Origin of the sequence: Robertmurraya siralis (assembly GCF_005502275.1) — a bacterium.
GTDB lineage: Bacteria > Bacillota > Bacilli > Bacillales > Cytobacillaceae > Robertmurraya > Robertmurraya siralis.
The window spans coordinates 57,672-112,748 of the sequence record NZ_SWLZ01000015.1 but is presented as its reverse complement, the minus strand read 5'-3'; the positions used below and the strand labels follow the sequence as shown (position 1 = coordinate 112,748).

At 37.2% G+C, this 55,077-nt stretch carries 51 protein-coding genes; 14 read left to right on the top strand and 37 right to left on the bottom strand.

The window, feature by feature from the left end; translation table 11 throughout:
* Positions 1 to 103: 103 nt before the first annotated feature.
* Positions 104 to 559 (bottom strand): CBO0543 family protein, encoded by a 456-nt coding sequence (locus FCJ93_RS25785; RefSeq protein WP_137744213.1) that lies wholly within the window; start codon positions 557 to 559, stop codon positions 104 to 106.
* A gap of 270 nt (positions 560 to 829) precedes the next feature.
* Between FCJ93_RS25785 and FCJ93_RS16500 the strand changes: the two genes are divergently transcribed.
* The 3 genes from FCJ93_RS16500 to FCJ93_RS16490 all read left to right on the top strand — a co-directional run bounded on the left by FCJ93_RS16500 (position 830) and on the right by FCJ93_RS16490 (position 3,048).
* Positions 830 to 1,594, top strand: a complete 765-nt coding sequence (locus FCJ93_RS16500; RefSeq protein WP_095308709.1) for a DUF2087 domain-containing protein — start codon at positions 830 to 832, stop codon at positions 1,592 to 1,594.
* Between the two features lie 266 nt (positions 1,595 to 1,860).
* Positions 1,861 to 2,046, top strand: coding sequence for a hypothetical protein (locus tag FCJ93_RS16495; protein ID WP_095308707.1), 186 nt, complete (start codon positions 1,861 to 1,863; stop codon positions 2,044 to 2,046).
* Positions 2,047 to 2,226: 180 nt separating this feature from the next.
* On the top strand, positions 2,227 to 3,048 hold the full coding sequence (locus FCJ93_RS16490) for an STAS domain-containing protein (RefSeq protein WP_137744207.1): 822 nt from the start codon (positions 2,227 to 2,229) through the stop codon (positions 3,046 to 3,048).
* Between the two features lie 62 nt (positions 3,049 to 3,110).
* On the opposite strand, the gene FCJ93_RS16485 is transcribed toward FCJ93_RS16490, so the two are convergent.
* The 3 genes from FCJ93_RS16485 to FCJ93_RS16475 form a co-directional block, all read right to left on the bottom strand.
* Positions 3,111 to 3,635 (bottom strand): hypothetical protein, encoded by a 525-nt coding sequence (locus tag FCJ93_RS16485; RefSeq protein WP_137744206.1) that lies wholly within the window; start codon positions 3,633 to 3,635, stop codon positions 3,111 to 3,113.
* Positions 3,636 to 3,975: 340 nt separating this feature from the next.
* Entirely contained in the window at positions 3,976 to 4,809 is an 834-nt protein-coding gene (locus FCJ93_RS16480; protein ID WP_137744205.1) for a TIGR03943 family putative permease subunit, read from the bottom strand.
* Positions 4,810 to 4,823: 14 nt separating this feature from the next.
* Complete coding sequence (locus tag FCJ93_RS16475; protein WP_211344129.1) at positions 4,824 to 5,822, bottom strand: permease; 999 nt, start codon at positions 5,820 to 5,822, stop codon at positions 4,824 to 4,826.
* A gap of 206 nt (positions 5,823 to 6,028) precedes the next feature.
* On the opposite strand from FCJ93_RS16475, the gene FCJ93_RS16470 reads away from it, so the two are divergent.
* On the top strand, positions 6,029 to 7,066 hold the full coding sequence (locus tag FCJ93_RS16470) for a metal ABC transporter substrate-binding protein (protein ID WP_137744203.1): 1,038 nt from the start codon (positions 6,029 to 6,031) through the stop codon (positions 7,064 to 7,066).
* Positions 7,067 to 7,102: 36 nt separating this feature from the next.
* Here the strand turns inward: FCJ93_RS16470 and pabB are convergent, their stop codons facing one another.
* From pabB to FCJ93_RS16440, 6 genes are all read right to left on the bottom strand, one after another.
* Positions 7,103 to 8,854, bottom strand: coding sequence for an aminodeoxychorismate synthase component I (gene pabB, locus FCJ93_RS16465; RefSeq protein ID WP_137744202.1), 1,752 nt, complete (start codon positions 8,852 to 8,854; stop codon positions 7,103 to 7,105).
* On the bottom strand, positions 8,847 to 9,425 hold the full coding sequence (locus FCJ93_RS16460; RefSeq protein WP_095308694.1) for an anthranilate synthase component II: 579 nt from the start codon (positions 9,423 to 9,425) through the stop codon (positions 8,847 to 8,849). The genes pabB and FCJ93_RS16460 overlap by 8 nt, the downstream gene beginning before the upstream one ends.
* A 79-nt stretch (positions 9,426 to 9,504) precedes the next feature.
* A complete protein-coding gene (locus FCJ93_RS16455) occupies positions 9,505 to 10,386 on the bottom strand; it encodes an NAD-dependent epimerase/dehydratase family protein (protein WP_137744201.1) in 882 nt (293 codons plus the stop codon).
* A 349-nt stretch (positions 10,387 to 10,735) separates the two neighbouring features.
* A complete protein-coding gene (locus FCJ93_RS16450; protein WP_095308690.1) occupies positions 10,736 to 11,443 on the bottom strand; it encodes a GDSL-type esterase/lipase family protein in 708 nt (235 codons plus the stop codon).
* Between the two features lie 61 nt (positions 11,444 to 11,504).
* A complete protein-coding gene (locus tag FCJ93_RS16445) occupies positions 11,505 to 12,527 on the bottom strand; it encodes an acyltransferase family protein (RefSeq protein ID WP_095308688.1) in 1,023 nt (340 codons plus the stop codon).
* A gap of 289 nt (positions 12,528 to 12,816) precedes the next feature.
* Positions 12,817 to 13,602, bottom strand: coding sequence for an SDR family oxidoreductase (locus tag FCJ93_RS16440; protein ID WP_137744200.1), 786 nt, complete (start codon positions 13,600 to 13,602; stop codon positions 12,817 to 12,819).
* A 308-nt stretch (positions 13,603 to 13,910) separates the two neighbouring features.
* On the opposite strand from FCJ93_RS16440, the gene cyoE reads away from it, so the two are divergent.
* Entirely contained in the window at positions 13,911 to 14,834 is a 924-nt protein-coding gene (cyoE, locus tag FCJ93_RS16435; RefSeq protein WP_095308684.1) for a heme o synthase, read from the top strand.
* Between the two features lie 45 nt (positions 14,835 to 14,879).
* Here cyoE and FCJ93_RS16430 read toward each other — a convergent pair whose 3' ends face one another.
* The 3 genes from FCJ93_RS16430 to FCJ93_RS16420 all read right to left on the bottom strand — a co-directional run bounded on the left by FCJ93_RS16430 (position 14,880) and on the right by FCJ93_RS16420 (position 19,447).
* Complete coding sequence (locus tag FCJ93_RS16430; protein WP_095308682.1) at positions 14,880 to 15,410, bottom strand: DinB family protein; 531 nt, start codon at positions 15,408 to 15,410, stop codon at positions 14,880 to 14,882.
* Positions 15,411 to 15,583: 173 nt separating this feature from the next.
* Entirely contained in the window at positions 15,584 to 16,015 is a 432-nt protein-coding gene (locus FCJ93_RS16425; RefSeq protein WP_095308680.1) for a VOC family protein, read from the bottom strand.
* Between the two features lie 45 nt (positions 16,016 to 16,060).
* On the bottom strand, positions 16,061 to 19,447 hold the full coding sequence (locus FCJ93_RS16420) for a hypothetical protein (protein WP_137744199.1): 3,387 nt from the start codon (positions 19,445 to 19,447) through the stop codon (positions 16,061 to 16,063).
* A gap of 197 nt (positions 19,448 to 19,644) precedes the next feature.
* Here FCJ93_RS16420 and FCJ93_RS25695 point away from each other — a divergent pair, with 197 nt between their 5' ends.
* Complete coding sequence (locus tag FCJ93_RS25695; protein WP_268951601.1) at positions 19,645 to 19,776, top strand: hypothetical protein; 132 nt, start codon at positions 19,645 to 19,647, stop codon at positions 19,774 to 19,776.
* 149 nt (positions 19,777 to 19,925) lie between these two features.
* On the opposite strand, the gene FCJ93_RS16415 is transcribed toward FCJ93_RS25695, so the two are convergent.
* Complete coding sequence (locus tag FCJ93_RS16415) at positions 19,926 to 20,369, bottom strand: CoxG family protein (RefSeq protein ID WP_095308675.1); 444 nt, start codon at positions 20,367 to 20,369, stop codon at positions 19,926 to 19,928.
* Between the two features lie 518 nt (positions 20,370 to 20,887).
* On the opposite strand from FCJ93_RS16415, the gene FCJ93_RS16405 reads away from it, so the two are divergent.
* Positions 20,888 to 21,937 carry a M42 family metallopeptidase gene (locus tag FCJ93_RS16405; protein ID WP_137744198.1) on the top strand — a complete coding sequence of 350 codons (1,050 nt, stop codon included), beginning with the start codon at positions 20,888 to 20,890 and terminating at the stop codon, positions 21,935 to 21,937.
* A 490-nt stretch (positions 21,938 to 22,427) separates the two neighbouring features.
* Here FCJ93_RS16405 and FCJ93_RS16400 read toward each other — a convergent pair whose 3' ends face one another.
* The 3 genes from FCJ93_RS16400 to FCJ93_RS16390 form a co-directional block, all read right to left on the bottom strand.
* Positions 22,428 to 23,354 (bottom strand): dipeptidase, encoded by a 927-nt coding sequence (locus FCJ93_RS16400; RefSeq protein WP_137744197.1) that lies wholly within the window; start codon positions 23,352 to 23,354, stop codon positions 22,428 to 22,430.
* A gap of 5 nt (positions 23,355 to 23,359) precedes the next feature.
* On the bottom strand, positions 23,360 to 24,205 hold the full coding sequence (dat, locus tag FCJ93_RS16395; protein WP_137744196.1) for a D-amino-acid transaminase: 846 nt from the start codon (positions 24,203 to 24,205) through the stop codon (positions 23,360 to 23,362).
* 236 nt (positions 24,206 to 24,441) lie between these two features.
* On the bottom strand, positions 24,442 to 25,422 hold the full coding sequence (locus FCJ93_RS16390; RefSeq protein WP_170211337.1) for a Gfo/Idh/MocA family protein: 981 nt from the start codon (positions 25,420 to 25,422) through the stop codon (positions 24,442 to 24,444).
* Between the two features lie 128 nt (positions 25,423 to 25,550).
* Here FCJ93_RS16390 and FCJ93_RS16385 point away from each other — a divergent pair, with 128 nt between their 5' ends.
* From FCJ93_RS16385 to FCJ93_RS16375, 3 genes are read left to right on the top strand one after another with little or no spacing between them, the layout of a single operon-like run.
* On the top strand, positions 25,551 to 26,492 hold the full coding sequence (locus FCJ93_RS16385) for a glycosyltransferase family protein (RefSeq protein WP_137744194.1): 942 nt from the start codon (positions 25,551 to 25,553) through the stop codon (positions 26,490 to 26,492).
* The gene (locus FCJ93_RS16380; protein WP_137744193.1) at positions 26,492 to 27,160 is read left to right on the top strand and encodes an acyltransferase; all 669 of its coding nucleotides are present in this window, start codon (positions 26,492 to 26,494) and stop codon (positions 27,158 to 27,160) included. Before FCJ93_RS16385 ends, FCJ93_RS16380 begins: the two co-directional genes overlap by 1 nt.
* 24 nt (positions 27,161 to 27,184) lie before the next feature.
* Positions 27,185 to 28,213, top strand: coding sequence for a D-glucuronyl C5-epimerase family protein (locus tag FCJ93_RS16375; RefSeq protein WP_235879523.1), 1,029 nt, complete (start codon positions 27,185 to 27,187; stop codon positions 28,211 to 28,213).
* Positions 28,214 to 28,249: 36 nt separating this feature from the next.
* Here the strand turns inward: FCJ93_RS16375 and wecB are convergent, their stop codons facing one another.
* On the bottom strand, positions 28,250 to 29,326 hold the full coding sequence (wecB, locus tag FCJ93_RS16370; RefSeq protein WP_095308737.1) for a non-hydrolyzing UDP-N-acetylglucosamine 2-epimerase: 1,077 nt from the start codon (positions 29,324 to 29,326) through the stop codon (positions 28,250 to 28,252).
* Positions 29,327 to 29,445: 119 nt separating this feature from the next.
* Here wecB and FCJ93_RS16365 point away from each other — a divergent pair, with 119 nt between their 5' ends.
* The gene (locus FCJ93_RS16365; protein ID WP_235879518.1) at positions 29,446 to 30,663 is read left to right on the top strand and encodes a glycosyltransferase; all 1,218 of its coding nucleotides are present in this window, start codon (positions 29,446 to 29,448) and stop codon (positions 30,661 to 30,663) included.
* A 53-nt stretch (positions 30,664 to 30,716) separates the two neighbouring features.
* Here FCJ93_RS16365 and FCJ93_RS16360 read toward each other — a convergent pair whose 3' ends face one another.
* From FCJ93_RS16360 to FCJ93_RS16315, 10 genes are all read right to left on the bottom strand, one after another.
* Positions 30,717 to 30,929: a hypothetical protein gene (locus FCJ93_RS16360; protein WP_095308655.1), complete on the bottom strand. Its 213-nt coding sequence runs from the start codon at positions 30,927 to 30,929 to the stop codon at positions 30,717 to 30,719.
* Positions 30,930 to 30,944: 15 nt separating this feature from the next.
* Entirely contained in the window at positions 30,945 to 31,283 is a 339-nt protein-coding gene (locus tag FCJ93_RS16355; RefSeq protein WP_095308653.1) for a DUF2642 domain-containing protein, read from the bottom strand.
* Positions 31,284 to 31,431: 148 nt separating this feature from the next.
* The gene (locus FCJ93_RS16350; RefSeq protein WP_137744191.1) at positions 31,432 to 32,526 is read right to left on the bottom strand and encodes a DegT/DnrJ/EryC1/StrS family aminotransferase; all 1,095 of its coding nucleotides are present in this window, start codon (positions 32,524 to 32,526) and stop codon (positions 31,432 to 31,434) included.
* A 14-nt stretch (positions 32,527 to 32,540) separates the two neighbouring features.
* Positions 32,541 to 33,839: a nucleotide sugar dehydrogenase gene (locus tag FCJ93_RS16345; RefSeq protein WP_095308649.1), complete on the bottom strand. Its 1,299-nt coding sequence runs from the start codon at positions 33,837 to 33,839 to the stop codon at positions 32,541 to 32,543.
* A 103-nt stretch (positions 33,840 to 33,942) separates the two neighbouring features.
* A complete protein-coding gene (locus FCJ93_RS16340; protein ID WP_095308647.1) occupies positions 33,943 to 34,944 on the bottom strand; it encodes a glycosyltransferase family 4 protein in 1,002 nt (333 codons plus the stop codon).
* Positions 34,945 to 34,983: 39 nt separating this feature from the next.
* Complete coding sequence (locus FCJ93_RS16335; protein ID WP_137744190.1) at positions 34,984 to 36,201, bottom strand: glycosyltransferase; 1,218 nt, start codon at positions 36,199 to 36,201, stop codon at positions 34,984 to 34,986.
* Between the two features lie 492 nt (positions 36,202 to 36,693).
* Positions 36,694 to 37,053 carry a hypothetical protein gene (locus FCJ93_RS16330; protein WP_137744189.1) on the bottom strand — a complete coding sequence of 120 codons (360 nt, stop codon included), beginning with the start codon at positions 37,051 to 37,053 and terminating at the stop codon, positions 36,694 to 36,696.
* A 661-nt stretch (positions 37,054 to 37,714) separates the two neighbouring features.
* Positions 37,715 to 38,326 (bottom strand): pyridoxamine 5'-phosphate oxidase family protein, encoded by a 612-nt coding sequence (locus tag FCJ93_RS16325; RefSeq protein ID WP_095308639.1) that lies wholly within the window; start codon positions 38,324 to 38,326, stop codon positions 37,715 to 37,717.
* Between the two features lie 24 nt (positions 38,327 to 38,350).
* Complete coding sequence (locus FCJ93_RS16320; protein ID WP_137744188.1) at positions 38,351 to 38,965, bottom strand: pyridoxamine 5'-phosphate oxidase family protein; 615 nt, start codon at positions 38,963 to 38,965, stop codon at positions 38,351 to 38,353.
* A gap of 20 nt (positions 38,966 to 38,985) precedes the next feature.
* Complete coding sequence (locus tag FCJ93_RS16315; protein ID WP_095308635.1) at positions 38,986 to 39,471, bottom strand: tetratricopeptide repeat protein; 486 nt, start codon at positions 39,469 to 39,471, stop codon at positions 38,986 to 38,988.
* 171 nt (positions 39,472 to 39,642) lie between these two features.
* On the opposite strand from FCJ93_RS16315, the gene FCJ93_RS16310 reads away from it, so the two are divergent.
* On the top strand, positions 39,643 to 40,098 hold the full coding sequence (locus tag FCJ93_RS16310) for a small multi-drug export protein (protein ID WP_137744187.1): 456 nt from the start codon (positions 39,643 to 39,645) through the stop codon (positions 40,096 to 40,098).
* A gap of 105 nt (positions 40,099 to 40,203) precedes the next feature.
* On the opposite strand, the gene sdaAA is transcribed toward FCJ93_RS16310, so the two are convergent.
* Both sdaAA and sdaAB read right to left on the bottom strand, forming a co-directional pair.
* Positions 40,204 to 41,091, bottom strand: a complete 888-nt coding sequence (gene sdaAA / locus FCJ93_RS16305) for an L-serine ammonia-lyase, iron-sulfur-dependent, subunit alpha (protein WP_137744186.1) — start codon at positions 41,089 to 41,091, stop codon at positions 40,204 to 40,206.
* A 25-nt stretch (positions 41,092 to 41,116) separates the two neighbouring features.
* Positions 41,117 to 41,779 (bottom strand): L-serine ammonia-lyase, iron-sulfur-dependent subunit beta, encoded by a 663-nt coding sequence (gene sdaAB, locus FCJ93_RS16300; RefSeq protein WP_095308632.1) that lies wholly within the window; start codon positions 41,777 to 41,779, stop codon positions 41,117 to 41,119.
* A gap of 291 nt (positions 41,780 to 42,070) precedes the next feature.
* On the opposite strand from sdaAB, the gene FCJ93_RS16295 reads away from it, so the two are divergent.
* Positions 42,071 to 43,729 (top strand): glutamine--tRNA ligase/YqeY domain fusion protein, encoded by a 1,659-nt coding sequence (locus FCJ93_RS16295; protein ID WP_137744185.1) that lies wholly within the window; start codon positions 42,071 to 42,073, stop codon positions 43,727 to 43,729.
* 212 nt (positions 43,730 to 43,941) lie between these two features.
* Here the strand turns inward: FCJ93_RS16295 and FCJ93_RS16290 are convergent, their stop codons facing one another.
* From FCJ93_RS16290 to selB, 3 genes are all read right to left on the bottom strand, one after another.
* Positions 43,942 to 45,495, bottom strand: a complete 1,554-nt coding sequence (locus FCJ93_RS16290) for a fatty acid--CoA ligase (protein WP_137744184.1) — start codon at positions 45,493 to 45,495, stop codon at positions 43,942 to 43,944.
* 118 nt (positions 45,496 to 45,613) lie between these two features.
* Positions 45,614 to 46,759, bottom strand: a complete 1,146-nt coding sequence (locus FCJ93_RS16285) for an acyl-CoA dehydrogenase family protein (protein WP_137744183.1) — start codon at positions 46,757 to 46,759, stop codon at positions 45,614 to 45,616.
* Between the two features lie 185 nt (positions 46,760 to 46,944).
* On the bottom strand, positions 46,945 to 48,822 hold the full coding sequence (gene selB / locus FCJ93_RS16280) for a selenocysteine-specific translation elongation factor (protein ID WP_095308627.1): 1,878 nt from the start codon (positions 48,820 to 48,822) through the stop codon (positions 46,945 to 46,947).
* A gap of 163 nt (positions 48,823 to 48,985) precedes the next feature.
* On the opposite strand from selB, the gene FCJ93_RS16275 reads away from it, so the two are divergent.
* On the top strand, positions 48,986 to 49,306 hold the full coding sequence (locus FCJ93_RS16275) for a DUF3889 domain-containing protein (protein ID WP_137744182.1): 321 nt from the start codon (positions 48,986 to 48,988) through the stop codon (positions 49,304 to 49,306).
* A 92-nt stretch (positions 49,307 to 49,398) separates the two neighbouring features.
* Here the strand turns inward: FCJ93_RS16275 and FCJ93_RS16270 are convergent, their stop codons facing one another.
* From FCJ93_RS16270 to FCJ93_RS16255, 4 genes are all read right to left on the bottom strand, one after another.
* Positions 49,399 to 49,908: a P-loop NTPase family protein gene (locus FCJ93_RS16270; RefSeq protein WP_137744181.1), complete on the bottom strand. Its 510-nt coding sequence runs from the start codon at positions 49,906 to 49,908 to the stop codon at positions 49,399 to 49,401.
* Positions 49,905 to 50,624: a YwaF family protein gene (locus FCJ93_RS16265; RefSeq protein WP_268951600.1), complete on the bottom strand. Its 720-nt coding sequence runs from the start codon at positions 50,622 to 50,624 to the stop codon at positions 49,905 to 49,907. Before FCJ93_RS16265 ends, FCJ93_RS16270 begins: the two co-directional genes overlap by 4 nt.
* Before the next feature lie 139 nt (positions 50,625 to 50,763).
* Positions 50,764 to 53,901: an AAA family ATPase gene (locus tag FCJ93_RS16260; protein ID WP_137744179.1), complete on the bottom strand. Its 3,138-nt coding sequence runs from the start codon at positions 53,899 to 53,901 to the stop codon at positions 50,764 to 50,766.
* Positions 53,898 to 55,043, bottom strand: coding sequence for an exonuclease SbcCD subunit D (locus FCJ93_RS16255; RefSeq protein WP_137744212.1), 1,146 nt, complete (start codon positions 55,041 to 55,043; stop codon positions 53,898 to 53,900). The genes FCJ93_RS16260 and FCJ93_RS16255 overlap by 4 nt, the downstream gene beginning before the upstream one ends.
* Positions 55,044 to 55,077: the final 34 nt, after the last annotated feature.

Below are 55,077 nucleotides of genomic sequence, written 5' to 3'. Positions count from 1 at the left end.
TGGAGTCCTCCTTGGTTAACTAAGTTAGGGGTCAATTCTGCAGATTTGACACCCCATATCATACCAAGAGGGCTCTTTTTTGTTCAAGTCCCCGAAAATCTTTCTAACAGGAATGCTCCTTAAAAAACCAGCGATAAAACAAGTGTGACGCATAATTCGTTAATCCGATCGAGAGAAAACTCCAATACCATCTCCAATTTACATATTTAATTAAGTTTGTATATTTTTCTGCTAGAACTTCAATTCCCGTAAGCAGCCCTGTGTAAAAAATGTTATAAAGTGCCCTTATCCAAAAAGGTTTTTTTTCTGGATAATATAAATTAAAAAGGGCACAAAAAGACGGATAAAAAAAATATTCATATGAAAAACTGGACTTATTGACTTTCTTGAAAAGTCGAACAGGATAAATTATAAAGCGATTTTCTACTACCAGTAAACCAAATAACCACGTCATACTTTGTTTAAAAAAATAAGCTAACAGCGCTTGCCGTATTCGGTGTTTTGGTACAAAAGTCAACAAAAGACCAACTGTAAAAAACCAAATCGTATACAATATCATTTTATCTCTCTTCAATAAAGCCACCTCACTCAAATATCGATACATTTTTTAGCAAGCCTTTTGCTAAATTATTGAATACTTGGCTCTGCCACCACCTATTCGCTGAACTTATTTGCAAGTAATATTTTGCACCAAAAAATAAGAAAAATTTATTTTTGTAGACAAAATTGTTTTAGCATTATTTGAACAAAAGAAAACAATTGACAAAAAAATAAACATTTTTATATTATATCTATAATTAAATAAACATTAAAGAGAGTTGTTTGTTAAATGATTGATAACACATTATTTTGGTCAGCTTCTGTAGAAGACCTTGCAAAAGGCTATATTTTCAATGAAGATAGTGGTGAATTTATTTGTCTCATCTGTAACGAAAAATTTGAAAACGGGATCATCTATCCAAGTTTGTGTGAAGGCATCTATTATGAAGCAAAGAAAGCGATTGCTGAGCATATTAAAATCGTTCATCAATCGATGTTTGCTTATTTATTGAGCTTGGGTAAGAGGCATACTGGCCTATCAGATATTCAAAGAGAGCTTCTTCATTATTTTTCTCAGGGCATTTCTGATAAAGAAATAGCCAAGAAGCTCGATTCAAGTGCATCTACCATTCGAAATCATCGTTTTAAATTAAAAGAAAAAGAAAAGCAAGCGAAAGTTTTTCTAGCGTTAATGCAATTGCTAGACAACGGCGGAGTGAAGGAAGAAAACTTTGTAGCATTTCATAAGGGGGCAAAAATGGTGGATGAAAGATATGCTATTACGGAACTTGAGCGAAAAAAAATTTTAACCACTTATTTTAAAAACGGAGTAGATGGACCACTAGACACTTTTCCTAGTAAGGAAAAACGGAAACTAATTGTTCTCCAACAAATTTCAACTAAATTTGAAACAGGAAAAAATTATACAGAAAAAGAAATCAATGATGTTCTTAAAGCGATTTTTCATGACTATGTGACATTACGACGATACTTAATCGAGTATGGATTTATGGAACGTGATCGAGATGGGTCTACTTATTGGACACGAACTTAAAATGGAGAGGAAGGATCGAGCCTTTTCGATCTTCCTTTACGTATCATTATTCTCCATTTCGATAACCTCAGCTTGAAAATGAGCGAGTATTTTGGAGGGCCTCTCACATTCTTTCACATCATTAAACAAGCATATAAGTTCATGATCTCCTAAAAATCTTACGTAAAAGCACGATATTCAACAATGCCTATTTTCAGATTCCTCAATATATGACAGCACTTCTTATATACTTCATTCATAACATATATGGAGAGGAGGTCTGAAGCATGGATCGATTTATTCTTTTAATGCTTGCGAGTATTTTAGCGGGGTTTGCCCTTCTAAGAGTACCTCTAAATGATACTTTTTTAGCAAGTTTAGCTCCTGTTACAACCATTATTGGCGTACTAGCTGTCGTTATCTTTGCACTTGTCATTATATACAAAGGAGTCATGGCACTCGTTCGTAAATAACCGTTTCATTGGGTCAGTTGTCAAAACTGGCCCCTTTTATGTAAACGCTTTATCAGAATTGCTGTGTTCATCCCATAAAAAACACTATATTTATAGTATTAATGTTTATTTAATAAGTTTAATAACTTAAAATAAAGGGTAATAAACTTTATGATTTTAGACGATAGCTGGAGGATAAAAATGGAATACAATTTTGAGAAGTCGTATAACCTAAAAGAATTTATTGAACTAAACAGCAAGAAATTTGAAAATAAATTATTGACTGAGGCCGTAAATGTGCGGGATAAAATTAATGAAATTCTGGCGATTGGCAATATCGATCTTGTCAATAATGCACATAAGCTTGTCGTATACATTATCGATGATGAAGAAGAAAAACTAACGCTTTTTGCCAAACAAGAAGGAATAGCTTGGGCGACACACTCTATAGATTTAAGCTTTAAACTGGAATGGATTCAAGCAATTCGAAGGACATTGTGGCGATTTATTCAAATCTATTACAAAATGAGCAACAATAAGCAGCTGAGTGATTTTTTTGATTTAGAACTACAAATTAACAATCGGGTCGATCAATTTTTGAATTCATTTTTTATCAGTTATTCTACATATAAGGATTCCTTGATTACAGCTCACAGAGAATTAGTTGAAAAACTATCAGTCCCAATCATCCCGATTACATCTGATGTTTGTATCCTCCCATTAATTGGATCTATTGATTCATTAAGAACGTCCATACTTGAAGACAAAGTGCTGACAGAGATTGGTCAAGCGCATATTCAAACGTTAATTATGGATCTTTCGGGTATTGCTGAGATCGAAAATGATATAATTGGAAATTTAATGAAGATAATTGATGGTGCGGCCTTAATGGGCTGTAATACAATCATTACTGGTCTTAGACCAGAAGTCGTAAGAAAAATTGTGAAGATTGGGGTCAAATTTGATTTTCACACGAAAACATTTGGCAGTCTTCAACAAGCATTAAAACAATTTATGAAATAACTTATTTTGAAAGGAGCTAGATGCTTAATGTACGGCAGATAGCTTTTTTCAATAATTGCTCCTTAAATCTCTTCATTTGAACCCTTTATTTTTTGAAACTCCACTACTGGATTGAGACCAAAATAGTCTTCAACCTTAACTACTTTAACGTTATTCATTTCCACTGCATCCATCGCGATTACCATTGTTCTTGGCGTTGCATCATCTGTACAGCCATCCTCAGAATTTACTTCTAAATACAAGCTAACCTCGGTCTTTTCTTCATTTAATTTTGCCAATTTATATTGTAAAGGACAACTGCTCGACTCGATTATTCCAAGAAAGATAGCTGACTGTTGATTCCAATCAATTTCAGCAGAATTATCTGTAAGGCGAAAGTGTTCCCACAGCGTATCAAAATCCGCCTGATTGGTCACCTTATAGACTAATATCCCCTGCTCCGATGATGAATAAAAATTTACCGGAAATGATTTTTCAGTATGAATTAAGTCACTTGGTACGGTTTGAGCACTTGTATTCCCGCAGCCTTGTAAAATGCCACCAGCAGTTAACAATATCATAAATACTAGAAATAGTTTATTGTGCATTGACGATCTCCCCCACATCAATCATATGTAAAAGAAAATAAAATTCCCCTACCTATAATGACGATCGACAAAAGGGATAGTTTCATTTTTTATATTACATTTCTGTATCTTTTGAATAATGCACGAAAATAGACAAAGGTAATTTTTTTGCTGAAAAAAGAATATGATTATTTCTTACAAAACAATTGAATTTAAAATTATGATGCTCCCAGTGAAAGGATGGACATTTCACAATTACAGCGATGCAAATCGCAGCATTACATCCTCTCCATTAAGATAAACCCTCTGCTAGCTTCATCTAATTAAAAATCGGAAGCTTACACCGTATAGCATTATCAAGTTATACAATTTTAACAAGGACGGGATAAACATATGGATCAATTGGTTCATCGAGAATACGCCAGTCAGAAGCTTTAATAACTGGAAGCACTTGACCATGTATCATCGTGACCTCGATAATTCCTTCAAGTTCAATCCAAGTGTCTTCCTTAAGGTCGGGGATTTGCTTGAACTCCGCTAACAACCCTAAAACACTTGCATCAGCAATGCAATGAGTGATGAGAAATCTTGCTAAAATAAATTGATGCTTGTCTAATCCTTGCTCTTTATAGACGAATCCACTTAATTTAATTTTGCGGCCAGCAAAATCTTCTGGATTAGAAATCATCTCCCCGTGATAGGACGAATACATATCTGGAGACATATTGATCAAGTCTGCCTGAGCAAGACTTGCTAACTTCCGATTATATTCCTCTTCTTTCATATGGTTTTCATTACTAATCATTTCATCATGGGTTTCCACAAGACTAGCATGAGGAAGTATTGAACCTTTATTGGCAGCAATCGAAGCGCCTAGGATCGTCGGCTGCAATGCAAAACCCGTTACTAACGGAAATAGAATAATGGCATAATTAATAAATTTTATAGTTTCTCCTTTATGATCATGAGAACATGCAAAGGAACAGTCAATGTGGATGTCACCTCTTTCCCAAATACGAAACAATTGCATTAAAAATAGAAAAAGGAAGACCCATGAAGCAATTATGCTCATTATTTCATATTTCGGATTAATATAATTGGAGATTTCTCCAGTCAAATGGAGCTTTATAAAAAATAAAGCAAAGGCTGCTAGTAAAGTTGCTTTTAGCAAATGTTGAAAACGAACTCGTACCACTTCTTTTCTCCCCTTTACAACCCAATTAAGCTAACAAATATGAACACAATAGCCGTTATGGTGACCAGTAAAGCAAATACAAACTTTGCGCGAAATACACTTAATAACATAATCGTATTTTTTAAATCGATCATCGGACCGTATACTAAAAAGGCTAGGATTGAGGTCGGTGTAAATAAATTCATAAATGAAGCACCAATAAAAGCATCAGCTTCCGAACAAAGTGATAGAAAATAAGCCAGCCCCATCATGACGATTGTTGAGCCTATTACCCCGTCACCTAATAATAACAGCGATTGTGCAGATACATAAATTTGTACAAAAGCGGCAATGAACGCCCCTATAATCAAAAATTTCCCCATATCGAAAAACTCATCAATAGAGTGCTTAATCATTCCTTCCAGACGTTGTAAAAATGTTTGGCTATGATGATGTACGTGATTTGAACTTGAATTATTTATCGCATGTTTTAATTGGTTCGTTTTATAAAAAACACTTATAATGCAAGCGATCATAAGTGCTGCAAGAAAACCTATCCCCATTCGCAGCAACGCCATTTTTGCATCATTTCCAAATGCCATATATGTTGATAAAACGACAATGGGATTAATAAGCGGACCCGTTAACATAAAACCTATTGCTACATAGATCGGAACCCCCTTTGCTACTAATCTCCTTATAATTGGCACGATTCCACATTCACAAGCAGGGAACAACGCACCAACAACACAGCCCATAAAGATCCCCAACCATCTATTTTTTGGAATCCATTTTCTGATATGTTCCTCGGAAATAAATGTTTGAATGAAGCCGGCAATGAACACTCCAATTAAAACGAAAGGAATTGCTTCTATTAGTATGCTTAAAAAAATAGTATTTAACTGTTGAAACGAATTAGGAAGATGATTTAATACTTGTTCACCAGCAAACTGACTGAACATCACAACATATACAACAATAACAAAAACTACTAATCCTGTAAGATCTAGTAAATAGGAATGCAGCTTATCCATTTCCTTATTCATCTCCCACCGCGAAAATTCGCTCTTCTGGATCTGTCTTTCAAATCTAGTATTGCTGAAAAGGTATAGTCTATTATATTTGCGACAACATCATTTATTACTGATATTTTTAAATAAAACGTAATTATTACTATTTACAATTCGTAATGATTACGATATTATCAATATCGAACTTATTTTTGAAAAGAGGTACTTAAATGAAACGAAATTTCATAATAGCACTTATTTTTGTCGTATCTTTATTTTTCTATGGCTGTAGCAACGTCCAGAAAAACGATGGGACTGAACAAACAACATCTTTAGAGGACGAGAAAAATAAATTGAGCATCTATACGACTCTTTATCCTCTTGAAGACTTTATTAAGAAAATAGGCGGAGATTATGTAGAAGTCGAAAGTATTATCCCAGCCAGGGCTGATGCACATAGCTATGAACCAACGACTAAACAAATGACAAGTATAGCCATTGCCGATGCGTTCATCTATAACGGCTTAAATATGGAACCTTTTGCAGAGAAAATTGCTACTTCCTTAAAAAACGAGAATGTAAAATTTGTTGAAGCTGCAAATGGTGTTGATGCCATTACTCATGAAGACCAGCATGAACACGAAGTTGACGAACATGCCCATGGTGATGATGAACACAGTCACGGAACTGAAGACCATGATCATGAACATGGTGGTGATGAGCACGAACACAACCATGACCACGGAGGAATCGATCCTCACATCTGGTTAGATCCGACGCGTGCTGTCAAACTTGCGGAAAATATTAAAATGGCTCTAATTGAATTAAACCCTGATGCACAGGAATATTTTGAAAATAATTTTATGGCATTGACTGATGAGTTGACAACACTAGATCAGCAGTTTAAAGATTTAGTAGAATCAAAGAATAATCCAGAAATCCTCGTATCACATGCTGCCTATGGCTACTGGGAGGAGCGCTACGGGATTAAACAAATCGCAGTATCTGGCCTTACGCCAGCAAATGAACCATCTCAACGCGAGCTTAAAAATATTGCAGAGCTGGCACAGGAAAAGCAACTAAAATATATTCTCTTCGAACAGAATGTTACATCTAAGATCGCAGAAATTGTAAAAAATGAAATTGGTGCTACACCGCTTTATTTATACACAATGGAGTCCATTTCAGAAGAAGAGAGGAATAATGGTGAGGACTATTTTAGCCTGATGAAAAAAAACCTTTCAACATTAGAACAAGCGCTGCAATAAAAAGACAAGGGCTATTTGCCCTTGTCTTTGCCGTGTTTAAACGAATTCTACTTCTACCCACTTTCTTATGCTATTAATAAACCAAATTTTGCGCGCAAACTTTAAATCATCTCTTGTAAGTATTCTTTCCTCAATTATGCCATTTGTTAATAATTGCTTTCGAAACGTTCCAGCGAGCAGTCCGCACCCCACAGGAGGAGTCCAAAGCTTGTCCTCCAGTTCTACTACAATATTTCCATTCGTAAATTCTGTTATCTCTCCACTTTCATTCCACAAAAGGACATCAAAGACATGGGGAAACTTGTTTTGAAAATGACGATATAGAGCTCGATTAGTTGTTTTATGAAATAAAAAAAGGCTTGCACTATTTACTGGTTCATCGGCAAGAATCACCTGATGGGCTGTCTGAACCGTAGTACTAAAAGGATGAGATTCTATCGTCACTTCCCCGTTTTCACTTAAAAGAAGGCGTACTCTCCATTGTCCCGCATTTTTACTAGTTGCCAACTTTAAGAGCCTTTTTTGCAAGTTTTCATCTGAAAAAGCATAGCCAAAATACGATGCCGAGTGGCGCAACCTTTGCAGATGCTCCGCAAGCAAGAAAAATTCCCCATCTTCTAAAAGAATTGTTTCGAGCAACTGAAATTCTGTTCGTATTTCTTGAAGAATACTTGCTTTCGCAACCACTTCATCGTACTCACCCGTTGTCGTTGAATCCCACGTTATTCCCCCACCAACGCCATATGTAGCCCTTTTTGTCTTTTCCTCAATCAAAATCGTTCGGATCGGAACGTTAAAAATTGCTTCCTTATCAGGTGTAATATACCCAATCGCTCCACAGTATACTTCCCGCGGTTCTCTTTCTAACTCAGAGATTATCTCCATTGTTTTAATTTTGGGAGCCCCAGTAATTGAACCGCAAGGGAAAAGAGCTTTAAAAACATCGGTAATGGATGTATGTTCCGGAATCATTGATGTAATCGTGGAAGTCATTTGAAAAACAGTAGGATACGGCTCAATGTTAAATAGCTGCTCTACCTTCACTGTACCTGGCTCTGAAATCATCCCTAAATCATTACGTAATAAATCAACAATCATGACATTTTCAGCTCGATCTTTTTCTGAACTTTGCAATGACTTTTTATAATTTATATCTTCGACATAAGTGCGACCGCGTTTAATCGTACCCTTCATCGGCCTCGTCGTCATTTCATTGCCGTTTAAATGAAAAAATAATTCAGGTGAAGCCGACAAAATGCGATGTTCACCTATGTTCAAATACGCACAATAGTTTGATGACTGTGCTTTTTTCAGGTGTTTAAAAAAAGCAAGATCATCTCCTTCAAATTCAGAATGCAGACGAAGGGTAAAATTAGTTTGATACGTGTCACCATATTCTATATGCTTCTTAATCATTTCTATAGCTGCATCATATTCATCTCTTTGAACAGAAGGCTGCCACGAAGTAGTCTGATAAGAACCACAACTGTTTAACGGTAAATGGTCGATATCGGCAAAAAGCCCAAACCATAGTAACGGCATTTTACTGCCTTCTCTTACTTTAAATGCCGGATCAAATGCTGGAGCACTTTCATATGTAAGAAATCCCGCTGCATAATATCCTTCCTCTACAGCCTCTTCAATTTTTTGTAAACTCGGAATTACCTCTTCAATTGTCTGGGCCATAATGATTTTTTCTGGGTCGCTAAAGGTATGGGGCGTGATCTGACCTTTGGCTGTAGCAAATTCAAAAGATAATAATGGTGACTTTCGATTTTTATCATTCATGATTGATATTCCTCAGTTCAGTAAAGTTTTGAATCATTTTTAACCCAGACTCCGTCAAAATTGATTCTGGATGAAATTGTACGCCCTCAAGCGGGTGGTATTTATGGCGGATGGCCATGATTTCTCCCGTTTCCGTTGCAGCACTAATAACAAAATCAGTTGGGAGGGGATTCTCCACAATTAAAGAATGATATCTCATTACAGGCAAGGGGGTTTGAATGCCACGAAACACCCCTTTTTCGTCATGCTTAATATACGATACTTTCCCATGCATGGGTTGAGCTGCTTTTTTTACGATCCCTCCAAAAGCATGTGCAATGATTTGATGTCCAAGACAGACACCCAAAATCGGGACTGACTTATACAATTGCTGTATCACTTGCAAACAAATTCCTGACTCTTGTGGATTCCCTGGTCCTGGCGAAATAACAATGTGTGTTGGTTTAAGACTCTTCACTTCATCTAAAGTTATTTGATTATTACGGACCACTTTCACACCAAAGCCGCATTCACATATATATTGAACTAAATTGTATGTAAAAGAATCATAGTTATCAATGACAAGTATCAAATTTCACTTTTCTCCATTTCACTATTATAAAAACATTCCTATTATAGCGGATCGCTCTTACTTCTGTGAAGATTAACGACTATTTCATCTCATTTATAATCGCTTCCACCAATGGCGGAAGCCAATCCTCTAAATCAGTAAACGAAAAACCTTTATCAACAGCTTTTTTATTCGACATATACCACGATTCAGATATCGCATAAGGTGATAAAGTATCTTCCTCCCCATTGGATACAACGTTTGCCTTGTTGCCTGTGTGCGCTTCAATTATTTTTATTAGTTCATTTAAGGATATCTTTCCATTTGCAGTAGCATTGAATGGTCCTTCGATATCGGTTTCCCCCGCCCATTGTAAAAAACGGGCAGCTTCTTCCGCATGAATATAAGACATTTCTGACCCCATATTAGCAAAACCAATCGGCTCCCCGTTCATCACACGTTCAATATGGAAATGCAAGCGTCTTGTATAATCATCGCTCCCCATGACAATAGGAAAACGTACAGCAACAACTGGAAATTTGGCATACTTAAAAAACACCGCCTCAGCCTGTCTTTTCCCCTCCCCATAAGAAAAATCCGTGCTGTTTCCCATCGTAATTTCATAAGAATAAGGATCAAAATCTGCTTCATGCTTTTCTCTTCCATCCATCGTATATGTCGATAAAGTTGAAGTAAACACTAGTTTGTTAATTTTCCCATTGAAAACCTCACAGAAATCATATGCTTCATTTGGAGAAAAACAAATATTATCAAAAACAAGATCAAATGTGCGATTTTTTACTTTCTCCGCAAATTGCTGTTTATTTTTTCGATCAACTGCAAGATGCTCAACTTTATTACCAAATGGATTTCCAGACTGTCCACGTGTAATAATTGTGACATGATGCCCATCTGCGATTAAAAGCTCCACTAATTTACGACCGAAAAAACGGGTTCCCCCTAGGACAAGGACATTTTTCATTTTCAAATCCTCCTAAAAAGTAAGAATAAGAGTATTCTCTAAAATTCATTTATTATGGCCGCTCAACTGTACAGCAAACGACCTCGTACATTAAATTTATATTCAACAAACAGTGCTAACTTCCTGCTAAAAATATTTATTAAACAATATTGTCGATAAAACAATTTTTGGTTCATTTCGTGCAAAAACCTTGGTTTTTACGCCTTTCACTACGTATATTCCATAAACCAGTAGATTTTCTCCTAAGCGTATCCTGAAATCAAAGAAAAAATAAGCCAAAAAATCAACACTGGCATATCAAAAAAACAAAAATAAGAAGCCTGCTAACAGAATGGCAGCAAGCCTCTTATCAATTCTCTTCCAAAGATATTAACTTTTGAAAAACGCGTTCACTTAAAAGCTCATAGCCTTGTGCATTCAAATGTAATGAATCACTAAATAAATGTTTTTCTTCATCATTCAGAAACAAATCTGCTGTTGGGACAAAGTAAGTTTGTTGGAAAGCTTGCGCCGCCTTTCTCAATGATTGGTTCCAGCCTTCAATCGTTTTGAAAATTTCTGTTTCATTTTCATATTCAATATACGGATGGTAAAGCCCTAAAACAATTATTGGAGCATGTTGATTATGCTGTCTTAAAAGCTCAATGATTTGATTAAAGCGGACTAAAAAAAAGTTCTTTCCTTTCGATAGGTTTTCTTTTGGAAGCGGATTAAATACGTATTGCGCACTTTGGCGAAAATCATTTGTACCAATGTAGAGAATAATATAGTTTGCTTGACGAACTCTTCTTAATATCTTTCTTTGCTGTAATAGTTGTAATATGTCATTCGACGTAAACTTCGGTACACCAAAGTTTTTCATTCGAACTGTCTGATCTATTGTTTCAAGTCTCTCCTCTACTCTACCTACATAACCTTTCTTTAATGGATCACCTGTTCCATATGTGATCGAATCACCGAAGGCAACAATTTGCAAAGCACGACCAGCGGAAGAAGATGGAAAACAGATGGAACATGCAATTGTCATCATGATCATAGAAACGATATATTTTTTCATTGAAAAAGACCCCTAATAATTGCTTATTAGGAGTCTTCCCTAATCCTGTTTATAACATGTATTACACTCTCCGTTGCTTACTACCCCCATCAACCGCATATTTTTTCGAAAAGTCAAGCTTTAACTCGATTAATGGTTGAGCAATTTTACGAATCCATTTGCTGGACAAAATACCTGTTAGGATTAACGACAGGAAAATTAACACAATAATTTGCTCTGATTCACTTAATACTTCTTCAAATTGACTGTTTCTAAAGTATTTCACAAAAAAGCCATGTAATAAGTAGACATAGATTGAACCTGTTCCCCATTTCGTAAAGAAGTAACGCCGGCGAGGTACTAAGGCTAAAAAGCTTAAAGTAGCAAGCAAGGCTACCACATATACGCCAAGGCGAATGAAACCGCCATTAATCTCATATTCATTCACGACATCATAAGGCTTGGAACCGAATAGCCATCTATATTCAAAAGTTGGGGCAATATAGACAACGAGAAAAATGGTTAATAAAATTCCAAAGGATAAATAGCGAAACTTAATATGCTTAACCTTTTCGAAATGTTCCTTTTTTAAGTAATAGCCAAGAAGAAAGAAAGGAAAAAACACAAAAGTTCGAGATAAACTTAAAAAGTTGCTGATTTCATTAAAATAGCCCACAGCAATTCCTATAGCAACAGCGATAGACAAGGAAATAACTGGTGACCATTTGGCAAACACAAACAGCATTACATTCCAGCAAAACAAGCTCATTAAAAACCATAGAGACCATTGAGGATCTAATGGATTCATTGCTGTGACACTTTGATCGATAAGAAAATAATAGTAGAGCGAATAAATCGCCTGAAAAATTAAATAAGGGATAATCAATTTTTTAGTGATTTTTTTGAGATAGCCCTTTTGATAAAAACCCTTTGCAAAGAAACCTGAAATTAGAATAAATGCCGGCATGTGAAATGTATATAGTGTCGTATAAATCGAATAGATAAATTTGTCTTCGTGTATATAGGACTGGATTAAATGGCCAAATACAACAAAAAAGATAAGAAAAAACTTCGCATTATCATAGTAAGCTTCTCTATTTTTCATATTCAAACCTCCCAGTTGCTTTTATAGACTACCATACCCTATTTCTATACGTCTATAACATTCGAGAGGTTGTATTCTAGATTTGAATTTTTTAACAACACTGTAATATTCCTGTAATCACCTAACATTTCTATTACATAGTCCGCAAAAGTTTATTATTACAATATAACAATTTTCGACAGAAGCCTTTTGAAATGTCGATGAGAACGAGCAATAATAATCCAGTTTACATAATAATGTTATTGTATATTTTTGTCGCTATTTAAATAAACCTGAAAGGCCATCAATTTTAAAGTGCCTTTGTTAAGCCTCCATCGACTATTAGCGCTTGTCCGGTAATATATGTATTCGCATCGGAAGCCAAAAATACAACCGTTTTTGCAAATTCTTGCGGGTCGCCGTAGCGCCCCAATGGAATAGCTGCTTGTGCTGCATTTTGCAAGTCTTCAATGGTCATTTTTTTTCTTTCCGCCTGCTGTTGATCAATTTCAATAACCCGATCTGTAGCAAATTTTCCCGGTCCAACAGTATTGATCAATATATTATCTTTCGCTAATTCTTGCGATAAACTTTTTGATAAACCGTTTACCCCTGCTCTTAGAGTATTTGATAATAATAATCTGTCTAATGGTTGTTTAATGGAAATCGAAGCAATATTGACAATTTTCCCTCCACCATTTTTTCTCATATATGGAAGTACTTCACGAATAGAACGAATATAGCTAAGCAATGTTAATTCAAATGCTTCCTGCCACGCCTGATCATCAAGATCGTCAAAATTTCCTGCACGCGGCCCTCCGCAATTGTTGACTAAAATATCGATCGTTCCAAATGCTGAAACCGTTTTTTCGACAAGTTCCTTTATATCCGTTAATTTCGTAATATCGCAAGGCTGTGCCTGCACTTCACCGCTTACTTCTCTCATTTCCCTCGCAACTGTTTGCAATGCTAACGCATCTCGACTTGTAATCATGACCCGTGCACCCTCACGAACAAATTCTTGAGCAATCGCTTTTCCGAGTCCTTTACTAGATGCTAAAACCAATACTGACTTCCCTTTTAACCCTAAGTCCATTATGAATTCCCCCTCTTTTTTATATTCTACACTCTTTTCCAACCATTTTAGAAATAAAACGTTTACAGAGCTTTCAGCCTTAAAAATCATTCTCAGTATTAGAATGATGGTCATGGCTTTAATCTTAAAATAGATGATTGCAAGAAATCCCGCTTTCCACAACGCTTTTCTTTAATTTCATGCATGGTACTTAATTTATTATTGGAATGATGGTAAAATAGTATTGCTATCACAAGGTGATATAAATCACATGTCGTATCATATAATATGACAGTAATGGCGAAATTTATTGTAAAGGACTACTTAAAGTGATAAATGAGAATCAAAGTACACTGGCGATTCCAAAACGACCTTTGTCCAAAATTATTGCTGCCACTGTTAAGGCAGGTATTATTAAATCCAACTTAATACCAATGTTTGCTGGTTTGACCCTCGCAATTTTTACGTATCAAAAAAATTTAGTTGAGGTCTACCCAAACGTTATTTATGCTTTTATCGGAACTACGCTCGTCATCGCCGCAGCTGGCGCCTTCAATAATCTTTATGATCGGGATATTGATGCGATTATGAAACGGACTCGTAATCGACCAACTGTTACAGGTGAGGTTTCACCTAGCACTGTTTTTGTGTTGAGCATCGTGATGTCAATCTTAGGAATTAGCATTCTCGCTTTGGCGACCTCATTGGCAGCTCTACTTGGCTTTCTCGGATTATTTTTTTATGTCGTACCGTATACGATGTGGTCGAAGCGAAAAACGATTTATAACACGGAAATTGGCAGTATTTCTGGCGCAATGCCTCCACTTATCGGTTGGGCGGCGATACATCCCGATATTACCCATCCAGCAATCATCGGCCTTTTTGTTGTTACCGTTATTTGGCAAATGCCTCATTTCTATGCGATTGCTATTCGTAACCATGAAGAATACGAAGCGGCGAAGGTTCCTATGCTCCCGGTCGTAAAAGGAGTAAAAAGAACCTATACACAAACTAATATTTACCTATTTATTATGGTTGCGATGAGCTTTCTGTTTGGCACTTTAAGTCTTGGACTAATGCTCGTTGCCTTGATCTTGAGTGTCGGTTGGCTTATTTTGAGTATTTATGGCTCCAAAAAAATGGATGCAAATAAATGGGCGAAATCAATGTTTATATATTCCCTCTTGCATATGACCATTCTTTTTTCAACTGTGATCATTTATTCATTAATGGGAATCTTCTTTTTTCAATAAATGAAACGGCGTTTAGTTTAATGGACTAAAACGCCGTTTTCTATCCTATACTTTCTTATTTAAAATGCCTAAATATTCAATCCATGGTCCTACATCGATGCGGTATCTTTCCGCCATCACTCTAACCATTTGAGCAATATGGGTCAAATCGTGAACGACCCATGTAGAAATAAGTTCTCTAACCTTTACAGCTCCAAACGCCGGATGAAAACCTTTTTTCTCTAAATGAATTTGCGGATCGACGAGATCTTTTAAGCGCTCAATGTTCCGAATTCTGATTATTTGGAATTCCTCCAGCTTTTGTTCAATTTCAGTTGTTCTTTTTTCCTGCAAATGCTTATTGCGATCAAACGGAGGAAATGGTTTATTCTCGCCTTCTTGCAGGATAAATTCTAAACGCACCAACCAATTGCTATGCTCTGCTTCAATGAGATGGTCAACTATTTCTGAAATATTCCAAGTATCTTTCCCTTCATTGCACTTTAGCCATTCTTCAGATAAACCGGAAAGGAAAAACTGCAGTGTTTTAGGTGTCCTTTCTAAAATTTCGATCGCTTCTTCCAGCTTAAAATTCATCTCTACTTTCCCCTCACTTTCCTATATTTAAAAATCACTACTATAGCTTTTCGAAAGGCTTTGGAAAACCATATAGCTTTTGATTCATTGCTAGTGAAACCTTTTTATTGAAAGATTCTCTAACTCCACCGTAAATGCCCCTGCACTGCACTTACTCATGCAAGGCATCCTCATTATTCGATTATAAGCATGTCATTCTCATCAAACTGCCACATTTCTCCATACGCTACTTCCCAATAATAGCCATCAGGATCTGAAAAATAACCGCTATATCCACCCCAGAATACCTTTTCAGGCGGTTTAACAATTTTTCCACCTGCTGCTTCCGCCTTTTTCATCATTAAATCAACTTCCTCTTTTGATTTTCCGTTATAAGCAATTGTTATCCCGGAAAATCCGTTTCCTACAGGTGGATTTTCCGCATTTATATCCTTCGCTAATTCCTCTAATGGATAGAGTGCCAATCTTGTTCCCCCGTTCTGAAAAAAAACAACCTCAGGTTCTTTTTCTGATACAGACGTCTTAAAACCAAGTCCATCCCGGTAAAAAATAAGCGATTTTTTCATATCTTTAACACCTAATGTAATCAAGTTTATTCGATTCATGGACAAGCCTCCTTTTCATTCATTTTACCACATCATTCAACCTATTTATTTCCAATGTATCCATAATTTCTTTATTCTTTCTTTGAATGTGAGAAGAAGCGTTTTCTCTCCACTTGCGGTTTTTTGCTTATTCCACTCATTCATACTGGCAACGACAATTAAAATTGAGCCTGCAATGAGCAAATATGCCCACCAAGGAAGGTTTCCCCAAAAAGGACGCGTTTGCATGAAAACATTCAATAAAAGAACTCCAATTCCAATAAAGAAAAATGATTTTATTTTAACAAAAACTCCTGCAACAATTGACACTAATGATAAAGTTCCAAGAATTAGAGCATCATAGATTGTTGACGATTGTAACCCATCTACGACGAGAACAACAGAGACAACTAGAAGAATCCCCCATTGCAGTTTTGCTGTCACTTTTTCGTAACGGCCTTTCAAACAGAGACGTAAAAAAATCGATAAAAGCACGAACGGCAAAACATATACTTCAGCTTTTAAAAGCTCATGCACCGCAAGGTTGGATACGAAAGAATAATAAGGCTGTAGCAAAAATGCTCCACTTATAAAAATGGGGAGCCACTTATATTCGCTTGGAATTCGATTTCTCTGCAACCAAATCGTTGCTGCAATCAAGGAACCTGGTAGTAATCGAGTCCAGAGAAAGGGATGTTCAAAGCTGTACATCGCTGCAAAATAAAGAAGCGCAATAAGTGTATAGACATCAACAACAAGAAATTCTTTCTTTTTTTTCTCATAAAAAGAGGTAAAAAACCATCTGCCTGCAGCAAGAAAAATAAGCCCAAAAACAGCTAATGTGAATAATTCGCTCAATGTAGTAAACGGATAATAGGCTAAATACTGTCTTACTCCTGCATAAATAAACAGTGCGGGGATAACAACAAGCATTTTCCACTTATATATATGAAGAAGTACCATTATTCCTACCGCATATAAGATCATAATGATAAAAGTGAATGTATGAAACGGGTACATATTGAGTAAGACGCCTATGCCAAGCAAAGAAAACGGTACTAAATAATAAAAAATCCGTTGTTTATAAGCTCCGCCGGAAAATTTCCATACCGCCGCAATCGCCAAACTAGTTAAAACAAAGCCATACTCAAGCTCCATCGTTTCGAAATGGGCAAGTACACCTGTAAAAGCAGCATATATTGAAGTAAATGAGCCATATAAAAAGAACTTCCTCAGCCATTCCCACTGTGTAAGTCTCGTACTAACTCCGTAAATCAGTGCAGCTACCCAAAAGCTCCACATGGCAGATTTCCCATGAATAACTAATGTGAGTAATAGAGCAAAGGGCATATACATATGAGCAACAAAAGCAAATGCACGGTACATATTCAAATCCCGAGCTTTTACTAGAATGGAAGTGACAAAAAGGATTGCAGCACCTGTAATAGCATAGAGAATACCAATTTCCCAAATTTGTTCAATCAATGTATAATAGCTCATCAAGAAGACAAGCCCAATTACATACGGAACATATCGGTTCCTAGTAAAATGGTATAGCCATGCGTACATTACGATACCACCAACAAATAACAAGCTGTGAACCCACTGCTCGTTGCTAGATACAACCATTCCTGTTAAAAGGGCAAGGGTATAAAAAGCTTGAGCAGTGTAGAAATGATTTCGCTTTAAAGCTGGAATTTTAATAAAAAAATAAAAGCCTGTTATACTCAAACTGGCACATGCAAATTGGAGAGCTGGTCCTAACTGACTCACGATTAAATGGGAACCTCCGATTAATTCCTCATATATAGCTAACACAGCTAGCCCAGTAGCAATTGGCACAAGCCATTGTGCAGTTCGTTTCAGCTCCTCCCGTGTTTCCTTTACGATGCTTATATAGGCGCTGATGCTAAACAAAAATAAAATGACAGCACTTTCCCACCATGCATACATGGATACAGATGCATAGACTGCAACAAGCATGTAAACCCAGCCAACATCTCGGGCAGGCTGCTTCATTAGTTCCAGCACTCTTGCTTTCACATAAACCCCAAAACCTGCAAACATGACAAATCCTATTAAAGCAAGCATTAATACAAATGGTGTTAATTCAATGAACTGCTTAAGGAGAAGTACTCCTTGCACCAACACAACTGACATAAACACTGCGCTTAAATAGCGGAAAAGCAATTTTTGAGTGGCATGACTCAAATATAAAAAGTTAATGCTAATGACGAAATAGCTAAGAAGCAATGTTAACGACGGTTCTCCCCAATTAATCAACATCGCCTCAAAGCTGATATAGATGAAAACAAGTCCTGACACGACAGCACTCGTGACCATAAAAATCTTCTTCCAAGGGTATTGCTGATCGAGCACAAATGGAATGAGTAAAAAAATGAAGCCGAGCAAACTATAGAGAACCGGGCTAATTTGTACGAATACAGATGCCTGCACAAATTGAAAAACACCGTATATGAGCATGACGCTAAAGACAAAATGAAATTCCTTGCGGCCAGTTACATAAACCATTGACAAATAAACAGCTGCCGTCAACATTAAATTAAAGCCCAAAAACATATTTGAATGATACAGAACCAACATGAGGACTGTCGTTAAAATCAAATTCGCCTGGGCAAAATTTACGAACTCCCGAATAAAAAGCTTAGCAACATCTTTCTTTCTCACTCGATGATATAAATAAATTGACAGAGCTTGAAACAGCATCATCCCAAGGAAAAAGCTGTCTTCACTCAAACGTAATGCTGAAAAGAAATAACCTATTCCAATGGTGAATGTTATATATGTAAACCACACGAATAAACGTGACTTCATTCTGTTGGCAAAAAGGAAATAAACCGGGAGAAGTAGGATACAGCTTATGAGTGCAAATAAATAACTCCCCTCCCCATAAATGGATAAATAGCTTCCCAATAGTTGAAACCAAGCAATTGATAATAAAAAGATCGGTAAAAATAAGCTTCCCAGGACGATAAATGCAAAACCTGTTTTATCAAGCTTAAGCACTTTCATTGCCAAATAGGCAATTCCATAGAACAAAAAGGAAATGAGCCCGATAGAACCGGCCTTTGTCGCGCTTGACATCGTCTCCCAATTACTTGTGGCCACATACAATCCACCAATTAACAGGAGGATCACTCCTGTATTTAACAGCCACGTAATATTTCGCTCTCTAATTTGTTCATCTGTTTTCTTTTCAAGAGCTTTTGAATGGTTAGGTTTCAAGCTTTTTTCCACTTTTGGCTTTGGCGGCATTTCAGGTTTGGGCTGCGCCACTTTTTTTTCAGTCTTTTCGACTACTAAATCCAAATAGTACGTTTCATGTGCTTTTACCACTTCATCATAAAAATGAGCAGGAATATAGTGGTTTTCTTTCAATTTCTCTAATTCTTCTTTGACAACTTGTTTCTTCAATTTTTCTGATAGAGGCATCATGCAAACTCCCCTGCCTTATATTTACTTTTTTAGTTGAATTTACTTATTGTGTAATTTTACACTATTTAGGAATAAAATCAATATATTCTCAACAAAAAAATACAGACTATAAACAAACTCGGTGAAATCAAGTTTGTCTACAGTCTTTTCTGATTTTGAATATTTATCAAGAGTTATGTAGAGGTGATAAAAATATGATGACGAGAAATCTTATTGCAGAAATAGACCCATTGGAAATGATTACAATAGACCAGTTGGTACCTCAAAATCATTTGGTACATAAGCTCGAATCTATTATTCCTATTTATGCTAAATACATTTCTTGACACAACCCCTATTTAATGATTATGTTATAATTGGGTATATTTTAAAAAAATATATCATAAAGAGAAGTAACCGTCCTGATATCAGCTTGCTAATGCTAAAAAATCAAGATGGTTATTTATTTTCAATGCTAGTATTTGCCCTTACAATATTACTGATTGTATTGCAATATTTTCTCCGTTATTTCTTTTTTGAGTTCATTTGTAATTTTCGGTGGATTTGATTTTAACATCGGCTTAATCAGCTTCGCCAGCGTTCCTGTTGCTTGTAAATCTAAACTCGCATTAATAAACGTTCGATTGCTCTTTAAACTTTTCATCTCAATACTCCCATGGCCGTTGAATCCCTCATTCTTTCCTTCCACTTGAAACGTCATTCTTTTTGGAGCATGTTTGCTTAATATTTCAACTTCAAACTCTAATTTCTTTTTTATAAATCCAAAATCGGTGGTAAATATCCAATTGGATTGACTCTCATTGATCATTTCATGACTGACATATCCTGGAACGAGTGGTCCCCAATGACTAAAATCCTCCATATATGCCCAAACCGATTTAAGTGGTGCATCAATAATCAAGCTGTAAACCTTTACCAAACATACCCTCTCCTCTGTTCTTCTTCCGAAAAAAGATTCTTGTTATAAAGGGTATTCAGCAAGTTTTGTGAACATGACTTTATCGAGCTTATGTATTTTTTAGGACGATCATTAAACGCTTGTTTCTTACTGTTTTTTCTTCCTCTGTTGCTAAGTCATATTTTTTTAATGGCTTTGCTAAATAGAATTATTGTTAAAATGATTTTGGGCTCATTTCATGTGAAACCAAAGTTTCACATGCCTTTCATATAACCGAAAGGTCTTCATTAAAAAACTGCACAAACAAAGGGGCAAATTCCTTGGGTAAATAGGTACTCTGTGCTTCATACTTATTTCTAACATCCTCTATGGTATGATCAAGCTTACATTCACTCATTCAATAACCTCCAGAAACGTTTTTCTTTTCTATTCTACCTATACAGAAAAAGGAATCAATCTACAACAAGAAATTGTCTTACTTTTTCCATTTATTAGTGGTATGATGAAAAAGATATTGAATTATAAAGGGGGAAACTCATATGTCCTATCCAAATGCAAGGGAAACAATCGATCTATTAAAGGCTCTTGTATCCATTCCAAGCCCGACAGGCAACACATTTGAAGTTATAAACTATGTAGAAAAATTTCTTAGTGAACTCCAAGTTGATACATATCGTAACCGAAAAGGCGGTTTAATTGCCACATTGCCAGGAACTGATTCTTCCAGGCACCGAATGTTAACGGCACATGTTGACACATTAGGAGCGATGGTAAAAGAAATTAAACCGAGCGGACGGTTAAAAATCGATTTAATTGGCGGTTTTAAATTTAACTCCATCGAGGGAGAGTATTGTCAAATTGAAACAAGTTCTGGTCGTAAATATAGCGGAACAATATTGATGCATCAAACCTCCGTCCATGTATATAAGGACGCTGGAAAAGCTGAGCGCAATCAGGAAAATATGGAAATACGCATTGATGAAGTTGTCAAAAGTGCCGAGGATGTTCGAAAGCTCGGGATCGAAGTCGGTGATTTTGTTTCATTTGCGCCGAGAGTTGAAATCACGCCAAGCGGCTTTATAAAATCACGACATTTAGATGATAAAGCAAGTGTAGCGATCCTCTTACAATTAATTAAACATTTAAAAACAAATGAGGTTTCATTGCCTCATACAACCCACTTCCTTATTTCCAATAACGAAGAAATTGGTTATGGTGGAAACTCAAATATCACACCAGAGACGGTCGAATATTTAGCGGTTGATATGGGCGCGATGGGTGACGGCCAATCTACAGATGAATATACAGTTTCAATTTGTGTGAAGGATGCAAGCGGGCCATATCACTATGGACTTCGCAAGCATTTAGCCAAACTTGCTGAAGAATATAATATTGAGTACAAGTTAGATATTTATCCTTATTACGGTTCTGATGCATCTGCAGCCATTCGCTCCGGTCATGATATTGTACACGGATTAATCGGGCCTGGAATCGACTCATCCCACGCATTTGAACGGACGCATCAGTCAAGTATTGAAAATACAGGAAAATTGCTGCACCACTACGTACTTTCAGAAATCATTAGCTAAGCTTTTGCATACCCATAGCTAATGATCGACAGCTCGAATAAATGATGACGGACTGTCTGTTTATTTTTTTGTTTTCTAACGAATTTCATTATTTAATGTCGGTATTGATTATGGCTCATTTCGTGTGAATCCAAAGCTTCACGCAAAATGAGCCAATTATCGTTTGATCAAAATCATCTATCATCGTTTAGCAAAGCTAATGAAATAAAGGAGGTTAGAGCTATAGCGTGAAGGTGCTTCTCCCTTATTAAAAAAGGTTAAGGGGCCATAAAAAGTGGGTTATTCCTTCTTTCAATTAATTAGAGGCGTATTCCTCCGTGCTTATCACTGCACAAACAATAAAGCATCTATTTTTTCAAAAACAGAAACCGATAGTATCAACTCTATGCCCGACTTTTCGTCGCAAGAAAACCAGAAGAAAGCTATAGCTAATCCTTTTCATAACGATGAAAAGGATGGTGAAACCCCTTTTTAAGCCCCTTTATGCCTTTTATTTCGGTCGATTTCGCAAAAAGTTTTCCGACGCAAACCCTCTTACCTCTTCCTCAGAGTAGTATTTTAATAACTCATTAATTAAATTTTGTGTCTCCCCTGCATGTGCTAATCCGGGTATTTTTCTGTCAATACCATCAAAATCGGAGCCTAAACCGATTTGTTTCACACCTCCAAGTTCACACAAATGCTCAATATGTTTGATTAGATCGACTATCGTCGCTTGCCCATTTTTTCTCACAAATTCAGGATAATAAACGACATGGATCATGCCACCTTTTTTCAGCAGTTCTTTAATTTGTGAATCAGTTAAGTTCCTTCTATGATCACAAAGCCTTTTCGTATTAGAATGACTGGCAATCGGATATTTAGCTATGGCAATGACATCCCAAAAAGCTCTTTCGCTTAAATGAGAGACGTCCGTCAATAATTGATGCTCATTATTAAAGTGCACAACTTTTTTTCCGAAAAACGTTAATCCTGCTCCTCTTTGTTCACCTGCGCCATCTGCAGCAAGATTGGCATAATTCCATGTTAAGCCAACAGAGCGGACGCCGAGCTGATATAAAATAGCAAGCTTGGTTAAGTCATTTCCTATGGCATCAACTCCCTCTAAAGTAAGAAGAGCTCCGATTTCGCCATCCTTTAAATGTTCAAGCTGTGACCATTCTGTAATATGTTTGATGTCTTTATTTTTAGCAAGGATTTCTACTTGAAACAGCCTTACTTGTTCAAGAACGATATCAAATAAACTAGACGATTTCAAAACCGGATCAACAAATAGTGCGAACGCTTGAACTTTCACTTTTCCTTTTCGCAATCGCTCTTTATTCGTATCGATGGTCGAATCCGTCTGGAAGGAAATCGCTCCACCTGCTTCCCATAGCTTTAATAAGGCATCGCAATGCATATCAATGATTTTCAAGTTTGTCACACCAAAGCTTTCTTTTTAAGCTCCTGATATTGCATATACAGCTTCTTTGTGATCTCTCCTGGAACACCTTTATCGATAACTGTGCCATCAATTTTGACAATCGGAAGCACTTCGACGAGAGTACTTGTCATAAATACTTCATCCGCCTCCAAAAGCTCTTTCGGACTAAAATACCTTTCCACAAAAGGGATATTCAGTTCTTCGGCTGCTTGTATTACTGCCATCCGCGTTATTCCCGCTAAAATATGGTTGCTGAGTGGAGTCGTGATAACTGCTCCATCTTTGACCATATATATATTGGAGCTAGTGCCTTCAGAAATAAAACCGTTTCTTACCAGTATCGCTTCAAAGCAACCTGCTTCCTGAGCTTCCTGCTTCGCTAAAATATTCGGCAATAAATTAAGTGATTTTATGTAACATTTCGCCCATCTTTCATCATCATGGGTTATGGCATGAACGCCATTCACTCGATATCCTTCAGCCAGAGGCTCTGTATCCTTTAATGTCATTGAAATCGAAACGGGAACATCAGGAAACGGATGGTTTCTTACTGCGATCCCTCTCGTAACCTGTAAATATACTTTACCATACTGCAGTTCCGCTTTTTCAATTCCTGTAAGAATCAGAGTACGAAAATCCTCGAGTGTTTCACTAATCGGCAATTTTATTGCTTCGCAGCTTTCTAAAAGTCTTTGCAAATGTTCTTCGAGCATAAAAGGTTGCCCATTGTAACATTGGATCACCTCGTACACTCCATCCCCAAACTGATGTCCTCTTTCTTCAATCGGTATAACTCGCTCATCCAACTGAACAAATTTTCCGTTAATATAACCTAAATCCATCTTTATCTCACCTTTCCTTATGTACTTTAATTTTCCTACTACTAAAATACGCTTTTTTCTGAAAATATGCTATAAAGAATTCTGCTTCCCCCATTTATTTCTTTTTGAAAAATTTTTAGTAAAATCTCAATGCTTGTCCATACCAAACTTTAATTCGTGCATAGAATATAGTACTCACAACCCATCTACTCCTTTTTGAAAGGAAGCACTTCGAATCGTGCTTCCTTTTTTTCTTGTTACAATTCATCAGAAGTTAGCTCGTCATAGTTTGATGATAACAATTTAATGTTATCACTTATATTAGAACAAATTTTTAGTACATTCATTCCATCTTCTCCTGTCACAAATGGCGTCCTGTCCATTTCAACAGAATGAATAAAATCGTAAAGTTGACTCTTTAATGGATTAAAATGTGGAATTTCAATTGTTTCCAATAACTTCTGCGGAATTTTCACATTATCATTTTGAATAGAAAAATAGGTTGTTTGATTAACTTCTATTTTATTTCTCAAAAGATCGACTTTAAATATTGCCTTTTCCGTAAAAATTCTAATCGTCCGAATTTTTTCCTGCGATTTGTAGCTCGCCGTTAATTGCGCAACTGTTCCGTTATTGAAAAGCATACTTACGATGGCATGTTTTGGCATCTGTTCTGACGTTTTTCCGATTGTATTGAAGTGAATCATTTCAGAGCCTAATAATTCTTTTAAAATGTAAATATCATGAATCATTAAATCGAAAACAACGTCAACATGCTGCATTCTTAGATCAAAGGGTTGCATTCGATGGATGTCTATTGCTATAATTTTTTCATCTTTGAGTCGTTCTTTCAGAAGATGAATAAGGGGATTGTACAACTCTATATGCCCCACTTGCACTTTTATTCCTGCTGTTTCAGCTCTTCTAAGAAGATTCTTTGCTTCTTCAAGCTGACTGGCCATTGGCTTTTCAAGGAGTATATGAACGCCATGGTCGATACAAACAAGCGCTACCTCATAGTGATATTTTGTTGGAACTGCAATACTAACCGCATCAACATTCCTTAATAATTCAAGCAAATCTTTAAAGTACTTTACCCCATATTTACTGGCGATCTCGCTCGCTCTATGTTCGTTCACATCGTAAATACCAACTACTTCACATCGGTCAGATATTTCAAGATAATTTTTCAAATGATTTTCTCCCATTTTCCCAGTACCTATAACGCCCACTTTCATGCTCAACATCCTCCCAGATTGATTGATTACTATAATGTATGCTGAGAATTTTGGATAACTTGTACGTTTGCTAAGGAAAATAATATTTTGGGAGCTTGTTCTATAAAATTTTGAGAGGACGAAACCAAATGGTTAAATTGCTTTACATTACCAAAGACACCTCCAAAATGATTGTGAAGAATTTCTTATATTTAGAAAAAGCTTTAGACGAATTAACGACTCTCAAAATATGGCGGCAATCTGGTTCCATTGAAACAATTATAAAGAAATTACAATTTCAGCCTGACTTCATTCTCATTCAAAATGATATCGGAAATCAATTATCCCCATTTATTCAAGGGCTTTCAAAAATCCCCATTCCTGTCGGATTAATCATTAACGATGTTTATCGCTATCAGGAACCCCGACGCTTGTACATTAAAAAAAATAATATCCGCTTTATTTTTTCCATCATTCGCAAACAATTTTTAGAAATATATCCCGAATTTGCGAACCGTCTTAGATGGTTTCCTCACTTTGTAGAAACGGAAATTTATCGAGATTATCAGCTTCCTAAAGATATCGATCTTCTCTTAATGGGTTCAACTGATGACATTTACCCACTTCGTCAAAAAATCGTCAAAGCTTACGAGCATGATCGCCATTTTGTTTACCATCCGCACCCAGGTTATGGGGATATAACAACTAAGGAGGAAAAGGGACATTTTATTGGAGAAAAGTATGCCCGCGAGTTAAATCGAGCAAAAATCTTCTTCACTAGTCCTTCGATTTACCTTTATCCGGTCATGAAATATTTTGAAGCACTAGCTTGTAAAACATTATTATTAGCACCTACTTTCGAGGAGTTGGAGGCACTCGGATTCAAACCAGGAATACATTTTGTCGCAATAAATGAAGCGAATTTTAAAGAGCAGGCAACATATTATTTAAATAACGATACTGAGCGCAACAAAATTACAATGACGGGCCATGAGTTCGTTCAGCAAAATCATTCATTAAAGATTCGGGCAAAGCAGCTTGTCACAGAAATAAAAAAAATTGTCGAAACTCAAAAAAGGAGGAGCACATAATGTCAACAAAGCCATCAGTTGGAAAACATGTCGTTATTGAAGATGATGTTACATTTGGCAATAATGTGGTGATTGGCCATAATACCGTTATCTTAAAAGGTACGAGAATCGGAAATAATGTTGAAATTGGGGCAAATTGTGTAATAGGGATTATTCCAGGAGGCAATACACGCATGCGGCAGCAAACAATCCAATCTCATTCCCTTTTGATTGGAGATCATATAAAAATAGGGAATATGGTTTCCATTTATTTGAATACGACTATTGCCGAAAATGTATTCATAGGTGATCATGCCAGTATTAGGGAAAATGTCACGATCGGAAAAGGAACCGTTATTGGTAGAAATGCAATCGTTGAACTAAATACAAGGATCGGAGAGAATTGCACGATACAAACATTGTCATATATAACGGGGGACACGATTTTAGAAGATGATGTCTTTATTGGTCCTTGTGTATCAATGGCAAACGATAAATACATGGGAGCAAAGGAGTATGTATTAAAAGGGCCACATCTGAAAAAGGGCGTTAAAGTTGGAAATAACGCTACAATCCTCCCTGCTGTCACGATTGGCGCAGATACCATCGTCGGAGGCGGTTCTGTTGTCACGAAGGATATAGGCGAACATCTTGTCGTCGCTGGCGTACCAGCAAGAAAGCTTCGATAATCGATAAGAGGGGGCGTTTTAGTGATGAGTTCTGAACATATAAAAGATATAAAGATTGTCATGCACGATCAGTACGAAGGGAATGGTAAAATGATTGGGAATGATTACTACATTCCCTATTCTCTCATTGAGAAAGCTTACTTAACAGTGCATCAGTTTATTACAAAAGAAAACCTGCTAAAAATCGATATTACGAAAACAAGATTATTCGAGATGCTTAAATACGACCATCGAGGCAATTATTTACATTATGACAAAAACAAGGTTGAAAATTGGAATGTAAAAATGGATGTCAATGGAATTCCGCAAACTGTCTATCCGTTTGGCACTTATTATAACCCTGCAACAATCGGTTTTTTTGGATTACAGCATTATAGCCTCTATTTAAGTAATAAGAATGAAGATAACAAACAGAAATTTTTGAAGGCAGCCAATTGGTTTTTACAAAACCAAGACAATTCCGGTGGCTGGAATTACTCTTTCGATTTCCACTATTATCCATCCAGACTAAAAAAACTAAAAGGCCCCTGGTATTCCGCTATAGGAATGGGAGTAGCTTTGTCCGTTTTATCAAGAGCTGCATACGTAATGAATGATAAAAAATATCTCGTAAGTGCAGTGAAAGCGAAAAAAATCTTCGAAACCTCTTCTAGAGCAAATGGAATTCTTGCTACTTTTGAAGGGAAATACTCTTTCTATGAGGAATGTCCTACCAACCCACCTAGTTATATTTTAAATGGTTTTATGTATTCGTTGATAGGGCTCTATGATCTTTATAAATCTACTGGTGACCGATCTGTTTATAAGCTGTATCAAAACGGGATAGTTACTTTAAAAAGAATGTTACCCTTATATGACCTTGGCAATAGAACTGCCTATGATCTGACTCACTATACAACAGAAGGTGGCTATCCTAATATCGCAAAATGGGGCTATCACATCACCCATATATATCAATTAAATGCCCTTAATTCGATTGAAAATGATAAGAAGATGGCTGAGACACTTTCAAGGTGGAAGGACTATTTAATCGGCAAAATCAAATATGTATAACCGACCCCATCTTCATCATGGAGTCAAGCCTTGTTGCTAATTATAAAAGGAGTTATGAATAATTTCCACGATTCTCTTAGCTGTTTGACCGTCACCAAAAAGCTGAATATGCTTTTTAGGGACCTGCAACTTCTTTGCAGCTTCCATAATTTTTGTAGAGTCTCTTCCAACGACACGATTCCAACCAGCAGTCACCGTTTCCGTCCACTCTGTCTCATCCCTTAATGTAATACATGGGGTTTTAAGAAGATAAGCTTCTTTCTGTAAACCACCGGAATCCGTTAAAACTCCTTTTGCATTATAAACGAGGGCCAACATATCAAAATAATTTAACGGCTCAGTCACATGAAGCTGAGGATACTCTTCTTCCGTCATCTTACAGGTTGCGATCATCTTCTTTGTTCTCGGATGAATAGGGATGAGTACCTTTTCACCAATACTATTTAATGCATTCAATAATTCCATCAATTGCTGACAATTTTTTGTATTTTCCGCACGATGAATGGTTGCAACAAAATATCTGTCTTTCTCAAGCTCCAGCGTCTTTTGAATGGATGAATGCTCCAAAGCAATCGGTAAAAAAAAATTAACCGTATCACAAATAATATCTCCAGTCTGATGGACTCCTTCTGTAATGCTCTCCTGCTTTAAGTGCTCTACAGCAGCATCAGTTGGACAAAATAATAAAGTTGAAAGATGATCAGTCAAGATACGGTTTTGTTCTTCTGGCATCCTCTTATTAAAACTGCGCAACCCTGCTTCCACATGAGCAACAGGGATAAGCAGCTTTGCAGCAGCTAATGCGCCTGCCAGTGTAGAATTGGTATCACCATATACCAATACCAAATCTGGTTGTTCTTTGATCATGATCCGCTCGAGTTCAATTAACATTTTTCCAGTTTGTTTGCCATGGGAATGAGAACCAACAGCCAAATGATAATGAGGTTTCGGAATTTGTAACTGTTCAAAGAAAATATCCGACATCGAAGAATCATAATGCTGGCCAGTATGAACAATAATTTCCTCGACGACGTCATCCCTGACAAATTCCTTTGATAACATACAAGCTTTTATAAACTGTGGTCTGGCGCCAACAATGGTTAATATTTTCAAAGCCATCAGCTCCTTAACAAATTTTTCATGCTTATGAAAATGAAGAATCAATCCCCATTGCTTGATCATATGAATAAAATACAGAGCTTGATTGTGTGCATATTCAATATTTGGTGGTGATGGACTTGAAAAAGGTTTGTATATTAGTTGCTGAACATCCCTTTTTAGATTCACGAATTTTTCGCAAAGAAGCAAAATCATTATATGACGCCGGCTATGATGTAACGATGATAGTTCCAAGAAAAAAAGGCTATTTATTTGATATTAATGGGCAACCATTTACAAACAAATTCCTCGAACAAACATTTACTTACGAAGGAATAAATATCGTTACGTATAGTTTCGAAAACTCTCGTTCTTATCTCAATAAAGTACTAGAAGAGGAAGACACTTGGGAAAAGGATGCATTTCCCAATCCAATCACAACACTTGCGATGGAGCAGGATGCAGATATTTACCATGCCCATGAATATTTATCATTATTTGCCGGAATCGGAACTAAACGTTTAATGAAAAAAACAAAAGGGAAAGATGTTAAGCTTATTTATGACAGTCATGAATTAGTGCCAGACCCGTTGGATAGCCGTTATTCTGAACCTGCAAAGAAAAAATTAAAAGAAAAGCTTCTTATCATGCTAAAAGAAGTTGATCATGTTATTACCGTTTCTGACTCCATTAAAAACTGGTATCATACAGAGATTCCTAACTTGCCTGTAGATGTCGTCTATAACTCACCCCCATTGGCAGCAGCTCCTACTAAAAAAACAGCCAAAAACAGCTTTACGATCTGCTATGAAGGCAGTATTGAAGCACAGAAGGGAAATTTCAAAAAGATCATTGGCATTTCTGAAATTTGTACTCGTGTCATGAAAAATTTTCAATTTCGCGTGATTGGCGGTCCAAGATACGGTGAGACGATCCATATTCCAAAATCTTTAAAGAATACAATCCAACTGACAGGCTGGGTCGAGTATCAAGATATTCAAAAGCATATGGCGGATGTAGATATCGGCTGGATAGATTTTGACGATTTAGCCAATTCATTGAACCGCTCCTATGCCTTACCGAATAAATTTTTTAGCTATTTAAATAATGGCGTCCCTATCTTGGTCAATAAGGCTCCTGAAATGGAACGTTTCGTTAAACAGCATAAATGTGGTCATGTTGTTGAAAAAGCACATGCAACTGCAAAAGATTTCGCAAATGCTATTATCCACCTCCATAAGCAAAAAAAATTGCTAGAGGAAATGGGCCAAAAATCTAGAGCAATTATGGAAATGAGTTATAGCTGGGAACATATGCAAAAGAGATTGCTAGCCGTCTACGAAAACCTTTAGGATTGGAGTAAGAAAACCTGCATATTTGGCTATGCAGGTTTCTTTATTATTAATTATGCAGCTGTAGCTGGAATCCTGACGAATACAATAGCGGAGAGTGGGATGGCGGTAGTCAAGCTCGGAGTATAGCTAGTTGTTTCAACGACAAGAGCTAATTCTCCAGATACTGAGGAGAGTACACCTTCAACGAGTCGATCAGTTAGTCCAATTTCCACTCTCGTACCAACACGTCTTGCTAATTCTGCAGCGAAAAATGCCTGGAACATCGTATCACTCCTTTCTTACATTTCTGTAACTGTTTGAATTTGTGAAAGTGGAATCAAGACAAGGGAGCCGTCACTCTCTACCATAACTACATAATCTCTCTGGACCGCAATAAGTGTTCCAGTAATTGGTTCTAGTGGAGTAGAAATCGTTACTTGCTGATTTAAAAGATTGATTAAGAAGGCACGCAATGTTTGGCGATTTTTATTAGGGAAAAGTGAGGATCCAATGTTTCCTAAAACCCCATCAAGATTGCCTGTTAAATCACCTGTATTGGAACCGACACTAACATTTACTGTTTGTGAAAGTAATTGAAGATTACTTAAAAGCATTTGACGAAGAATATCATTATTCAATTACATTTCCTCCTTTCTGTCTATCATGAGTGCTTTTTGCTGCTCCCATTAATATGATACGAAAACTATTTTTTTTGGTATCCGCATTTACAACTATTTTTAAGAGTTTGTACATTTTCCGCTTTAGTCTATTTACTGGGCATTTGTCTCAGTGTAGAAAGTTTTTGATGCTTGCAATAATCTCCATTTGATTTTCAATCGTTAAAAAAGGGCAGATCGGCAAGGCCAATATTTTCGTTGCCACTTTTTCAGCAATTGGGAAATCACCTTCTTTGTAATCAAGATCATAGAATGCTTCTTGTAAATGAAGCGGAATCGGATAATAGATCGCGGTCGCAATACCGTTTTTCCGTAAATGCTCTGCAAGTGCGTCACGTTCTTCAAATTCAAGGCAGTACTGATGAAAAGTGTGCTCCCTCGTTTCAATTGCAGGTGGTGTCTTCAAGTATGGCTGTAACGAATTCGTATAGCGTTTTGCCACTTCCTTGCGCTTATGCAAAAAGAGATCCAAATGCTTTAATTTCAAAAGTAAGACGGCAGCCTGAATTTCATCAAGACGACTGTTAATTCCAATATTAGTGTGTATATACTTTTGTCTGCTGCCATGATTTCTTAATGAGAGAATCTTTTGATATAGTTTTCTATCATTTGTAACGATCATACCTCCATCCCCGTATGCACCTAGGTTTTTGGAGGGAAAAAAGGATAAGCAGCCAATATCACCGAGGGCACCAACCCTCTTCCCATTATATTCCGTACCGATCGCTTGACAGGCATCCTCAATAATTTTCAGTTCAAATTCTTCAGCAATTTTTTGAATTTCATCCATTTTTGCTGCTCGTCCAAATAAATGCACTACAATAATAGCTTTCGTTTTGGAGGTGATTTTTTCCCGAACTTTCGTTGGATCAATATTATACGTATCTTCTTCAATATCAACAAAGACCGGTTTCGCACCGACTTGAGCGATCGTTTCTGCGGTTGCGAAAAATGTGAATGGGGTCGTGACTACTTCATCACCATGACCAATATTAAGTGCCTTTAACGCCAAGTAAAGGGCGTCGGTACCATTCCCAACCCCTAAAGCATAGGAACAACTCACATAGGAAGCAATTTGATTCTCTAACTCCTTCCCTTTTTCTCCTAAAATATAATGTCCACTTTCAAGCACTTCATTAATTGATTTTAAAACTGGTTCACGCAAAATCTTCATTTCTGCCTTTAAATCTACCATTGGAATCATCTAAACAACCTCCTTTATTCGATCCCAATTCCGAGATACTTCATACCAAGACTTGAGATTTTCTCTTTATTTAATACATTTCTGCCATCAAGAACAACTTTACAACGACTGAATATAGCGAAATCCAAACCTTCATATTGTTGGTGAAATGCTTGCACAATCACACCGTCTATTTTCTTTACGCTCTCATCTGAAAGAGATAATGGCGTAACAGCAAATCTCGCGATCTCTTCTTTAGAAAATTGCGGATCATTGACAAACACATTTGCTCCTTTTTGCACTAATTGTTCCATAAGGAGAAGTGCTGTTGACTTCGTCACTTCCTTAACATTTTCACGAAACGATAACCCTAAAATAAGAATATTTTTACCTGTTAATATTCCAAGTTCATGTTCAAGTCTGCCAATTCCATAGTGTGACATAGAGTCATTGATTTCTCGAGCTAAAGTCGTCAACCCTTTTTCCAGCCCTTTATTGATAAAGAAGAATGGATAAATGGGAATACAATGTCCTCCCACACCAATACCTGGTTTATGCAAATGGGAGAAAGGCTGACTGTTGCTAGCTTCTATAACCTCGTTAATCAATACACCTTTTTCACTAGCAAATTTCGCCAATTCATTCACTAACGCAATGTTGACATCGCGATAAACGCATTCAGCCACCTTAGAAAATTCAGCCGTTTCTAAAGATGAAACAGACATCGTCTCACATTTAAGCGCCTTATGATAGAAGGAAACGGTTCTTTGCAAGCCTCCCTCATTAATAGCACCAATAACTTTTGGATAATTTGCTAAATCCTCAACAATTCGATTTGAGTACACTCTCTCTGGACTGTATGCTAGATCAAAATCCTGTCCAGCTACTAAACCGGAAAGTTCCTCAATCTTTTTTCCAAAGCGATTTCTTGTATCTCCTACAGGTACTGTTGTTTCAAAAATGACCAATGCCCCTTTTTGAATGCTTTTTCCAATTTCATTTACAGCTAAATCCATATAACGATAATCAGTTTGATGGTTATCATCAATTAATACGGGCACAATGACGATGATCACATCTGCATCTTTAACTGCTTCCACGGTTTTATAAGTTGCTCTTAATCGTTTATTTTGATGGTTTTTTTTCACAAGTTCATCAAGTCCTGGCTCGTTTTTAACATGGGAAGTCCCTTCGTTGACCAACGATACAACATGAGGGTTGATATCTGCACCTATCACATCAAATCCGTTTTCAGCAATAACGGCTGCCAATGCTAGTCCTATTTTTCCTAGCCCAACTACCGCTACTTGTTTGTCTTCTCTTCTCCTTTCCATAGCACAACCTCTCTTCTTATATTCAGCTTTCCTTTTACCGTATGAAAAGAATGTGCAAATTGTATAGACGGTTGTTGTAAAATATAAAAATAAACTTTTTTTACTATAGTTTTTTATAAATATGAATATATTGCTTTGCTACCGCTTCTTGACTATGATTCTGTTCTACATATTGCCTTCCCCTTATTCCCAGCTCTTTCCACTCATGGGGACTCGTTATTAATTCCTTTAATATTTTTTTTATATTTCCTGGATCAGCATTGACAATCGGGAGACCTGATGGATACTTCTTCATCACATCTCTTCGTAAATAGCAAATGACCGGCTTTCCAAACGCCATCGCCTCAGTGCTCACATAACCGTAAGCACCAATTCGAAGTTGATCAATTACGATATCTGCTTGCGCAAGCAATTCCTTCGTTTGCTCATATGTCATTCCTTCGATTAGCTGAAAATGGAATTGAAGGCCTTCATGCTTTAATTGATTTACAGCCTTTACGATATGGTCTGTTCCTTTCAGATCACGCCTTGTTGGCGCATGAACAACGAGCGGTGCCTGTTTCACCTCTGGATAAGTGGGTAGGATTTGATTCACATCTAATGTATGAGGAATGACGTGGATTTCCTTATAATAAGGTTGAATATAAGCATATAATTCGTAGTCCTGAACAAATGCGTGGTCGATATATTTGGAGAGAATATCGAGGTTTTCACGAATTTTTTTCTCTGTCCATTCAGGTTTTACGCGAATATACGGATTCATCTTTCTCGCAATTGAAAAAATACGGACGTCAGAACCATGGTGATGCATAACCATTTTTTTGCCGGCTTTTTTAATTTGCTCCAAATCCCTTTTATCTGGAAAGAAGCTTTCCCCAAAATGAAAATGAAAAATGTCATATTCTTTTATCGCTTGATCAAGAAATGCAGAAAGCCTTTGCTCTCTATCCTCAGTTGATAGCCGCTCCAAATTCAAACATATATCCGGTTGAAATTGGTAGCGATTACTAGTGAAATGGCAAGCAGTTGCCTTTATGCCTTGCTTTTGTAAAGCATGGCATAAATCAATCATGGGCGAACCATATGGTATGTGTAAAACTTTCATTATTCTTGCATCTCCTTCACATTCCAGTTTAGCTAAATGCTAATTTGTCACTTGCTCATAAAAGTTATATAGGCGCTGCTCCATCTTTTCCCAACAATAGAACTCTTCCATCACTTTTCTTGCGTTTATACTCATGGTCTTTAATAAATGAGCGTTTTCACTTAGCTTTCGTATCACATTCGCATATTCTTCTGCTGTAACAGAGTCCTTAGAAACAGCGATCCCACATTGATGCTTCTCGATAAAAGCTTTCATATCAACACAGTTGTTTACTAAAACAGGAACCCCGTTGTTCAAGTAACTAAAAAATTTGTTCGGCATCGCATATTGATTGTTTAAGGAATGAGTTAAATTTAAATCAATCCAGCCTAAATGGGCAGATTTCATTTCTGATGGAATTTGTACATAGTTGACCCATTCTTTTATCTCAAAATGCTCTTTAAGACTTGGAGGTACAAGCAATTTCTTCTCATTTGCCCTCGTTCCGCCAATGATTTTAAAACGGATATCAATCGTCGATTTCAGCGCATCGACGATACCAATTATTTTTCTCCAATTCCCCCTTGATTGACTAATAAAGCCTTCGTGAATGATTGTCAATGGCCGACAAGACCAATCTTTCGCCGTAAATTCCTCTGTTAAAGGGGGAGAATTATAAATAACTTCGATTGCCAAGCTTGGTTCTATTTGCATATACCATGATTTTATTGATTCTGAAACAGTAATCACGCCATCGACTTCTTTTAACATCTTTTTTAACATTTGATCCATCACAATTCTCGTTCTTTGATTCATCAATTCAAGAGGATCAGGAAATAGCTCATGGCTATCATAAATTAATGCTACTGAACGTCCATTTTTCTTTAGCGTACGTTTAATTCCGATGCCTGCATAAAAAGAAAGAAATTCATGTGCATGATAAATATCGGCATTTTCCTTAATGCCTAATGTTGTCAACTCATTCTGAAAACCCTCATTTTCACGCCCAGATGTTACATCGTCATAATATTGATAAATTTGTGGGTTGTCTAGTCGTTCCGTGTAGGGAACAATCTTGATCCCTTCATAATAGAAGCTTTTTGAAGCAACAGAGTTTTTCAGCTTCTCGCCACTAATATCAAAAAGATAGCCATTGACCTTCGGAACGATCATTGTTACATCATATCCTTTTTTTTGTAGGCTCTTAGCTTCCTTTTCAAATATCCTTACATCTAAAAAAGAATGTTCCGTAACAAGAAAACAAACCTTTTGTTTCATTTTCTTATCCCCTTTTTCTGACAATTAATCTCCATTTTATAAAAATATATCTCATGTATTTTATGAAGGAAGAGACAAACTGTGCCACCTTCTTTTTTATTCAATATGGTTGATAAAAGGGGTTGCTTATATTGGGTATAAACTTGATTACACACAACTTTTCATGAGGAACGAAAATGCGTCTTTTAATGAGGGTGTTCAAGGAGAAAAATAACCCTTGCAAATGGTTGATACGAGAAAAGGGGCATATCATCATGCATTTAAATCCCTGCTTTTCCTTCTTGAGGATCCAGCGAACATGCTATAAAGCAGAGCTATGGATACAATCATTGCTAAAAAGGGAGCTCAAAACAAAATTGAGGGGCTGACAGTGCGCTAGTTAAATCAGCAAATTAAATTTAGGGCTCGATTGAAAGAAATTTCTTTATAATGAGGGGGAAGGAAAACGTTAGAAGGTTAAATCTACCGCTTTTTTGTCGCTTTCACTTCCGTTTATTCATTTGGATGGTGTTCCTGTAAAAACTGAACGAGCTCTTGCTCACTACCTGTTTTCAAGACGACATTCGTCATATCAAAAACAATAAAAATAGGTGTCCTATCCAATTGCAAAAATTTATAAGATTGATCTGCTTCTTCCAATGAATCGAGTTTAAGCACAGTTTTTACATTTTTAATATTATAGTTGTCTTTCCATTCAAGGCTTCCGATCTCTGTTTCAGCTTCATCTACGATCAATAAAGAATAATTGTTCTCATCACTAGAAAGCAACGGATGTTGCGGTTCTTTTTTAATGTTTCCAGCACATGCTGTTAAAGAAACAAACAGGGAAAGGACAAGGATATGTTTTACCAAAAAATTCCACCTCCAACATCATTATAGCACAATTTAACTAAATATTCTGTTTTTTTATATTCAAAATATATAGTTCAGCTTATCCTGGAGACCTGAACAATCATAACTTTAATGCATCTAATCCCCCCTGTCTTTATCAACTATCTATGTTCGGAGTCTGCTTTTCCTTATTTTTAAACTCCGCCTTGAAAAATTAAGTTTTTGAACATAGCTTAGCACCTGAATGCAAAAAACCTTCCAAGTAAAAAAGGAAGGTGCTAAATCGATTTCTTATTTTCAATACCGTTAGAACTGCACAATCATTGTGAATGTACATGTAAACACGTCTCTTCAATGCTTAGGCTATTGGCCATCAATAATAAGATCACTTAAGTCGATTTTCCTTCGGCCATGTCTTCAAGAATGGTACAAAACATAATGCTCCGAGCACCTTTAAAAGAATATTCCCGATGATTGAGTCGTCTATTGTTATCCCAAGGAGTAGAGATCCGAACAGTAACAACAACAAATAAAATAAAGTCCTCACGATTAATCCCCATTTACTTTTAATAAGCTTTTCGAATAATGGTACTGCTTTCGAAAGCATGCCTTCCTTTAAAAGATTGACTGGTCATAAAAAAGATGTTTCCCATCATTGAAGCTGGGAGCCTTCAATTTGACTTTATAATCTCGTTCTATATCCTTCCTCAAGTCTTTGTTCGATCTCTTCAATGGATGAAATTTTTGTATGAGCAAATAATATTTGCGCGGCAGAAGGCATTGCTTCTTTATTTAACCATGTCTCAGGCTCCCACAATTGAGAACGTTTAAATGCTTTAGCACAATGAATAAAGCATTCCTCAACTTCAACTCGAATGGCAACGATTGGTGCTTTCCCTCTTGCAGATAGCTTTGCCAAAACTTCTTCGTTTTTAATAATGGCAGCTTTCCCATTAACTCTTAACGTTTCTCCGAGTCCTGGTATAAAGAAAAGAAGTCCTACTCTAGGATTTTTCAAAATATTTCTTAACGTATCCATGCGCTTGTTTCCTGGTCGCTCAGGAATTATTAAGCAATGTTCATTTTCTATGTAAATAAATCCTGGTTTATCTCCCCGTGGTGAGACATCGCAAAATCCATTTTCATCTGCAGTGGCAATCATTAAAAAAGGAGACTTCGCTATAAAATTTTTACAGTGCTCATCCAGTTCAGCTATCACCTTTCTCTTTACCAATTCACTCGGAACACCAATCAGTTCTCGCAACTCTTCTTCTGTTGTAATCGTATCTCTCAAGCTTCATCCCCCTAGTCTCTTCTTCTATTTCAGTTTGACCTTTCGAGCTTTCATTGCCTTGACCTTGAAATAATCCCCTCCCTTTCGTATTTCATCATCTGTACCCCAGCTTATATCTTTGGCTATTGCTATGAATTTAGGGATGTGCTTAGAGCAATGAATATATGCTTCCTCTACTTCTATAAATACCCAACGCTCAAGCCGCAAACCTTCATAACTGATAAGTTCACGTGCCAGCCCTTCCCGTACCTTCATACTCAACTGTTCATTTTCAATGATTTCAGCTTTTCCATTTATATGTAAACCAACGCCTCTTTCAAAATCAATAAATAATAAGCCAATATGGGGATTTTCCAAAATGTTTCCAAGACTCGCCATTACCCCATTGCCTCGATATTCCGGGAAACACAAAATTTTGTCTTCTATGACTCTCACAAAGCCCTGCTCCCCAGCCCGAAACGAAGAGTCACATTCACCATTTCCATCGGCAGTTGAAATAAAGACCATATTTTGCAAGGAAATAAACTGCTTCATTTCTTCATTTAAAAAGTTGATCACTTGATGCTCATAAAATGCTTCAGCCCTTCTTTTTGTAGCGTACCGCTGCTGCAACAAGTGCTCACCATTTGAACCAACCATATCGATTCTCCTCTTATTTCTTATTTCCATACTTCGTTTAACTTGTCTGCATAAAACTGGATCGCTTTCTTATAACCTACTATATTTGGATCATCGGTTGTGTTCACAAGACAATTTAGCAACTCCGTCATCGCCTTTTCATGTTCATTGAGATTATATAGAGTCATAGAATAAAAAACCCTTAATGCCTGATTTTGTGGAAACTGCTCTATTCCTTTCTCCAGTACTGTTTTTGAGCAAGAATAGTTTCCTAAAGTTCGATATGTACTTCCTAGGCCTAAGTAAGCATCCTCTAAATCATCACCCGCTAATCCAAGCTTTATCGCTGCCTCATAATATCCAACCGCTTCCTCTTCTTTTCCAAAGTTATCGCAGCTCCAGGCACACTGATAAAGAATTTGTGGGTCATCAGGAAATTCCTTTCCTAATTTAGTCATCACTAGATAACATTCCTCATACCGACCATTTTTTCTTAGTTCTAATGCTTTCTTTAATTCATCATTCATTTTATATACCTACCTTTATACTATTTTACCGCAATATTAGACGAAATACGACATGCCCTTGATCAATCAAATATAGATATTTTCGATTCATCCTCATCCATTTTTACAAATTCTTTCTAGCTTAATATTCGTACCAATTGTTATAATAATTTGGAAAAGGAGGTTTGTTGATTGTTCATTGAATACATACTCATCTTTATTGCCGCTGCAACACCTTGGTTAGAAATCGCCCTCGTTATTCCACTCGGGATAATCCGAGGTTTATCCCCCTTCTGGGTTATGGTCTCCGGATTTACAGGAAACCTCAGTACAGTTATCCTTCTCATTATTGGATTTGAAAAGGTGAAGACTTGGCTTGCAAAGCGAAAAGAAAAAAAGGGGGAAACAGAAAACGAACGCTCCAAACGAAGCGAACGCGCCCATAAAATTTGGAATAAGTATGGTCTTCCAGGGCTAACGCTGCTAGGTCCTGTCCTAATTGGGATCCACATTGCTATTTTTATCGGGATGTCACTCGGCGCAAAGAAAAATTGGACGATGCTTTGGTCAACGATTAGCTTAGTCGTTTGGACATTGACATTTGGCATTTTGACCATGCTTGGCTTTGATTTTTTTGTAAGAAATTAATGAATAAATAAAAGAATGACTTGCTCGATAATGGCAACATGCAAAATAAAAGCTGAGAGCAAAAAGTTGTTACTTAAATAACCTTTTGACTCAGCTTTTTTAACATCAGGATTGCAGTTGTTTTTGCTGTCCAAATATTTCCGCCTCTAGTCGCTTTCCCGTTGGAGTCGCAGCTAAGCCACCTTTTGCGGTTTCACGAAGGGCTGTTGGCATCGTTTGGCCAATGAGATACATAGAATGAATGACTTCGTCACAAGGAATACGGCTCTTAATTCCAGCCAGCGCCATATCTGCTGCCGTAATGGCATTAGAAGCACCCATCGCATTTCTTTTCACACAAGGGACTTCAACGAGTCCAGCAACCGGATCACATACTAAGCCGAGCATGTTTTTTAATGTGATTGCCATCGCTTCCGCACATTGGCTTGGTGTACCACCTGCCAATTCGACTATAGCTGCTGCAGCCATGCCGCTAGCAGAGCCAACTTCAGCTTGACAGCCACCTGCCGCACCGGAAATGGATGCATTATTAGCTACAACAAAGCCAAAAGCTGCAGCAGTGAATAAGTATTCAACCATTTCCATACGTGTTGGATTTAATTTTTCCTTCACTGCAAATAAAGTTCCAGGTACTACTCCCGCAGAGCCTGCCGTAGGCGTTGCGCAAATGACCCCCATTGCCGCATTCACTTCATTTGTGGCCATCGCTTTGCTGACAGCATCTAATAAAATATTTCCGCCTAATGACTTGCCGCTTTTTATATAATTTTGCAGAAGAACAGAGTCCCCACCTGTTAACCCTGAAACAGATGTCACGCCTTTAAGACCTCTTTCAACTGCTTGTTCCATTACAACTAAATTATGTTCCATTTTAGCGATTATATCTTCACGAGCTAGACCGGTTACTTCAATTTCCTGCTGGATCATCACTTCTGCTATTTTCACTTGCTTTTTCTCTGCAAGTTCCACTAGCTCAGCAACATTTCTAAACATCATTTTGCTCCAATCCCTTCATAGCTTATTCAACCATTTGAATAATTTGCGTGACGTTTGGCAAACTCTCAATTTCTTTCAGGACCTCAGCGCTAATTTTTTGATCCACCTCGATCACCATCATCGCCATTTTTCCTTTTTCTTTACGGGAAACCTCCATATGGCTAATATTGATTTCATTTTGTGCCATTACCGTCGTAACGGCAGAAACAACGCCAAATTGATCATTATGAACAACCAAAATTGCTGGATTTTCACCTGAAAGCTTAAGCTGAAATGAATTAAGCTCCGTAATTTCAATCGTTCCCCCACCAATAGAGATGCCAACTACCTCTAATTCTTTTTGCTCATCATAAAGTTTAATGCGAACTGTATTCGGATGGTCTGTAACCGTTCTTTCGACAATAAACTCAACCTCCATATTTGCTTCCTTTGCCAGTTGCAGGGAAGTAGGAATTCGTTCGTCAAATGTATCAAAATCAAGAAGTCCGCCCACAATCGCCACATCTGTTCCATGTCCTTTATATGTTTCCGCAAAAGATCCATACAGATGAATAACCGCTTTTAGTGGTTGGTAGCCGAATAACGTCCTTGCTACTCGGCCAATTCGTGCTGCTCCGGCTGTATGTGAACTTGAAGGTCCAATCATGACTGGACCTATTATGTCAAATGCAGATCTATATTTCATAATATATGCTCCTTTTAAATACAAAATATGAAAGTAAAACTCAACATCATCATACCACAATATTCACTGTTTTTATGTGATTTTTCCCTATTTTCATAGTAAAAACAAATCAAGTAAAATATAAATGACAAAGCTCTAATCCAGCTTAAAGAAAGATGCAGCCACTTGAACGCTATCCCTCAAATGTACATATGTCCTTTTTAAGCATGCGCCTTGCAACCATTGTGAATTCTCATTGTCCTATTGTATAATAGGACAATAACTATAGATAATTGGAAAGGCTGATAAAGATTGGAAAATTCTTCAAATTTTATTAAGAGCATTATGAAGGAGGATTTAGAAGCTGGTAAGCACGACAAAATCGTGACTCGGTTTCCTCCTGAGCCAAATGGCTATTTACATATTGGACACGCAAAATCAATCGTTATCAACTTTGGACTTGCTGATGACTTTAACGGTCAAACGAATTTACGCTTTGACGATACAAATCCGTTAAAAGAGGACCAAGAATATGTTGACTCTATTAAAGAGGATGTTAAATGGCTCGGCTATGATTGGGACGAACTACGATTTGCCTCAGACTATTTTGAGGAAATGTACAATAAAGCAGTTTTACTTATTAAAAAAGGCAAGGCATATGTTGATGATTTAAGCGCTGACGAAATCCGCCAGTACCGAGGAACTTTAACAGAACCTGGAAAAAATAGCCCTTTCCGCAATCGTTCAATTGAAGAGAACCTCGATCTATTTGAACGTATGAAAAAAGGTGAATTCAAGAACGGCGAAAAAGTGCTTAGAGCGAAAATTGACATGGCTTCTCCTAATATTAACTTACGCGACCCTGTCATCTATCGAATTGCCCATGCAACTCATCATAATACTGGTGACAAATGGTGCATTTATCCAATGTACGCTTTTGCCCATCCATTGGAGGACGCAATTGAGGGAGTAACCCATTCTCTTTGTACAGTAGAGTTTGAAGATCAACGCCCATTCTATGATTGGGTCATTGCTGAATGTGAAACTGAAAATAAACCCCGACAAATTGAGTTTGGGCGCTTAAATATTACAAACACGGTTATGAGCAAGCGCAAACTAAAGCAACTTGTTGATGAAAAGTTTGTTGATGGCTGGGACGATCCGCGGATGCCAACAATTTCTGGATTGCGACGAAGAGGATTTACTCCTGAAGCGATTCGTGAATTCGTAAAAGAAACAGGCGTTTCCAAGGGCTCTGGCTTTGTTGACTCTGCGATGCTCGATCACTATGTGCGAGAAGATTTGAAACTTAAAGCTCCTCGTACGATGGGAATTCTTCGTCCATTAAAAGTCGTGATCACGAATTATCCAGAGGATAAGGTCGAAATGCTAGAAGCGGAGAACAATCCTGAAAATGAGGAAATGGGTACTCGACAAATTCCATTTTCACGAGAAATCTATATCGAGCAAGAAGATTTCATGGAAGATCCACCAAAAAAATATTTCCGCTTATTCCCTGGCAATGAAGTTCGTTTGAAGCACGCTTATTTCATCAAATGTGAGGATGTTATAAAAGATGAAAATGGTCAAATCGTTGAAATCCATTGTACGTATGATCCAGAAACAAAAAGTGGAACAGGTTTTACTGGACGTAAAGTAAAAGGAACGTTGCACTGGGTCGATGCAAAGCATGCCATTCCGGCGGAATTCCGTCTTTATGAACCCCTTATTTTAGATGAGGATTCAGATGGGGAAGACGATGAAAATAAAACATTTTTAGATTACGTTAACCCTAATTCATTACAAATTATCCAAGGATTTGTAGAACCAAATATGCAGGACGTTAAACCACAGGATAAATTCCAATTCTTCCGCCACGGCTATTTCAATGTTGATCCGAAGTATTCAACACCAGATAAACCTGTATTTAATTTAATCGTTTCCTTAAAAAGTTCCTTTAAATTAAAATGATTTAAAAACCGTTTGGACCCATATCCAAACGGTTTTTCCATGCTTAGATCGCCGTAAGCTCCTTGTTCTTTTAAACGGCGAAATTCTCCAGATCCTGCTTACTTCCGTTAAGTCAAACAATTGTTTTCCCGTTTTCGTTTTCACGGCTGATTTATCCTCTGTTAGAAGCCATTACACTATAATTATCGTGATGGTGCCTCACGCTTTTGTTCTTAAGCAAACAGATCTTCGAGTTGTTTACGTAAAACAAATTTTTGAATTTTCCCACTCGCATTTCGTGGCAGCGCCTCACAGAAAATATATTTTCGTGGCCGTTTATAATTTGCGAGTAATTCACTGTTTTTACAGTATTCATCCAGCTCTTCCTCCGTTATTGAGGAATCTTTTTTTACGACGAAAGCAGTAACTGATTCGCCCCATCTGTCATCTGGTTGCCCAATGACCGCGACATCAAGTACCCCATCATGCCCATACAAGCAATCCTCTACCTCACGCGGGTAAATATTTTCACCTCCTGAAATAATCATGTCGTCTACCCGATCCTTTACGTATAGATAGCCTTCCTCGTCAAGATAGCCGATGTCGCCTGAATGGTACCAGCCTTTGTATAATGCCTTTTCTGTCGCCTCATCTCGATTAAAATAACCGTCCATCATACATGGCCCTTTCACGATAATTTCTCCTGTTTCTCCGGCTGGTACAATATCATCTGGTTCAGATGGTCCATCTTCATTTGGCCTCACAATTCGAATTTCGTGATTCAAACATACCTGACCTGCCGAACCAGCTTTTCTAATTTGATCGATTTCAGATAAAAACGTGATCGCGGGACCCATTTCCGTCATTCCATACGCTTGAATAAGTTGAATGCCCAGTTTTTCTTGACAAGCAAACACTAAACTTGGAGCCATTGGGGCAGCCCCATACAACCCCATTTTTAAGCTGGAAAGATTATACTCGCTTAAGTTTTCTTGCAGAAGCATGTTCCACATCGTTGGTGCGGCAAAAAACTTCGTAATTTTCTCTTGTTCAATTACTCGAAGCACCTCTTTTGGTGTAAAATGATGAAGAATTACGTTTTTCCCACCAACATGAACTCTCGGTAGCAATGCACAATGTAGTTCTGCACAATGGAACATTGGTGCTGTTACAAGTCCAACATCATCTGATATAACCTTGGTTGACGAAATCACAATTAAGCTTTGCTCGACCATATCACGGTGTTTATGTATGACCCCCTTTGGTCTTCCAGTCGTACCACTTGTATACATAATGGCGTACATATCATTCTCATCAATATGTTCGTCTTTTTCATAATAAGGTGCCGAGACAAGTTTATCTCTGTAATTGGCAGCATAAGATGGGGTATCTTCATCTATAAACCAAAATCTTGTCTTTTCAAAACGGTGATGAATCGGTTCAATTCCGGAGGAGAGCATTTTTTCAAAGAGAACAACTTTTGGCTGTGCATCATGAATAATATAAGCTAATTCTTCAGGCGTTAAGCGAAAATTAATCGGATTGAAGACAGCACCAATTTTTGCACAAGCAAAAAAGGTAGTCGCTAATTCCTCCGTATTAAACAAATAAGTAGACACTCTGTCCCCTTTTCTTACTCCTTCATGAAGGAGAGCATTTGCAAGTTTGTTTACTTCCTCGCTCCATTCTAAATAGGTTAATCGAATATCCTTTCTTACATCATAAAGTGCTTCTTTGTTAGGGTACTTAGCAACGGTTAAATCAAATATACGTCCAATCGTTGTCATTTTCCTACCTCCCAATCAAACATTTTATAAATGCCTCTTTTTCCTTCGTTAATTCGGATATACTCGATTGTAGTTTTAATAATGAACGGCATATGCTAATGCAAAAAAATCTCAAAAGTTATAATCCCATATTTTTTGCGATAATCGTTTTCATAATTTCATTCGTACCAGCATAAATACTTGCCACAGGAATATCGCGATAACGTCTTGCAATCTCATATTCTTCCATATAACCGTAACCGCCATGAAGCTGCATACATTCAGTCGCTATTTTTCTTGCATTCTCAGTAAGCCTCCACTTCGCCATCGATACCTTCGTAACAACATCTTCTCCCTGCATATGCTCGTAAATAAGCTGATTGAGAAAGGCTCTGCCCATTTCAATGTCTGTCGCCATCTCTGCAACTTTAAATTGAGTGTTTTGAAATTTACTAATCGGTTTGCCAAATGCTTCACGGCTTTTGATATAGGACAATGTGCTCTCAAGCATTTTTTCCGCAGCAGCTTGTGCAGCAATCGCTACTACTAATCTTTCCTGCTGTAGCTTTTCCATTAAATATAAAAAGCCTTTCCCTTCCTCTCCTAGAAGATTTTCTTTCGGCACTAAGCAATCTTCAAATATTAATTCTGCTGTATCCTGACAATGCATTCCGACTTTGTTTAACTTTCTACCACGGGAAAATCCCGGTGTTCCTCTCTCTACCACTAAAAGACTAATACCTTTATGCTTTGGGCTCGTATTGACGTCTGTTTTACAGGCAACGATAATTAAATCGGCATGAATTCCGTTCGTGATAAATGTTTTTTGTCCATTCAATACATAAACATCTCCATCGAGTTTCGCTGTCGCTTCAATGCTCGCTAGATCTGAACCAGTCCCTGGCTCGGTCATCGCAATTGCAGTTATCATCTCACCTGTCACACATTTCGGAAGCCAACGCTGTTTCTGCTCTTCTGTCCCATATGAAGTGATATAAGGAATGACAATATCACTATGAAGTCCGATACCGACTAATCCTGAACCGACCTTTTCAAGCTCTTCATTGATGATTACCGAGAATCCCCAATCCACTCCGCTACCGCCATATTTCTCCTCCACATCTGGACAAAGATAGCCTTGAGAACCCATCTTCCGCCAAAATTCTCTTGGAATTTCCCGTGCTTCCTCCCATTCTCCATAAAATGGATATGCCTCTTTTTCTAGAAATTTTCTTAATGCTTTACGAAATATCTCATGTTCTTCTTGTAAAAATAAATATTGCATACGCTCCTCCTTTTTAATGGTTTGGAAAACGCTCACTTTCATATTAAAGTATTTTCATTGTTTTTTAAATAGTATCATTATTACGAAAATTGAATAAATTAATTCTCTTTAAAAGTGGAGAAAGGTGAATAGGATGACTCAAATTCATCTTTCTCATTGTTTGAAAGTAAGTTATGTTACATCCCTCACTTCCAAACTCTTTTATTTTCCTGTCTTACGGTGAATCCCATACGATCTAAAGTCTCTAGAAATGGAATCATATATTTTCGCGATAAACCGAGAATATCTTTTGCCTCACCAACCTCAAATTCTATTCCGGTATTTTTCTTTAATTTTGCCACTGCTTCTCTGAAGATTTCCCCATGCCAATAAAACTGACCATCTAAAGAAACGATTTGACTTGTATCTTCTAAAAATTTTCGCAAATCAATTGCTACATTGTCCGGAATTCCTGCTTCTTTCAAATAGTCTGAAAAGTAGCGAACCTTCATCCGATCAGATTTCAACTTTGCCATCATATTTTCAACACGTACACTCCAATTATTCGGAACATGTGGCACAAATTCTTTTAATGATATAAATTGCTCTTTTCGCTTAAATATTCCTAATTTAATTGCTTCCTCTATCACAAAATCCAATAACCCTTTCGGATATTGCTTTGTTATATGTTGAATTAATTCTCCTTTATTTAACCCTTGCTTCATTGGATAACTGGTATGAAAGTCTCTTAGTCGGTTATATAACTCCTCTTCGTTCAAATCAACTAATGCTTTTAACGTGTACTCTTTTCCGTTATATAAAATGAAATCTTCGCTTTGCAATTCTTCTTTGACAATATCTTCATCAAGCGATGTATGCGCCATTAATTCGACCATTGTTAAACTTTTTGCTTCCATTAATGCAGTGACCATTCTTTCCCCTGGTGTCCCGACTTTCTTTTGTTCTAATGCTGCAATAGTCCGCTCTCCAAAACGATATTTCTGTCCTTGTGGATCGATGACCCAACCGCCTCCAATTGTTTCCTGAGGACTAGGTCTTCTTAAAATAAAACGGTCGCCTCGCTTCGCCACAATCTCCTCATCTAATCGAATTTGACAAAGAATTTCACCGTTTTCAGCTTTCAATTCATTGCGATCGAAGAAAACGATGCGTCCCATCACTTCCGCTGTTCCAATATGACATTTAATCGGCATCCGCTGTTTAACCATATAATCTAAATCCTCTACCACTTGAATGGCGACATCAATCGTTCTTGTTACATTAAAATGTTCAGAAGAGACAACCACATCTCCACGCTCAACTTCCTCTTTTGAGATGCCCGATAAATTAATTGCTGCCCGCTGGCCTGCAAAGGCTTCTCTTGCCGGTCGATGATGAACCTGGATTTGCCGTGCCTTTCCTTCAAGACCCTTCGGCATAATCATCAGGCTCTGCCCTTCCTCAATCCTTCCCTCGTAAACGGTTCCTCTTACAACGGTACCTTGGCCTTTAACAGTGAATACTTGATCAATAGGTAAGCGAAATGCCCCTTTAATATCACGCATTTCCTGTTCTTTTAACATATTGATAATCATCGCTTTCAGTTCGTCAATTCCGTAATTTGCAATGCTATCAACCAAGAGCATTGGCACTTGCTCAAAAACTGTTTCTTTTAACTCTTCTTTAATATCTTCTTTCACAAGTTCTATAAATTCTTTCTCCACCCGGTCAATTTTGGAAATGACAACCAGTCCATTTCGAATCCCTAAAAAACCGAGAATGTCTAAATGTTCTCGGGTTTGCGGCATGACCCCTTCGTCAGCTGCGACGACAAGAACGACTAAATCAATCCCGGCCACTCCAGCAATCATCTGACGAATAAACCGTTCGTGTCCTGGTACATCAACGACTGAGATTTGTATTTCATTATCTTCATACAATGGAGCAAATCCTAATTCAATCGAGATTTGCCGCTCCTTTTCTTCTTTTAAGCGATCTGTATCAACGTTTGTTAAGGCCTTTGTTAACGTTGTCTTTCCATGGTCGATATGCCCGGCCATTCCAATCGTAAAATATCTTTTCATCCCGCGTTCCCTTCCTTTATTGTATCTTCATTAACTGTAGCTTGAATTAAATCTACTTTCAAGGAAGAAGATCACAGTTTTAAGTTCGAATTTTTCTCTTCTATAATGAATAGAGTTGAAAAAACATGAAAAACTAATAGAAAAAAAGGAGAGCAACAAATAAATGAAAAAAATACTGATAAGCTTGATTCTTTTAACCGCCGGCTTTGCCTTTATTGCAATCGATTCTTCCATTGTCGAAGCTGAAGAAAAATTTGAAAAATGGGGGCAGCTAGCAGTAAGCAAAACGAAGGAAAAATATCCAAATGCAGAAATAAAAGATTATAAACATATCGGTCGTGTTCAAGGTACAAATACAACAGTCGAAAAGTTTAAGCTGTGGCTAAAAGAGAATGACAAAGAATTCGGACTTTTAGTCAATATAAAATTTGATAAAGAAACAGAGCGTGTGATTGCAATTTCATTCAAAGAAGTAAAAAAGTAACTACCACTGTAAATAATATTTCACTTTAACAGTCAAATTGGAATTTCATTCCCTGCAAAAAAGCAAATCGGCTTTCCATTTGCTTTTTTGCTTTAATCCAATTCCTCTAAAAAAGACTCAATATCTCGCTTATTTCGGAGAATAAACACTTTTTTTGTTTTCTTAAATTTTTCACAGTGCTCAGCCATAATCTTTTTTCTATTGGCATAAGTCGTTAAAATAAACTTGATAAAGGCCCAGTCAAGTTTTTCCTCACAGCCAGGAGCCATATCACTGCGAGTTTTTCGATGATTTTGAATTCTTCTTTTAACAACCCGATAAAGGCACACTAAAAGCGGTTTTTCTATGTAAACGATCGCATCCGCATGAGGGAATCGCACTTCAAAAGTACTGCTGTAGTTTCCTTCTATTATCCATTCAGATTGCTGCACAATTTCTTCTTGAGCCGTGCAAAATTCGTCTGGACTAGCTTCAACCCACCCTGGCCTCCAATATAAAGTATCTAAATGATAAACAGGAATGTTTAAGATGGAACCCATTTTTTTGGCGAGGGTTGATTTTCCTGCCCCAGCTGAAACTCCCATTACAATAATTTTCTTCATTTTCTCTCTCCTCTCTTCCTCCATGGCAAATATAATACAAAAAATAATACAAGTGCAATACATTCTAACACAAGAATATATAGAGGATACGGTCCTAAAAAATCAATTAAGGAGGGGTTCTCTGGCTTGTGCGCCAAAAACATATAATTTCCTCCAGTTGCAATATTAGTAAGAAAAGCAATTACAGCAGCAGCGTTTAAAAAGGCAAACGATTGCCACAGGCCTCTTTTTGTCACCACATACCCTTTAACAAATACAAAAAATAACCCTACCCAAATAATAAGCATATGAGTGGTGAAAAATTGAAAAAAGCGAAAATGGGGAAAGCCTACAAATAATTCAGGTGTAACCATCGCTTGCATAGCTCCAGCGAGGCCGAGAAAGTAAACAAACTGAAAAACGAGTTTAGAATTGGATAATAAAAGGATTAAACAAAGGAGCAAACTAATCGAACAAAGATGAAACGGCAACGCAAAAGCAATACTCCATTGTCCCCCGACAAAGAGCCAAACATGATAAAGAGTTTCAAAAAGAAAAAGGCAAACGAACAATATTGTCTTAATAACTTTTTCATATTTTTTTAGTGTCGTTTGCAACATTACAATCAGTATAGAACCGAAAAAAAAGAAAAATAGCATAATAAAATGGGATAAAGAAAATATTTGAAAGGGGAAAAGCCCATAATCATGTCCAAAAAAATGTTGCAAATCTCTCACCCCACAAAAAAACCAATACTTGTATTATACTTGATCATTGCGATAATGACATATATCAATCAAAGTGCCTTTTGATATATTTCCCGGTATGATGAAAAAAACTACACCATCGATCAATAGTGTAGTCAGTGTTTTATTTCTAATTTAAAAAATAAAAATTTGTTGTACTGCCCGTTTGCGTCCCTGTAACCTCAAGTCTTGCATCTATGCGCTCGCGGAGCTCTGGCACATGAGAAATGATTCCAACAAGCCTTCCACTGCTTTGAATATCAATGAGCGCTTCAATGGCCTGATCGAGCGACTCTGGATCTAAAGTTCCGAATCCTTCATCAATAAACATTGTTTCTAGCGATACGCCTCCCGCGTAATTCTGAACGACATCTGCAAGCCCTAATGCCAGTGAGAGAGCAGCCTTAAAGCTTTCTCCACCGGATAGCGTTTTAACATGTCTTTCTTGCCCTGTGTATTGATCAAAAACAAGTAATTCCAAACCACTTTGGACATTCCCTTTCGCTCGTTCTTTTTTTCGCAGCATTTGATAACGTCCACTTGTCATTTTTAATAAACGGCTATTCGCCTCTCGTAAAATGTCATCAAGAAAAGCAGCTAATACATACCGTTCAAACGTAATCTTCGCAGCATTTTGTCCGCGGGTAATATCATACAGTTCTCCTACCAATTTGTATCGCTTTTCTAATTCCTTCATCTCATCATTAATCCGCACAATTAAAGCGCGAATTTGTTCATTTTCGTTCTTTTTAATAAAAAGATTCGTATATTGGGTATTTAATTCTGCTATTATTTCCTGAACTTCATGAACTTTTTGCTGTAATTCTTGTAAATTAGGTTTGTCTATACCACGCAGCGTTTCTACTAATTCCTGATAACGATCTGAAACGGAACGAAGCTCTTCATAATAATGACGAATTTCCTTTTCAAGCAGGGCAATTTCCTCAGTTGAACGCTTAGCATATTCAAATTGCTTGTAGTCTTTAAAATCTTGCTCTTTTAATTGCTTTATAAACGCTGCTCTTTCTACATTCAATTCTGTTTCTTTTTCTTTCGCATGTTTCTGCACTGTCTCAAAAGCACTTTGCGCTGAAAAGTATTTCTCTTTTGTCTCTTGAAAATGTCTCTGTGTTGCTTCAAATTGCTGAAGGAGACTTTCTTGTGTACGCACAGCCTTCAGCCATTTCCTCTCAAAAGCCTCCGTTGATCGAAGCTCCACAGGAATTCTTGACATTAATCCATTTAATTGTGTATTTTTTTCCGTAAATCTTATTGCAGCATCATTAACTTGTCCTTTAACATCAGAAATTTGCTGTTCAAGAAGATTCTTTTTCTCCTCCAATTTTGCTACTTCTGCTGAAACTTGTTTGTATTTCTTTTCCAATTCAATCAACTGCTGATATTCTTTCTGTAAAATACGCTTTCTATCTAATAAATCATGGTTGTACGATTCTAGTTTGTCTTCTGTAAAGTCCGCTCGCAGCTTTATTAAATCTTGAGAAATTTCCTGAAGTAATTCTGAACCTGTTTTCATTCTGGATTGCTTTTCAAGAAAGGCTGATTCTAGTTGTAACCTCTCTTGTTCTAAAACAGCGACCTGTTCTTTAGCGGCTTTCAGATCATTCTCATCAGGAACGAACTCGGCATGTTGAGAAGCTGGCTGCGGATGCTCTGTTGAGCCGCATACAGGGCACGCTTCTCCCGTATGAAGTTGATTCGCTAAAGCAGCCGCTTGACCATGGAGCCACTTGTTTTCAAGGTCGTGAACCAATGCCTTCGCGTCATCGAGGCGCGCTTGTGCCTGAGCGAGCATTTTGTGACTTTTCTCTAAACTTATGGCGTTTTCTTTATTTTTTTGTACTTGCTGTCCATACTTTGCTGCCAATGCTAATTCCTGCTCAAGCTTATCAAAATTTCGCCTATTTTCAAGAATTTGAACATCAATTTTCTCGATTGAATTCTTTTCCTTTAGCAGCTTACCTAATGCCTTTTCCGTCAAGCAAAAGGTTTCCTCTAGCTGCTGCTGCTGTTCCAATCGTTTTGCTCTATTTTGCTGCATTTGCATGACTTCTTTTTGTAATAGCGCAAAAGAAGTCACTTCATCTTTCATCTGTTGAAGAGAGTGAATCTCCTCTTGGACTTTTTTTCTTTCATCTTCTTTTGCTAATTCATTCTTCCAAATTTCTTCGTGTTTTTGTAAAAGTGCATGCAAATCTTCTAAATTTTTCGCTCGAAGCTTTACATTTTCAATGAGCGCATCCCGTTCCTTTTTTAGGCGATGGCATAATTCATCCTGTTTTGCTAAAAGTGCAGCTTTATTTGCCTGTACAATTTCTTTTTCCTTTCGTACGAACATCTCTTTATTGATTTCAAGGGCTTTTTTTCTGACAGCTAATTGCTCCCTTGTCTCCATTTGCTTAACGATATTTTCTGCTTCATATAATTTTTGAGCAAATAGTTCTTTATCCTTTTCTTTCTCCTTTACTTCATTTTTTATTTTTTCTAACTGCTCAGCCATTTTTTCAATTTCTGTTTCAAGTAACGGAAATATAAGAACATCCTGATCACTGCCTGCTTCTAAATAACGCTTAAGTTCTTCGTTATAAATGGCCGAAATTTTACGAATTAAAAGTGCTCGTTCTTCTTGTTGATTTTCAACGTTTCTCTTTAATTCGATTGCTTCTTGCTTCAGTTTTTCCTCAATTCGTTTATACATTTCCGTATGGAACAGGCGCTGAAGAATCACTTCCTTTTCTTTGCTATCTGATGTTAGTAGCTTGCGAAATTCGCCTTGTGGAATCATTAAAATTTGCCTGAATTGATTACTGTCAATCAGCATAATCTCTTTTATTTTTTCATCCACATCTCTCACGTTCGCTGCGACAAGCTGTTGTTCTCCATATTGATCAAATATATATAATTCAGCACTTGCGCCAACGGTTCTATAGCCATCCCCACGTTCCTTTTTCTTTTCCTGTTGTGGAGAACGTTTAACGAAGTATTGCTTCCCCCGTAAACTAAACTTCAAGGCGACCTCTGTATGTAAATCATCACGAGCGAATTGACTTCTTAATTCTGAGCCGTTGCGATCCTCGCCACTTGCTTTTCCATATATGGCATAGCTGATACCGTCAAAAATCGTCGTTTTCCCAGAACCTGTTTTTCCGGAAATCACAAACATCGTTCGATTTCCTAGTTCACTAAAATCAATTGTTTCTCTCCCTGCATAAGGACCAAAGGCTTGCATCGTTAACGTAATCGGTCTCATTTTACGCCCTCCTCGCTCAGCGCTTTGTCAATCATTTCAGCCATCACTTGCTGTTTTTCTGGTGTGAAATCGGCTGTTGTCATCTCTTGATAGAATTGTGCAAATAGCTCAATCTCGGACTTTTTTTCCTCTCTTTGCACCGTCGTCTGTTCACTCTTTTTCAAATCGGCTAATGCCATTTTACGCTCCAAATGAAGAACATTTGGATAGACTTGGCGGAGTTTGTTTATCGGATCAAGCAAGGCCCCTTCATCATGTAATGTTATTTTCAAATAATCTTCTCGCTTCTGTCTTTCGTAAAAGCTCGGATCTAAAAGTTCTTCTAAATAACCTTCAAGCTCACGCATATCCTGTTTCGGAGCAAGAGAATGATAGCGGATCTGGAATGTGCCATTCTCATTCATTTCAACTATTTGAACGGATTTTTTTTGCTTCGCTTCCGAGAAAGAATATTTTAATAGTGATCCAGAATAAAAGATTTTATCATGTTTTATAGCATCCGGACTATGGAGATGCCCTAAAGCAGTATATGAAAATGGGGAAAATAATTCTTGACCAACGCAACCAGAACCACCTACAGAAAGAGTTCGTTCAGATTCAGAAGTGCTTCCGCCTAAAACAAAAGCATGTCCGACAAAAACGTTCGGTTCGTTTACATTTAATGATTTTTCTATTGTCCCGATCATCGCTTTCATGGCATCCTGATGGGAATGGATGGTATCATCATCAAGCAGATGTCTGACCATCCCTGGTTCGGCATAAGGAACTAAATAAAAATTAACCCCTTTTAAATGAATTGGTTGAAATGCTTTTTGGAGCTTACCAGTTAAATAAAAGTGGCTGTTTCGATACCACGAGCTTCCAAATGATAATCTTTCAGCACTATCATGATTACCAGCAATCGCAATGATTGGTGTGTTTAGTTCCACATTGATTTTAAAAAGGATCTCATCAAGGAGTTCAACTGCATCGATCGGTGGAACTGAGCGGTCATATAAATCACCGGCTATCACAACAGCATCCGGTTTCTCTTCCTCTACTAGTTTAACGAATTGGTTGAGGACTATTCGTTGATCCTCTGTCATGTATAAACCATGAACAAGCTTCCCTAAGTGCCAATCGGCAGTATGAATAAATTTCATCATTCTCACCCCATCTTATCTTTCATCATTATAC

Bases quoted from the DNA above. Each gene is read 5' to 3' on its own strand.
- FCJ93_RS16490 (WP_137744207.1), top strand. From the start codon at position 2,227: ATGGAATACAATTTTGAGAAGTCGTATAACCTAAAAGAATTTATTGAA.
- FCJ93_RS16495 (WP_095308707.1), top strand. From the start codon at position 1,861: ATGGATCGATTTATTCTTTTAATGCTTGCGAGTATTTTAGCGGGGTTT.
- sdaAA (WP_137744186.1), bottom strand. From the start codon at position 41,091: ATGTTTAGAAATGTTGCTGAGCTAGTGGAACTTGCAGAGAAAAAGCAA.
- dat (WP_137744196.1), bottom strand. From the start codon at position 24,205: ATGGATTTAGGTTATATTAACGGAAAATTTGTTCAGTTGGATGAGCGA.
- sdaAB (WP_095308632.1), bottom strand. From the start codon at position 41,779: ATGAAATATAGATCTGCATTTGACATAATAGGTCCAGTCATGATTGGA.
- FCJ93_RS16390 (WP_170211337.1), bottom strand. From the start codon at position 25,422: ATGAAAGTGGGCGTTATAGGTACTGGGAAAATGGGAGAAAATCATTTG.
- FCJ93_RS16335 (WP_137744190.1), bottom strand. From the start codon at position 36,201: ATGAAACAAAAGGTTTGTTTTCTTGTTACGGAACATTCTTTTTTAGAT.
- selB (WP_095308627.1), bottom strand. From the start codon at position 48,822: ATGAAAAGATATTTTACGATTGGAATGGCCGGGCATATCGACCATGGA.
- pabB (WP_137744202.1), bottom strand. From the start codon at position 8,854: ATGAATGATAAAAATCGAAAGTCACCATTATTATCTTTTGAATTTGCT.
- FCJ93_RS16315 (WP_095308635.1), bottom strand. From the start codon at position 39,471: ATGAATGATGAATTAAAGAAAGCATTAGAACTAAGAAAAAATGGTCGG.
- FCJ93_RS16365 (WP_235879518.1), top strand. From the start codon at position 29,446: ATGGACTTGAAAAAGGTTTGTATATTAGTTGCTGAACATCCCTTTTTA.
- FCJ93_RS16470 (WP_137744203.1), top strand. From the start codon at position 6,029: ATGAAACGAAATTTCATAATAGCACTTATTTTTGTCGTATCTTTATTT.
- FCJ93_RS25695 (WP_268951601.1), top strand. From the start codon at position 19,645: ATGATGACGAGAAATCTTATTGCAGAAATAGACCCATTGGAAATGATT.
- FCJ93_RS16290 (WP_137744184.1), bottom strand. From the start codon at position 45,495: ATGACAACGATTGGACGTATATTTGATTTAACCGTTGCTAAGTACCCT.
- FCJ93_RS16375 (WP_235879523.1), top strand. From the start codon at position 27,185: ATGAGTTCTGAACATATAAAAGATATAAAGATTGTCATGCACGATCAG.
- FCJ93_RS16275 (WP_137744182.1), top strand. From the start codon at position 48,986: ATGAAAAAAATACTGATAAGCTTGATTCTTTTAACCGCCGGCTTTGCC.
- FCJ93_RS16340 (WP_095308647.1), bottom strand. From the start codon at position 34,944: ATGAAAGTTTTACACATACCATATGGTTCGCCCATGATTGATTTATGC.
- FCJ93_RS16425 (WP_095308680.1), bottom strand. From the start codon at position 16,015: ATGAATCGAATAAACTTGATTACATTAGGTGTTAAAGATATGAAAAAA.
- FCJ93_RS16255 (WP_137744212.1), bottom strand. From the start codon at position 55,043: ATGAAATTTATTCATACTGCCGATTGGCACTTAGGGAAGCTTGTTCAT.
- FCJ93_RS16500 (WP_095308709.1), top strand. From the start codon at position 830: ATGATTGATAACACATTATTTTGGTCAGCTTCTGTAGAAGACCTTGCA.
- FCJ93_RS16345 (WP_095308649.1), bottom strand. From the start codon at position 33,839: ATGGAAAGGAGAAGAGAAGACAAACAAGTAGCGGTAGTTGGGCTAGGA.
- FCJ93_RS16455 (WP_137744201.1), bottom strand. From the start codon at position 10,386: ATGAAAAATGTCCTTGTCCTAGGGGGAACCCGTTTTTTCGGTCGTAAA.
- FCJ93_RS16430 (WP_095308682.1), bottom strand. From the start codon at position 15,410: ATGAATTTTAAGCTGGAAGAAGCGATCGAAATTTTAGAAAGGACACCT.
- FCJ93_RS16380 (WP_137744193.1), top strand. From the start codon at position 26,492: ATGTCAACAAAGCCATCAGTTGGAAAACATGTCGTTATTGAAGATGAT.
- FCJ93_RS25785 (WP_137744213.1), bottom strand. From the start codon at position 559: ATGATATTGTATACGATTTGGTTTTTTACAGTTGGTCTTTTGTTGACT.
- FCJ93_RS16350 (WP_137744191.1), bottom strand. From the start codon at position 32,526: ATGATTCCAATGGTAGATTTAAAGGCAGAAATGAAGATTTTGCGTGAA.
- FCJ93_RS16475 (WP_211344129.1), bottom strand. From the start codon at position 5,822: ATGGATAAGCTGCATTCCTATTTACTAGATCTTACAGGATTAGTAGTT.
- FCJ93_RS16285 (WP_137744183.1), bottom strand. From the start codon at position 46,759: ATGCAATATTTATTTTTACAAGAAGAACATGAGATATTTCGTAAAGCA.
- FCJ93_RS16260 (WP_137744179.1), bottom strand. From the start codon at position 53,901: ATGAGACCGATTACGTTAACGATGCAAGCCTTTGGTCCTTATGCAGGG.
- FCJ93_RS16485 (WP_137744206.1), bottom strand. From the start codon at position 3,635: ATGCACAATAAACTATTTCTAGTATTTATGATATTGTTAACTGCTGGT.
- FCJ93_RS16440 (WP_137744200.1), bottom strand. From the start codon at position 13,602: ATGGACTTAGGGTTAAAAGGGAAGTCAGTATTGGTTTTAGCATCTAGT.
- FCJ93_RS16445 (WP_095308688.1), bottom strand. From the start codon at position 12,527: ATGAAAAATAGAGAAGCTTACTATGATAATGCGAAGTTTTTTCTTATC.
- FCJ93_RS16360 (WP_095308655.1), bottom strand. From the start codon at position 30,929: ATGTTCCAGGCATTTTTCGCTGCAGAATTAGCAAGACGTGTTGGTACG.
- FCJ93_RS16385 (WP_137744194.1), top strand. From the start codon at position 25,551: ATGGTTAAATTGCTTTACATTACCAAAGACACCTCCAAAATGATTGTG.
- FCJ93_RS16270 (WP_137744181.1), bottom strand. From the start codon at position 49,908: ATGAAGAAAATTATTGTAATGGGAGTTTCAGCTGGGGCAGGAAAATCA.
- FCJ93_RS16405 (WP_137744198.1), top strand. From the start codon at position 20,888: ATGTCCTATCCAAATGCAAGGGAAACAATCGATCTATTAAAGGCTCTT.
- FCJ93_RS16420 (WP_137744199.1), bottom strand. From the start codon at position 19,447: ATGCCTCTATCAGAAAAATTGAAGAAACAAGTTGTCAAAGAAGAATTA.
- FCJ93_RS16320 (WP_137744188.1), bottom strand. From the start codon at position 38,965: ATGGTTGGTTCAAATGGTGAGCACTTGTTGCAGCAGCGGTACGCTACA.
- FCJ93_RS16450 (WP_095308690.1), bottom strand. From the start codon at position 11,443: ATGAAAAAATATATCGTTTCTATGATCATGATGACAATTGCATGTTCC.